This is a genomic window from Streptomyces sp. NPDC005752, from assembly GCF_040630715.1.
Taxonomy (GTDB): Bacteria; Actinomycetota; Actinomycetes; order Streptomycetales; family Streptomycetaceae; genus Streptomyces.
This window is the reverse complement of the sequence record NZ_JBEXYB010000029.1, coordinates 55,609-99,170: the sequence shown is the minus strand read 5'-3', so window position 1 is coordinate 99,170 and position 43,562 is coordinate 55,609. Positions and strand designations below refer to the sequence as shown.

33 protein-coding genes are annotated in these 43,562 nt (G+C 70.6%); 10 read left to right on the top strand and 23 right to left on the bottom strand.

Annotated features, from left to right (window positions below; genetic code table 11):
* Positions 1 to 129 precede the first annotated feature (129 nt).
* Positions 130 to 3,666, bottom strand: coding sequence for a DNA polymerase III subunit alpha (gene dnaE, locus ABZ441_RS24065; protein ID WP_358977701.1), 3,537 nt, complete (start codon positions 3,664 to 3,666; stop codon positions 130 to 132).
* 221 nt (positions 3,667 to 3,887) lie between these two features.
* Between dnaE and ABZ441_RS24060 the strand changes: the two genes are divergently transcribed.
* The 4 genes from ABZ441_RS24060 to ABZ441_RS24045 all read left to right on the top strand — a co-directional run bounded on the left by ABZ441_RS24060 (position 3,888) and on the right by ABZ441_RS24045 (position 8,663).
* Positions 3,888 to 5,213, top strand: coding sequence for a DUF2252 domain-containing protein (locus ABZ441_RS24060; RefSeq protein WP_358977699.1), 1,326 nt, complete (start codon positions 3,888 to 3,890; stop codon positions 5,211 to 5,213).
* Between the two features lie 60 nt (positions 5,214 to 5,273).
* A complete protein-coding gene (locus ABZ441_RS24055; RefSeq protein WP_358977697.1) occupies positions 5,274 to 5,993 on the top strand; it encodes a hypothetical protein in 720 nt (239 codons plus the stop codon).
* A gap of 51 nt (positions 5,994 to 6,044) precedes the next feature.
* Positions 6,045 to 6,860, top strand: a complete 816-nt coding sequence (locus tag ABZ441_RS24050; protein WP_358977695.1) for a thioredoxin domain-containing protein — start codon at positions 6,045 to 6,047, stop codon at positions 6,858 to 6,860.
* A gap of 135 nt (positions 6,861 to 6,995) precedes the next feature.
* Complete coding sequence (locus ABZ441_RS24045) at positions 6,996 to 8,663, top strand: alkaline phosphatase D family protein (RefSeq protein ID WP_358977693.1); 1,668 nt, start codon at positions 6,996 to 6,998, stop codon at positions 8,661 to 8,663.
* Between the two features lie 43 nt (positions 8,664 to 8,706).
* Here ABZ441_RS24045 and ABZ441_RS24040 read toward each other — a convergent pair whose 3' ends face one another.
* Complete coding sequence (locus tag ABZ441_RS24040) at positions 8,707 to 9,276, bottom strand: dienelactone hydrolase family protein (RefSeq protein WP_358977691.1); 570 nt, start codon at positions 9,274 to 9,276, stop codon at positions 8,707 to 8,709.
* 45 nt (positions 9,277 to 9,321) lie between these two features.
* Here ABZ441_RS24040 and ABZ441_RS24035 point away from each other — a divergent pair, with 45 nt between their 5' ends.
* Positions 9,322 to 10,464: a mechanosensitive ion channel domain-containing protein gene (locus ABZ441_RS24035; protein WP_358977689.1), complete on the top strand. Its 1,143-nt coding sequence runs from the start codon at positions 9,322 to 9,324 to the stop codon at positions 10,462 to 10,464.
* Positions 10,465 to 10,488: 24 nt separating this feature from the next.
* Here ABZ441_RS24035 and ABZ441_RS24030 read toward each other — a convergent pair whose 3' ends face one another.
* The 5 genes from ABZ441_RS24030 to ABZ441_RS24010 form a co-directional block, all read right to left on the bottom strand.
* On the bottom strand, positions 10,489 to 12,075 hold the full coding sequence (locus tag ABZ441_RS24030; protein ID WP_358977687.1) for a Na+/H+ antiporter: 1,587 nt from the start codon (positions 12,073 to 12,075) through the stop codon (positions 10,489 to 10,491).
* A 110-nt stretch (positions 12,076 to 12,185) separates the two neighbouring features.
* Positions 12,186 to 12,662: a GNAT family N-acetyltransferase gene (locus ABZ441_RS24025; RefSeq protein WP_358977685.1), complete on the bottom strand. Its 477-nt coding sequence runs from the start codon at positions 12,660 to 12,662 to the stop codon at positions 12,186 to 12,188.
* A complete protein-coding gene (locus ABZ441_RS24020) occupies positions 12,659 to 13,600 on the bottom strand; it encodes an RluA family pseudouridine synthase (RefSeq protein ID WP_205019606.1) in 942 nt (313 codons plus the stop codon). The genes ABZ441_RS24025 and ABZ441_RS24020 overlap by 4 nt, the downstream gene beginning before the upstream one ends.
* A gap of 23 nt (positions 13,601 to 13,623) precedes the next feature.
* On the bottom strand, positions 13,624 to 14,238 hold the full coding sequence (gene lspA / locus ABZ441_RS24015; RefSeq protein WP_358977682.1) for a signal peptidase II: 615 nt from the start codon (positions 14,236 to 14,238) through the stop codon (positions 13,624 to 13,626).
* 158 nt (positions 14,239 to 14,396) lie between these two features.
* A complete protein-coding gene (locus ABZ441_RS24010; protein WP_358977680.1) occupies positions 14,397 to 15,170 on the bottom strand; it encodes a TraR/DksA C4-type zinc finger protein in 774 nt (257 codons plus the stop codon).
* Between the two features lie 576 nt (positions 15,171 to 15,746).
* Here ABZ441_RS24010 and ileS point away from each other — a divergent pair.
* Positions 15,747 to 18,896 carry an isoleucine--tRNA ligase gene (gene ileS, locus ABZ441_RS24005; protein ID WP_358977678.1) on the top strand — a complete coding sequence of 1,050 codons (3,150 nt, stop codon included), beginning with the start codon at positions 15,747 to 15,749 and terminating at the stop codon, positions 18,894 to 18,896.
* A 437-nt stretch (positions 18,897 to 19,333) separates the two neighbouring features.
* Here the strand turns inward: ileS and ABZ441_RS24000 are convergent, their stop codons facing one another.
* From ABZ441_RS24000 to rsmH, 16 genes are all read right to left on the bottom strand, one after another.
* Positions 19,334 to 20,515 (bottom strand): DivIVA domain-containing protein, encoded by a 1,182-nt coding sequence (locus ABZ441_RS24000; protein ID WP_358977676.1) that lies wholly within the window; start codon positions 20,513 to 20,515, stop codon positions 19,334 to 19,336.
* Positions 20,516 to 20,564: 49 nt separating this feature from the next.
* Positions 20,565 to 20,861, bottom strand: a complete 297-nt coding sequence (locus ABZ441_RS23995; protein WP_205019611.1) for a YggT family protein — start codon at positions 20,859 to 20,861, stop codon at positions 20,565 to 20,567.
* Between the two features lie 69 nt (positions 20,862 to 20,930).
* Complete coding sequence (sepF, locus tag ABZ441_RS23990; RefSeq protein ID WP_031098945.1) at positions 20,931 to 21,542, bottom strand: cell division protein SepF; 612 nt, start codon at positions 21,540 to 21,542, stop codon at positions 20,931 to 20,933.
* Positions 21,543 to 21,668: 126 nt separating this feature from the next.
* Positions 21,669 to 22,388, bottom strand: coding sequence for a YggS family pyridoxal phosphate-dependent enzyme (locus ABZ441_RS23985; RefSeq protein WP_358977673.1), 720 nt, complete (start codon positions 22,386 to 22,388; stop codon positions 21,669 to 21,671).
* 3 nt (positions 22,389 to 22,391) lie between these two features.
* Positions 22,392 to 23,126: a peptidoglycan editing factor PgeF gene (gene pgeF / locus ABZ441_RS23980; RefSeq protein WP_358977671.1), complete on the bottom strand. Its 735-nt coding sequence runs from the start codon at positions 23,124 to 23,126 to the stop codon at positions 22,392 to 22,394.
* A 17-nt stretch (positions 23,127 to 23,143) separates the two neighbouring features.
* Positions 23,144 to 24,358, bottom strand: coding sequence for a cell division protein FtsZ (gene ftsZ / locus ABZ441_RS23975; protein WP_358977669.1), 1,215 nt, complete (start codon positions 24,356 to 24,358; stop codon positions 23,144 to 23,146).
* A 276-nt stretch (positions 24,359 to 24,634) separates the two neighbouring features.
* Positions 24,635 to 25,429: an FtsQ-type POTRA domain-containing protein gene (locus ABZ441_RS23970; protein WP_358977667.1), complete on the bottom strand. Its 795-nt coding sequence runs from the start codon at positions 25,427 to 25,429 to the stop codon at positions 24,635 to 24,637.
* Positions 25,430 to 25,478: 49 nt separating this feature from the next.
* On the bottom strand, positions 25,479 to 26,573 hold the full coding sequence (murG, locus tag ABZ441_RS23965) for an undecaprenyldiphospho-muramoylpentapeptide beta-N-acetylglucosaminyltransferase (protein WP_358977665.1): 1,095 nt from the start codon (positions 26,571 to 26,573) through the stop codon (positions 25,479 to 25,481).
* A 6-nt stretch (positions 26,574 to 26,579) separates the two neighbouring features.
* Positions 26,580 to 28,031, bottom strand: coding sequence for a putative lipid II flippase FtsW (gene ftsW / locus ABZ441_RS23960; protein WP_358977663.1), 1,452 nt, complete (start codon positions 28,029 to 28,031; stop codon positions 26,580 to 26,582).
* A 129-nt stretch (positions 28,032 to 28,160) separates the two neighbouring features.
* Positions 28,161 to 29,594: a UDP-N-acetylmuramoyl-L-alanine--D-glutamate ligase gene (gene murD, locus ABZ441_RS23955; protein WP_358977661.1), complete on the bottom strand. Its 1,434-nt coding sequence runs from the start codon at positions 29,592 to 29,594 to the stop codon at positions 28,161 to 28,163.
* Positions 29,576 to 30,646 carry a phospho-N-acetylmuramoyl-pentapeptide-transferase gene (mraY, locus tag ABZ441_RS23950; protein WP_031098929.1) on the bottom strand — a complete coding sequence of 357 codons (1,071 nt, stop codon included), beginning with the start codon at positions 30,644 to 30,646 and terminating at the stop codon, positions 29,576 to 29,578. Before mraY ends, murD begins: the two co-directional genes overlap by 19 nt.
* Positions 30,643 to 32,061, bottom strand: coding sequence for a UDP-N-acetylmuramoyl-tripeptide--D-alanyl-D-alanine ligase (gene murF, locus ABZ441_RS23945; protein WP_358977658.1), 1,419 nt, complete (start codon positions 32,059 to 32,061; stop codon positions 30,643 to 30,645). Before murF ends, mraY begins: the two co-directional genes overlap by 4 nt.
* A 4-nt stretch (positions 32,062 to 32,065) precedes the next feature.
* Positions 32,066 to 33,649 (bottom strand): UDP-N-acetylmuramoyl-L-alanyl-D-glutamate--2,6-diaminopimelate ligase, encoded by a 1,584-nt coding sequence (locus ABZ441_RS23940; protein ID WP_358977656.1) that lies wholly within the window; start codon positions 33,647 to 33,649, stop codon positions 32,066 to 32,068.
* Positions 33,650 to 33,812: 163 nt separating this feature from the next.
* On the bottom strand, positions 33,813 to 35,804 hold the full coding sequence (locus ABZ441_RS23935; RefSeq protein ID WP_358977654.1) for a penicillin-binding protein 2: 1,992 nt from the start codon (positions 35,802 to 35,804) through the stop codon (positions 33,813 to 33,815).
* A gap of 4 nt (positions 35,805 to 35,808) precedes the next feature.
* Complete coding sequence (locus tag ABZ441_RS23930; RefSeq protein ID WP_358977652.1) at positions 35,809 to 36,339, bottom strand: cell division protein FtsL; 531 nt, start codon at positions 36,337 to 36,339, stop codon at positions 35,809 to 35,811.
* Positions 36,340 to 36,388: 49 nt separating this feature from the next.
* Positions 36,389 to 37,354: a 16S rRNA (cytosine(1402)-N(4))-methyltransferase RsmH gene (gene rsmH / locus ABZ441_RS23925; protein WP_205019621.1), complete on the bottom strand. Its 966-nt coding sequence runs from the start codon at positions 37,352 to 37,354 to the stop codon at positions 36,389 to 36,391.
* Positions 37,355 to 37,763: 409 nt separating this feature from the next.
* On the opposite strand from rsmH, the gene ABZ441_RS23920 reads away from it, so the two are divergent.
* The 4 genes from ABZ441_RS23920 to ABZ441_RS23905 all read left to right on the top strand — a co-directional run bounded on the left by ABZ441_RS23920 (position 37,764) and on the right by ABZ441_RS23905 (position 43,346).
* Entirely contained in the window at positions 37,764 to 38,327 is a 564-nt protein-coding gene (locus ABZ441_RS23920) for a carbonic anhydrase (protein WP_358977650.1), read from the top strand.
* Between the two features lie 191 nt (positions 38,328 to 38,518).
* A complete protein-coding gene (locus ABZ441_RS23915) occupies positions 38,519 to 39,559 on the top strand; it encodes a MoxR family ATPase (protein ID WP_358977648.1) in 1,041 nt (346 codons plus the stop codon).
* A gap of 50 nt (positions 39,560 to 39,609) precedes the next feature.
* Complete coding sequence (locus ABZ441_RS23910; protein WP_358977646.1) at positions 39,610 to 40,932, top strand: DUF58 domain-containing protein; 1,323 nt, start codon at positions 39,610 to 39,612, stop codon at positions 40,930 to 40,932.
* Positions 40,929 to 43,346 carry a transglutaminaseTgpA domain-containing protein gene (locus tag ABZ441_RS23905; RefSeq protein ID WP_358977644.1) on the top strand — a complete coding sequence of 806 codons (2,418 nt, stop codon included), beginning with the start codon at positions 40,929 to 40,931 and terminating at the stop codon, positions 43,344 to 43,346. Before ABZ441_RS23910 ends, ABZ441_RS23905 begins: the two co-directional genes overlap by 4 nt.
* Positions 43,347 to 43,562: the final 216 nt, after the last annotated feature.

The following is a 43,562-nucleotide window of genomic DNA, read 5'->3' as shown; positions in this document are numbered from 1 at the left end:
CTCACCGAGTGGGACGAGCGCGGCCGTTCGGATGTTTCGATTTGATCACCGAAGCGACCAAGATCACAGTAGGGTCACGGGCCCTCAATCGCGTTCGGGGCGCCCCTCTCGTGCGTGCGGTGGAGTCCGTCAGCCGGCGAGGCAGGACGGGCCGAGCAGCACCTTCAGGTCACCGAAGAGTGCGGGGTCCGGCTTGACGCGGTGCCGGTCGAGCCGGAGCACGGTGGTCTTGCGGGGGCCCTGGAGCCTGATGCGCACCTCGGTGTCGCCCCGGTGGCTGCTGAGGACCTCGCCGAGCCGGCTGACCATGGGCGGAGTGACCCTCACCGTGGGGATCGTCAGGATGACGGGTGCGTTGGACCCGGCGTTGGAGATGTCGGGGACCTGCATCTCCATGGCGACGAGGCGCGGCACGTCCTCGCGCTTGTCGAGGCGTCCCTTGACGAAGACGACGGTGTCCTCGACGAGCTGGGTGGAGACCAGTTGGTAGGTCGCGGGGAAGAACATGCACTCGATGGAACCCGCGAGGTCCTCCACGGTCGCGATGGCCCAGGCGTTGCCCTGCTTGGTCATCTTGCGCTGGAGGCCGGAGATGATGCCGCCCACGGTGACGATCGCGCCGTCGGAGTGCTCGCCGCCGGTGAGCTGCGAGATCGCCGCGTCCGACTTGTCGGACAAGACGTGCTCCAGGCCGAAGAGCGGGTGGTCGGAGACGTACAGGCCGAGCATCTCGCGCTCCTGCGCGAGCAGGTAGGACTTCTCCCACTCGATGTCGGAGAACTCCACGTCGAGCCCGAAGCCCGGCTCGCCGTCGGCCTCCTCGCCGCCGCCGAAGAGGTCGAACTGTCCCTCGGCCTCCTTGCGCTTGACCTGCACCACGTTGTCGATCATCGGCTCGTGGTGGGCGACGAGCCCCTTGCGGGTGTGTCCCATCTCGTCGAAGGCGCCGGCCTTGATGAGGGATTCGACGGTGCGCTTGTTGCAGACGACCGCCTCGACCTTGTCGAGGAAGTCGGGGAACGTGGAGTACTTCCCCTTCGCCTTGCGGCACCGGATGATCGAGTCGACGACGTTCTGGCCGACGTTGCGGACGGCCGTCAGTCCGAAGAGGATCACGTCGTCGCCCTGGGCGGCGAAGTTCGACTCGGACTCGTTGACGTTCGGCGGGAGCACCTTGATGCCCATGCGCCGGCACTCGTTGAGGTAGACCGCGGACTTGTCCTTGTCGTCCTTGACGGACGTCAGCAGGGCCGCCATGTACTCGGCGGGGTAGTTCGCCTTGAGGTAGGCGGTCCAGTAGGTGACCAGGCCGTAGGCGGAGGAGTGCGCCTTGTTGAACGCGTATCCGGCGAAGGGGACCAGGACGTCCCAGAGCGCCTTGATCGCCGCGTCGGAGAAGCCGTTCTTCTTGGCTCCGGCCTCGAAGAGGACGAAGTTCTTCGCCAGCTCGTCGGCCTTCTTCTTGCCCATCACGCGGCGGAGGATGTCGGCCTCACCGAGCGAGTACCCGGCGACGATCTGGGCGGCCTTCTGGACCTGCTCCTGGTACACGATCAGGCCGTAGGTGAGCCCGAGGACCTCCTTGAGGGGCTCCTCCAGCTCCGGGTGGATCGGGGTGATCTCCTGCCGGGCGTTCTTGCGCTCGGCGTAGTTCGTGTGGGAGTTCATTCCCATGGGACCCGGCCGGTAGAGGGCCGAGACGGCGGAGATGTCCTCGAAGTTGTCGGGCTGCATCTGGCGGAGCAGCGACCGCATGGGCCCGCCGTCGAACTGGAACACCCCGAGCGTGTCACCGCGGCACAGCAGCTCGTAGGTCTTGGGGTCGTCCAGCGGCAGGGAGAGCATCTCCAGGTCGACGCCCTTGTTGGCCTTCACCATCTTGATGGCGTCGTCCATGATCGTCAGGTTGCGCAGGCCCAGGAAGTCCATCTTCAGCAGGCCGAGGGACTCGCACTGGGGGTAGTCCCACTGTGTGATGGTGACGCCGTCGGTGTGCCTCACCCAGATCGGCGCGTGGTCGACGATGGGCTCGCTGGACATGATCACGCCAGCCGCGTGGACACCCATCTGCCGGACGAGGCCCTCCACGCCCTTCGCGGTGTCGATGACCTTCTGGACGTCCGGCTCGTTCTCGTACATCCCCCGGATCTCGCCCGCCTCGCTGTAGCGCGGGTGCTTCGGGTCGGTGATGCCGTTGAGGTCGATGCCCTTGCCGAGGACGTCGGCGGGCATGGCCTTGGTGAGCCGGTCGCCCATCGCGTAGGGGTAGCCGAGGACGCGGGCGGAGTCCTTGATCGCGTTCTTCGCCTTGATCTTGCCGTAGGTGCCGATCATGGCGACCTTGTCGGCGCCGTACTTCTCGGTCACGTAGCGGATCACCTCGACGCGCCTGCGCTCGTCGAAGTCGATGTCGACGTCGGGCATGGAGACGCGCTCGGGGTTGAGGAACCGCTCGAAGATCAGCCCGTGCGTGATCGGGTCGAGGTCGGTGATGCCCATGGCGTACGCGACGATCGAGCCGGCGGCGGAACCACGGCCGGGGCCCACCGCGATGCCGTTGTTCTTGGCCCACATGATGAAGTCGGCGACGACGAGGAAGTACCCCGGGAACCCCATCTGGATGATGATGTCCATCTCGTACTCGGCCTGCTTCTGCCGGTCCTCGGGGACGCCTCCGGGGTAACGGCGGCCCATGCCGACCCGGACCTCCTCCTGGAACCAGGTGATCTCGGTGAAGCCCTCCGGGATGTCGAACTTCGGCATCAGGTCGCGCTTCTCGAACATGCCCGCGGTGTCGATCTGCTGCGCGACGAGGAGGGTGTTGGCGCAGCCCTCCTGCCAGGCGTCGGAGGAGTCGACTCCGTACATCTCGTCCGTCGTCTTGAGGTAGTAGCCGGTGCCGTCGAAGCGGAAGCGGTCCGGGTCGGAGAGGTTCTTTCCGGTCTGGATGCAGAGCAGGGCGTCGTGCGCGGTCGCCTCGTTGGCGTAGGTGTAGTGCGAGTCGTTCGTGACGAGCGGCGGGATGCCGACCTTCCGGCCGATCTCCAGGAGTCCGTCGCGGACCCGGCGCTCGATCTCGATGCCGTGGTCCATCAGCTCCAGGAAGTACCGGCCCTCACCGAAGATGTCCTTGTAGTCGGAGGCCGCCTGGACCGCCTCGTCGAACTGGCCGAGCCGCAGCCGGGTCTGCACCTCGCCCGAGGGGCACCCGGTGGAGGCGATGAGGCCCTCGGACCACTGGGAGATGGTCTCCTTGTCCATCCGCGGCCACTTCTGCAGCCAGCCCTCGGCGTACGCGTCCGAGGAGAGCTTGAAGAGGTTGTGCAGCCCGGTGCTGTCGGCCGCCCAGATCGTCTTGTGGGTGTAACCGCCCGAACCCGAGACGTCGTCGCGCTTCTGGTGCGGCTGGCCCCACTGGATCTTGCGCTTGTGCTTGCGCGACTCGGGGGCGACGTACGCCTCGATCCCGATGATCGGCGTCACTCCGGCCTTCTGGGCCGAGTGGAAGAAGTCGTACGCCCCGTGGAGGTTGCCGTGGTCGGTCATCGCGATGTGCGACATGCCCATGTCGTTGCACGCCTCGAACATGTCCTTGAGCCGCGCGGCACCGTCCAGCAGCGAGTACTGGGTGTGGACGTGCAGGTGCGTGAAGGGCGGCTTGCTCACGGCGCTGTGCCTCCGGGGCGGTCTTCAGGGCGGCGCGAAGCGCCTCGCTGAGGGGTGGTGGTGGGGCGACGGGTGGGAGATGACGGGTTGGGGGGACAGCGTGGAAGTCTACGTCCTGGAGGTCACCGGCGACGGGCACTCCGGGGTACGGTCGCGCGTTGGAAGGGCGGGGACGCCCGTCCCATTTGTCATGCACGCCATGTACCAGGAGGCACCCAGCGATGTCGGACACGCAGACCCGCGAGGATCAGCGCGGGGAGCAGATTCTCGCCGTTTTCGACACCGCCTTCGGGGAGCTCCTGGCCGCCGACCCCGCGGCGTTCAGGGTGAAGTTCCGCAAGATGGCGGGCTCCGCCTTCGCGTTCTACCGGGGCTCCGCGGGCCTGTTCTACGCCGATCTGGAGCGTGAGCAGCGCGGCGGCCCGTATCTGGACGAGCGGACCAGCCGGGTGTGGATCCACGGTGACCTGCACGCCGAGAACTTCGGCACCTACATGGACGCCAACGGCCGGCTCGTGTTCAACGTCAACGACTTCGACGAGGCCTACGTCGGCCCCTTCACCTGGGACCTCAAGCGTTTCGCCGCCTCCGTCGCCCTGATCGGTTACGCGAAGGCGCTGGGCGACGAGCAGATCTCCGAGCTCGTCCGGGTCTTCGCGGACGCCTACCGCGAGCGGATCCACGCCCTGGCGACCGGTGCCAAGAACGACGAGGTGCCGCCCTTCACCCTGGACACCGCCGAGGGCCCGCTCCTGGGCGCGCTGCGTGACGCCCGGGCCCTGACCCGCTTCGGCCTGCTGGACTCGATGACGGAGATCCGGGACTTCGAGCGCCGGTTCTCCGCCGGCGGCGGCGCGATCGACCTGGACGCCGCGACGCGGTACAAGGTGCTCGCCGCGTTCGACGGGTACCTGGAGACGCTGCCGGAGTCGAGCCTGACGCGACCCGACTCCTACCGGGTCAAGGACGTCGTCGGGCGCCGGGGCATCGGCATCGGCTCGGCCGGCCTGCCCTCGTACAACATCCTCCTGGAGGGCAACAGCGACGCCCTGGAGAACGATGTGGTGATCTACATCAAGCAGGCACAGACCCCGGCGGTGTCCCGGCACATCACCGACGCCGCCGTGCGGGACTACTTCCAGCACGAGGGGCACCGCACGGTGATCTCCCAGCGCGCGCTCCAGGCACACGCCGACCCGTGGCTGGGCTGGACCGAGCTGGACGGGTCGGGCCAGCTGGTCGCCGAGGTGTCTCCGTACGCGGTCGATCTGGACTGGTCCGACATCGACGAGCCGGAGGAGATCGCGGCGGTGGTCGCCGATCTCGGCCGGGCCACGGCGACGATGCACTCGGCGGCGGACGACGAGAGCGGGCATTCGCTGGTGCCGTTCTCCACGGAGCGGGCGATCGACGCGGCCATCGCGGCCGACGAGGAGGGCTTCGCCGGCCTGCTGGTCGACTTCGCGCACAGCTACGGTGCCCGCACCCGCACCGACCACCAGATCTTCGTCGACCTCTTCCGCAACGGCCGCATCCCGGGCCTGTAGGCCCTGCTGCGGCGGATCCTTAGGGCTCGCCTACAGGTACGCATGACACACTCTCCGGCGATGGACGTATCAGGGACGCAGATGAGAGCGGTACGCGCGGCGCTGTTCACCGCGCTCGTCGTCACGCTCTCGTCCGCGTCCCATGTGCTGCTCTCCCGGGTCCCGCTGCCGCTGACCGCCGTCGCGCTGCTCGCCGGGGCCGTCTTCGCCGTGGCGTTCGCGCTGGCGGGCCGTGAACGCGGTTTCGGGGCGATCGCCGGGCTGCTGGTTCCGCTGGAACTGGCCGCCGACACCGTGTTCACCACCGGCCAGCACCTCTGTTACGGGGCGGCGGGCGGCCCGATAGCGGGTCCGCTGCGCTCCGTGGGCGTCGACGTGCTCTGCGGCGGTGCCTCCGGGGCGCACGGCCTCTCCGGTGTGGCCGCGGTCGGCACCCCACTGGCCGGGGTGACCTCCGAGGGAGACCACGCCGCCGCACTGCTGGCCTCGCCGGGGCCCGCCGTCCCGTGGCTGCTGCTGGCCGCGCACGTGACGGTGGGCCTGCTGGCCGCCGCCTGGCTACGGCGCGGTGAGGCGGCGCTCTCGGGGCTGCTGCGTGCCGCGGCAGCCTTCGCCTTCAGGCCGCTGCTCGTCGCGGTCGCCGTGGCGGGCGGCGCGCGGCGCCGCGTGCAGCCCGACGCCCGGCACGCCGGACGCCCGCACCCGCTCGCCCCGGCCCGCTTCCTGGTGCACTCCGTGGGACGGAGGGGCCCACCGCGCTCGGCCTTCACCCCTGCCTGAGTACGCGGTCGGTCCCCTTTTCGAGCCACCCCACTTCTACGGAGCATCCTCATGAGCAATCGCAACAGCCAGGCCAACAAGTCCGCCGCCCGTGAGCGTCTGCGCGTGGAGCGCGAGCGCCAGGCCAAGAAGGACAAGGCGCGCAAGCAGATCGTCGTCGGCGTCTCCGTCGTCGCCGTGCTGGCGGTCGCCGGCGCTGTCAGCTACGGCGTGATGCAGCTGAACAAGCCCTCCGCCTGGGAGGCGGCGGCGGACGCGAAGAACGTCACCGCGCCCAAGAACACCTCGGGCGACGACGGCACCACCGTCGTGGTCGGCGAGTCGAGCGCCAAGAAGACCCTGGAGCTGTACGAGGACTCGCGCTGCCCGATCTGCGCCACGTTCGAGCAGACGGTCGGCGAGACCGTGGCCAAGGACGTCGACGCCGGCAAGTACAAGATCAAGTACGTCGGCGCGACCTTCATCGACAACTCGGACAGCGGCGAGGGCTCCAAGAACGCCCTGAGCGCGCTGGGCGCGGCGCTCGATGTGAGCCCGGAGGCCTTCCTGGAGTACAAGACCGCGCTGTACTCCGCGAAGTACCACCCCGAGGAGACGAACGACAAGTTCGCCAAGGACAGCTACCTGATCGAGGTGGCGGACTCGGTGGACGCGCTGAAGGGCAACACGGCCTTCCAGAAGAACGTCGAGGACGGCACGTTCGACGCCTGGGCGATCAAGATGTCGAAGGCGTTCGACAAGAGCGGGGTCCAGGGCACGCCGACCCTCAAGATGGACGGCAAGACGCTCACCGCCGAGGGCAGCGAGAACGCGCCCATGACGGTGGCCGACTTCAACACGGCGGTCACCAAGGCGCTGAAGGGCTGATCCGCACCTGCGGACCCGGCATGACAGGAGAACTCGCGGCCGGGTGGGTACTCCAGGCGTCATCCGGCCAACAGGCGGGCGAACTTCCTCTGTTCGCCCGCCTGTTCGCTCTACCCGCCAGTAGGGTGATCGTCCGTGACCAGACGACAGCTCTCCGCACCCACCCGCCGCACGGTCGTCAAGGCCGCCGCCGCCACCGCGGTCGCCGGCCCCGTGCTCGCCGCCACCGCCACCGGAGCCCGCGCCGCCGACGGCCCCGCCTTCCTGCACGGCGTCGCCTCCGGCGACCCCCTGCCCGACGGCGTGCTCCTGTGGACCCGTGTCACCCCCGCGCCGGACGCCCTGCCCGGCTCGGGGCTCGGCGAAGACACACCGGTGGTCTGGGAGATCGCCGAGGACAGGGCCTTCTCCAGGGTCGCCGCCCGAGGCACGGCGGTCGCGCGGGCCGGATCCGACCACACCGTCAAGGCCGACGTACGAGGGCTGCGGCCGGCGACGGCGTACTGGTTCCGCTTCTCGGCGGCACCCGGCGGCTCCGAGGGCGGGCACGGCGCCGTCTCCCCCGTCGGCCGTACCCGCACGGCGCCCGCAGCCGGGGCGGCCGTCCCCGGCATCCGCTTCGGCGTGGTGTCCTGCGCGAACTGGGAAGCCGGCTGGTTCTCCCCGTACCGCCATCTCGCGGCCCGCGCCGATCTGGACGCGGTCCTGCACCTGGGCGACTACATCTACGAGTACGCGTCGGGCAGTTACCCGACCCAGGACACCGTCGTACGCCCGCACGCCCCGCTGCACGAGATCCTCACCCTCGCCGACTACCGCCTGCGGCACGCCACGTACAAGACGGACGCGGACCTCCAGGCGCTGCACGCCGCCCATCCGGTGATCGCGATCTGGGACGACCACGAGTTCGCCAACGACGCCTGGTCGCAGGGGGCCGAGAACCACACCGCCGACGCGGAGGGTTCCTGGGCGTCCCGGGTGGCCGCGGCGAAGCAGGCGTACTTCGAGTGGATGCCGGTCCGTGCCTCCACGGAGGGCACGGTCTACCGGCGTCTGAGCTTCGGCAGCCTGGCGGAGCTCCACCTGCTCGACCTGCGCAGCTTCCGCTCCGAGCAGGCCTCGATCGGCAACGGCGCCGTCGACGACCCGGAGCGCTCGATCACCGGACGGGCGCAACTGGACTGGCTGAAGGCGGGACTGACCGCGTCGGATGCCCGCTGGAAGCTGGTCGGTACCTCGGTGATGATCTCGCCCGTCGCCTTCGGAGCGCTGCCGGCCCACCTGCTGGCGCCGCTGGCGGAGCTGCTGGGGCTGCCGGCGGAGGGCCTGGCGGTCAACGTCGACCAGTGGGACGGCTACACGGACGACCGCAAGGAGCTGATCTCCCATCTGCGGGACCGGGGAATCACCGACACCGTGTTCTTGACGGGGGACATCCACATGGCGTGGGCCAACGACGTCCCCGTGAAGGCGGCGACCTATCCGCTGTCCGCGTCGGCGGCCACGGAGTTCGTGGTGACGTCGGTCACGTCCGACAATCTGGACGACATCCTGCGGGTAGCTCCCCGGACCGTCTCGGTGGTCGCGGAGACGGCGGTCAAGGCCGCCAACCGCCACGTGAAGTGGATCGACATGGACTCGCACGGCTACGGCGTCCTGGACGTGACGGCCGAGCGGTCGCAGATGGACTACTACGCGGTCTCCGACAAGACGAGCAGGGAGGCGACGGCGTCCTGGGTCCGCTCGTACCGCACGCGGAGCGGAACCCAGCGGGCCGAGAGGGCCGACGCCCCGGTGCGCTGACCCGCGCGGGCCGCGCTCCCCGGGTGCGCGGCCCGTCCCGTGGCTAGAGCGTGGCGAGGAAGCCCAGCGACACCTTCCAGGTCAGCTCGGCCGCGTCCTGGTCGAAGTCGGGCAGCTCCGCGTCCGTGAACAGGTGCCCGGCACCTGGGTAGCGGTAGACCTCGACGTCCGCACCGGTCCGCTGCATCTGGAGGTACCAGCTGGTCAGCCAGTCGTGCGACTCGAACGGGTCGGGGTCCGCCACGTGCAGTTGCACAGGCAGTTCGTCGACCGAGGCGTTCTCGGCGATGTCCGAGGTGCCGTGGAGCAGCAGCAGCCCGCGGGCCTTCGCGTCACCCAGTGCGAGGGTCTGCGCGACCGACGCCCCGAACGAGAATCCCGCGTAGACGAGGCCCTGGTCGGAGTAGGGCGCGGCTGCCAGGACGGCGCGCTTGAGCAGTTCGTCCTTGCCCACCTGCTCCTTGAAGGCCATTCCCTCCTCGACGGTGTCAAAGGTGTGCCCCTCGAAGAGATCGGGCACGCGCACCTCGTGCCCGGCCGCACGCAGCCGGTCGGCAGCCGCGTGCACAGCGGGCCGCAGACCAAAGGTCGAGTGGAAAAGCATGATGTTCATGAGGCCATGGTGCCAGCTGTGCCCCGACGCTTGGAGGACGAGGGAATGGAGAACGTACTGCGACCGCTGCTGGTCGTGGGCGGATCGCTGTTGATCACGCTGGCCGTGGGCTGGCTGGTCGATCTGCTGCTACGGCGCGCCGACGGCCGTCACCACGAGACTCCGGTGTGGGGCCTGCTCAGGCTCTGCCGTCCGCCTCTCCAGGTGGTGCTCTGCACGGCGCTGCTGAGGGCCAGCTTCGATCAGCTCCGCCTCGACGTCGTGAAGGACCACCGGGCGGGGATCGGCCAGATCCTGACCCTGGTGCTGATCGCGGCGTCGGCCTGGTTGGTCATCCGCGTCGCGGCCACCGTCGTGCAGTCCTCGTACGCCCGCTATGCGACGTCCACCCGCGATCCCGCCCGCGTACGCCGGGTCCGGACCCAGGTCACGCTCATCCAGCGTGTGGTCACCGCGGTGGTGGCGACGGTCGCGATCGCGGCGATGCTGCTGACGTTCCCGGCGATGCGCGCCGTCGGCACCTCGATGCTGGCCTCCGCCGGTGTGGTCGGCATCGTCGCCGGTGTCGCCGCCCAGTCGACTCTGGGCAATCTCTTCGCCGGCTTCCAGATCGCCTTCGGCGACATGGTCCGGATCGGCGACACCGTGGTGGTGGACGGCGAGTGGGGCACCGTGGAGGAGATCACCCTCACCTTCCTCGCGGTGCGCACCTGGGACGAACGGCGGATCACCATGCCGGTGTCCTACTTCACGAGCAAGCCGTTCGAGAACTGGTCGCGCGGCGGGGTGCAGATGACCGGCACCGTCTTCCTCCAGCTCGACCACTCGGCCCCGGTCGCGGCGATGCGTGACCGGCTGCGCGACATCCTCGGCGAGTGCGCCGCTTGGGACGGCCGCGGCTGGTCCCTGGCCGTCACGGACAGCACCCCCACGACGATGGAGGTGCGGGCGGTGGTCACCGCCAAGGACGCGGACGACATCTGGACGGTGCGCTGCGCCGTGCGGGAGCAGATGATCGGCTGGCTCCGGGACCACCATCCGTACGCGCTGCCCCGGGTCGTGACGTCGCCCGCGGCTCTGCCTCCCGGCGACCACTGGCGGGAACTGACGGGCGGGGCCTCCGGCGTGACACCGTCCGACGGGCAGGCACCGGCCCTGGACAAGGCCCCCCGCACCGGGCGCGGCTGAACGTCCCTGAGCGGGCCGGACGGGTCAGTGCAGGCTGCGGACGTCCAGGTAGCGCAGCACCCGGTCGACGACCTCCGGGTCCGAGCCGGGCTCGCTGCGGGCCGAGAGCACCTCGTGGCGGGCGGCCGACAGCAGCTCGCGCTGGACCCGGGAGACCGCCTTGAACCGCTCGGCGCGCTGGGCGTAGGCCTCGCGCCGCTCCTCGTCGACCATGCCGGGGCTGATCCGCGCCCCGATGTCGTACGCCGCGCGCTGCAGCCGCTCCAGGACGTCCTCGGGGAGGTCCTCGGTGTCCTCGATCTCCTTGAGACGGTGCTTGGCCGCCTTGGCCGCCCGGATCGCGAGTTCCCGCTCCAGGGCCTGCTCGGCGTCCGTGTCCGCCCGCACCCCGAGCCTGCGTACGAGCCACGGCAGGGTCAGGCCCTGGAAGACGAGGGTGGCCATGATGACGGCGAAGGCGATGAAGACGATCTCGTCCCGGCCGGGGAAGGGCTTCCCGTCGTCCGTCTCCAGCGGAATCGCCAGGGCCAGCGCCACCGAGGCGACCCCGCGCATCCCCGCCCACCACATGACGACGGTCTCCCGCCAGCTGGTGGGGATCTCCTCGCTGTAGTCGCGGCGGGTGTGCAGCCGCTTGGCGAGCCAGGTCGCGGGCAGCAGCCACAGGAGCCGTACGCCGACGACGACGGCGACGACCGCCAGACCCCACCCCACGAGTTCCAGCTCACGGCCGTCGGCGGTACCGAAGACGCTGTGCAGCTCGAGCCCGATGAGGCCGAAGGCGACACCGGTCACGAGGGTATCGACGATCTCCCAGAACGACCGGCCGGTGAGCCGCCCGAGTACGTCGTCGGCGTCCGCGGTGTGCTCGGCGAGGAAGAGTGCCGTGGTGAGGACCGCGAGCACCCCGGAGCCCATCAGCTCCTCGGCGAGCACGTAGCTGACGAAGGGCACCAGCAGGGTCAGGCCGACCTGGAGGGTGGCGTCGCCCAGCAGTCCCATCAGCTTGATCGTCAGCCAGCCGAGCAGCAGGCCGACCACGACGGCGACGACCGCAGAGAGGACGAGGAGCCCGAACGCCTCGGGGAGCGAGAAGGTGCCGCTGACGGCCGCGGCGATCGCCACGTGGTACAGGACGATGGCCGTGACGTCGTTGAACAGGCCCTCGCCCTCCAGGATCGAGACGAGTCTGCGCGGCAGGCCGATCGAGCCGGCGACCGCCGTGGCGGCGACGGGGTCGGGCGGGGCGACGAGTGCGCCCAGCGCCACTGCCGCGGCGATGGGCAGCCCGGGGACGATCGCGTCGGCGACCGCGGCGACGGCCGCCGTCGTGACGAAGACGAGGGCCACCGCCAGCAGGAAGATCGGCCGCTTGTTGGCCGCGAACTGGCGCCAGGAGGTGCGCTGCACCGAGGCGTACAGCAGCGGGGGCAGCAGGGCGGGAAGGATGATCTCCGGCGGGATGTCGACGTCGGGCACGAAGCTCGCGAAGGCCATGCCGATGCCGGCGAGCGTCATCAGCACCGGTGCGGGCAGACCGAGCCGCTCCCCCAGCGGCACCGTGACCACCGCTCCGAGAAGAAGCAGGAGCAGGAGTGCCATCTGGTCCACGTTGTGCCTTCCGCAGGGCGCCGGGCCCCGGGCCCGTTGATCAGCCGGTCAGGGCCCCAGACTGCCACGCGGCACCGGCTGCCCCGCGGCACCGGCTGCCGACCGCCCTGTCAGAGCGCGCGGCGCATGGCCCGGTGCGGCATGTCGGCGTCGGAGAACTCGGGGCCGTACGCCCGGTAGCCGAGCCGCTCGTAGAAGCCGAGCGCGTGTGTCTGGGCGTGCAGGTCCACCGAGGCCAGGCCCAGCGCGCGGGCCTCGTCCTCGATGGCGCGGACGAGCGCCGCCCCGACGCCGAGCCCTCGTGCCTCGCGGGTCACCGCGAGGCGGCCGAGCGAGCCGACGGTCGTGTCGCCGCCGGTCCTGTCCGCAGCGGCCTCACCGTGCAGCAGTCGTCCCGTACCGAGCGCGGAACCGTCCGCTGTGACGGCGAGGACGTGCACGGCGGTGGCGTCGTGGGTGTCGTACTCGATCTCCTCGGGCACCTGCTGCTCGCCCACGAAGACTTCCTTGCGCACCTGGAAGCAGGCCGCGAGGTCGCTCTCCTCCAGGGCCCTGCGGGTGCCGTACTCGGCGGGCCCGGGAGTCATTCGCTCTCCGCCGCGATCGTCTCCAGGGCCAGCCGGAGGTCGTCCGGGTAGGTGCTGGCGAACTCGACCCAGCTGCCGTCGGCGGGGTGCTCGAATCCGAGGCGCACCGCGTGCAGCCACTGCCGGGTCAGGCCGAGGCGCTTGGCCAGCGTGGGGTCGGCCCCGTAGGTCAGGTCGCCGACGCAGGGGTGGCGGTGGGCGGACATGTGCACGCGGATCTGGTGCGTGCGCCCGGTCTCCAGCTTGATGTCGAGCAGACTGGCCGCCCGGTATGCCTCGACGAGGTCGTAGTGCGTCACGGAGGGCTTGCCCTCGGCGGTGACGGCCCACTTGTAGTCGTGCTGCGGGTGACGGCCGATGGGGGCGTCGATGGTGCCGCTCATCGGGTCCGGGTGGCCCTGCACCAGCGCGTGGTACTTCTTCTCGACGACCCGGTCGCGGAACTGTGCCTTGAGCAGCGTGTAGGCCCGCTCGGACTTGGCCACGACCATCAGGCCGGAGGTGCCGACGTCCAGGCGGTGCACGATGCCCTGCCGCTCGGCCGCACCCGACGTCGAGATGCGGTAGCCGGCCGCGGCGAGGCCGCCGATGACGGTGGTGCCGGTCCAGCCGGGGCTGGGGTGGGCGGCGACGCCGACCGGCTTCATGATGACGACGATGTCGTCGTCGTCATGGACGATCTCCATGCCCTCGACGGGCGCGGCGACGATCTGGACCGGAGCGGGTGCCTGGGGCATCTCCACTTCGAGCCAGGCACCGCCGTGCACCCGCTCGGACTTCCCGGCCACCGCACCGTCCACCTGGACCTTCCCGGCTGCGGCCAGCTCGGCGGCCTTGGTGCGGGAGAAACCGAACATCCGGGAGATGGCGGCGTCGACACGCTCGCCCTCCAGGCCGTCGGGTACGGGCAGGGTGCGGACCTCGGGATACGTACTCACCAGTCGAGTATGCCTTGCGCCCACTAGTCCTTGTGCACGGTGCCGTCGGGGTCCAGGCCCTTGAAGGAAAGGATCACGATGAGAATTCCGCCGCACACGATCGCGGAATCGGCGAGGTTGAAGACGGCGAAGTGTGCCGGGGCGATGAAGTCGACCACCGCACCCTTGAAGACGCCGGGCGCACGGAAGATGCGGTCGGTGAGGTTGCCGAGCGCTCCACCGAGCAGCAGGCCCAGCGCAATGGCCCAGGGCAGGCTGTAGAGCTTGCGGGCGAGCCGGATGATGACGACGATCACGACGGCCGCGATGGCCGTGAAGATCACGGTGAATGCCTCGCCGATCCCGAAGGCGGCGCCCGCGTTGCGGATCGCGTCGAACTTCAGCCAGTCGCCGAAGATCTCGATGGGCTCCTCGTGCTCCAGCTTCGCGACCACGATCATCTTGCTGACCAGGTCCAGGACGTAGGCCAGGACGGCCACACCGAGGAGTACCAGGACCTTCTTCCTGCCCCGGCCGCTGCCCGGCTCGTCGCTCGCCGCCGGGATCGGGCCCCCGGCGGGCTGCTGGGGCTCAGCCCCGTCGGCCCCCTCGGCATCAGGGATATCCGGCGTACCGATGATGCGCTCCGACTCTGTCACGTGAGTCCCTCGACCTAGGTGCATGACTGAGGACGAGGGTACGACACACCCTGTGATCCGGGGGCCTCAGCCCCGGCTTCCCGGACCGCCGCCCCGTCCCCCGGATCAGGCCCGTTCCGGTTCCGTACCGCCTGGTCCGGGCCTGATCCCTGCGGGCCTCAGCCGCGCCGCTCCTGCTTCTGCTTGTCCTCCACGCACAGCGTGGCCCGGGGGAAGGCCTGCATCCGCGCCTTGCCGATCGGCTTCCCGCAGACCTCGCAGAGGCCGTAGGTCCCCGCGTCGAGCCGGGCGAGGGCGCGCTCGGTCTGGTCCAGGGTCTCCTGGGCGTGGGCCGCCAGGGACAGCTCGTGCTCCCTGGTGATGTTCTTCGTGCCGGTGTCCGCGTCGTCGTCGCCGGCCCCGTCACCGGAGTCACGCATCAGCCCGGCCAGTGCCTCGCCGGACGCCTCGAGCTCCGTGCGCAGCCGCTGGACCTCACCGGTCAGCTCGGTGCGAGCCGCGTCGACCTCCTCCGGGGTCCAGGGGTCCTCCCCCGGCCTGACCGCCAGGTCTCCGGGTGCCGTCGCGACACCGGCCCTGGCGGTCGGGACCGCGGTGCCCTCTCCCGCGTCCGTGGTCCGGGCCGCGCTCTTCTTGGCTACCACCGTGTGGGCTCCTGTCTGCTCGGCGGCCGGGGCCGCCCCCGTGGCCTTCTTCGGCGCCTTCTTCGACGCCTTCCTTGCTGTGCTCTTCTTCGCCGGCCCGTCGTGGGCCGGTTGTCGACCTGCCTGCCCCGGCTCCGGCGGATGTGCCGCCGCCTTCTTCCCGGCGGCCGCCTTCCTCGCCGGCTTCCCGGTCGGCTCCTTGCCCCCGCTCCCCGTCCCGTCCTCGGCAGCCGCAGCCGTGGATCCTTCGGACGCCGTTCTCGATACGGCGCTCTTCTTCGCCACCATGGCCGCGGCCCCTTCACATATTGTGATCTTGCACGCGAATCGTGCTGGGACGATAAATCGACCCCAGCCCCGCGGCAACGGGGCACGCCGCCGGTTCGTCTCATCCCGCGGCCGGGCAGCGGCGTGCCTGCAACCGTTGTGCCCAGCTCCCCGCCCTGTAATCCGCCCCCGCCCGCCCTCCGGGACTCCGTCCGTCCCGACTGGCCATTCGGGTGCAGCCCCTCCCCTGTGCCGGCCGGCCCTAAAACCGGTCGGCCGTCGCCCGTACGGGCCCGTACACTGGCCGCAGCGAGAGGCATCGACGGGACGAGTAGCGTCGTACGCAGCCAGGAGCGACCCGGGGACGGTGGAAGCCCGGGGGCGAGCGCGCCGTGAAGATCACCCCGGAGCCGCCGGAAGAAAGCCTTGGCCAGTGGGCTCCGCCCACGGGCTCAAGGTCACTAGACCCGGCATCGCTGCCCCAATGAGGGGGCCGCGGGCGCGTGCCCGGGGTCAAGGAGGGTGGTACCGCGGGAGCCGATCCGGTTCTCGTCCCTCCGACGGAAGTGGAAGACGTCCGCCGGAGGAAGCCCGCACATGACATCGCCGCAGTACCGCCAGGTACCCGCCCAGGTCGACCTGCCCGCCCTCGAGCACGCCGTGCTCGACTTCTGGCGCGACAGCAAGGTCTTCGCCAAGAGCCTCGAAGAGTCCGAGGGCCGCCCCGAGTGGGTCTTCTACGAGGGACCGCCGACCGCCAACGGCATGCCCGGGGCCCACCACATCGAGGCCCGCGTCTTCAAGGACGTCTTCCCCCGCTTCCGCACCATGCAGGGCTACCACGTCGGCCGCAAGGCCGGCTGGGACTGCCACGGCCTGCCGGTGGAGCTCGCGGTGGAGAAGGAGCTGGGCTTCAACGGCAAGAAGGACATCGAGGCCTACGGCATCGCCGAGTTCAACGCGAAGTGCCGTGAGTCCGTCACCCGTCACACCGACGCGTTCACCGAGCTCACGACCCGCATGGGGTACTGGGTCGATCTCGACGACGCCTACCGCACGATGGACCCGGAGTACGTCGACTCCGTGTGGTGGTCGCTGAAGGAGATCTTCAACAAGGACCTGCTGGTCCAGGACCACCGCGTCGCCCCCTGGTGCCCGCGCTGCGGCACCGGCCTCTCGGACCACGAGCTCGCCCAGGGGTACGAAACGGTCGTCGACCCCTCGGTCTTCGTGCGCTTCCCGCTGACGAGCGGCCCGCTGGCCGGCGAGGCCGCGCTGCTGGTCTGGACGACGACCCCCTGGACCCTGGTCTCCAACACCGCCGTCGCCGCACACCCCGACGTGTCCTATGTCGTCGCGACGGACGGCGAGGAGAAGCTGCTCGTGGCCCGGCCGCTGGTCGAGAAGGCGCTGGGCGAGGGCTGGGAGCTCACCGGCGAGACCTTCACCGGCCGCGAGATGGAGCGCTGGAGCTACGAACGCCCCTTCCAGCTGGTCGAGTTCCCCTCCGAGGCGCACTACGTCGTCAACGCCGAGTACGTCACGACGGAGGACGGTACGGGTCTGGTCCACCAGTCCCCCGCCTTCGGCGCCGACGACCTCGTCGTCTGCCGCTCGTACGGCCTGCCGGTCGTCAACCCGGTCCGCCCCGACGGCACCTTCGAGGAGGACCTCCCGCTGGTCGGCGGCGTCTTCTTCAAGAAGGCCGACGAGGCCCTCACCGAGGACCTGGCGGCGCGCGGCAAGCTCTTCCGCCACGTCCCGTACGAGCACAGCTACCCGCACTGCTGGCGCTGCCACACGGCGCTCCTGTACTACGCGCAGCCCTCCTGGTACATCCGCACGACGGCGGTCAAGGACCGGCTCCTTCAGGAGAACGAGAAGACCAACTGGTTCCCGGACTCGGTCAAGCACGGCCGTTTCGGCGACTGGCTGAACAACAACGTCGACTGGGCACTGTCCCGCAACCGTTACTGGGGCACCCCGCTGCCGATCTGGCGCTGCGAGGACGACCACCTCACCTGCGTGGGCTCGCGTGCCGAGCTCACCGAGCTGACTGGCGCCGACCAGTCGGACCTGGACCCGCACCGGCCGTTCATCGACGAGATCACGTTCACCTGCTCGCACGAGAACTGCCAACTGGAGGCGTACCGCGTCCCCGAGGTCATCGACGCCTGGTACGACTCGGGTTCGATGCCGTTCGCGCAGTGGGGCTACCCGTACAAGAACAAGGAGGTCTTCGAGAGCCGGTACCCGGCGCAGTTCATCTCGGAGGCCATCGACCAGACCCGCGGCTGGTTCTACACGCTGATGGCGGTCGGCACGCTCGTCTTCGACAAGTCCAGTTACGAGAACGTGGTCTGCCTGGGCCACATCCTCGCCGAGGACGGCCGGAAGATGTCCAAGCACCTGGGCAACATCCTCCAGCCCATCCCCCTCATGGACCAGCACGGCGCCGACGCGGTGCGCTGGTTCATGGCGGCGGGCGGCTCCCCCTGGGCGGCACGCCGGGTGGGCCACGGCACCATCCAGGAGGTCGTCCGCAAGACGCTCCTGACCTACTGGAACACGGTGGCCTTCCAGGCCCTGTACGCCCGTACGTCGGGCTGGGCGCCGTCCGCGGCCGACCCGGCCCCGGCGGACCGCACGGTCCTGGACCGCTGGCTGCTGAGCGAGCTCGGCACCCTGGTGGACGAGGTCACCAAGGCGCTGGAGGGATACGACACCCAGCGCGCCGGCAAGCTGCTCTCCGCCTTCGTCGACGACCTGTCCAACTGGTACGTCCGCCGCTCGCGCCGCCGCTTCTGGCAGGGCGACAAGGCGGCGCTGCGCACGCTGCACGAGGTCGTGGAGACGGTCACGCGGTTGATGGCTCCGCTGACCCCGTTCATCACGGAGCGGGTCTGGCAGGACCTGATCGTCCCGGTCGCCCCGGATGCCCCCGAGTCGGTGCACCTGTCGACGTGGCCGAAGGCCGACCCGGCGTCGGTCGACCCGGCCCTCTCCTCGCAGATGGCCCTCGTACGCCGCCTGGTCGAGCTGGGCCGGGCCACGCGTGCCGAGTCGGGCGTCAAGACCAGGCAGCCGCTGTCGCGGGCCCTGGTCGCCGCCTCGGGCTTCGAGTCACTCACGCCCGAACTGCGCGCCCAGATCACCGAGGAGCTGAACGTCTCCTCCCTCGCCTCCCTCTCGGAGGTCGGCGGCTCCCTGGTCGACACCACGGCGAAGGCGAACTTCCGCGCGCTGGGCAAGCGGTTCGGCAAGGGCGTCCAGGCAGTGGCCAAGGCCGTCGCGAACGCCGACGCGGCCGCGCTCTCCCTGGCCCTGCGCGAGGGCACGGCGTCGGTCGAGGTGGACGGCGAGCGGGTCACCCTGGCCCCCGACGAGGTCATCATCACGGAGACACCGCGCGAGGGCTGGTCGGTGGCGTCCGACGCGGGCGCGACGGTCGCCCTGGACCTGGAGATCACTCCGGAGCTGCGGGCGGCCGGGCTGGCCCGTGACGCGATCCGGCTGATCCAGGAGGCACGCAAGAACAGCGGCCTGGACGTGGCGGACCGGATCGCGGTCCGCTGGACGTCGGCATCCCCCGCGACGGCCGAGGCCCTGACCGAGCACGCGACCCTGATCGCGGACGAGGTCCTGGCCCTGGACTACGCGCAGGGCGAGGCGGACGACACGTACGGGACCGCGTTCGACGACGAGGGCCTGTCCCTCACCTTCCACCTCCGCAGGACGGAAGGCTGACCCGCCCCACCTGAGAGGCCCGCCCGTCCGGTTGGACGGGCGGGCCTCTCACGCTTTCCCAGCCGCTCCCGGCCGAGGCGGACCCGTTCTGTTCCGTCGGCAGCCGAACCAGGCCCGCCTGACCACTCCCGCCCCGCCCGGACCGGAGGCCCAGCTCACGAAGCTCGGGTCCGTCGCCCACTTCAGCTCACCTGCGGCGGCGCACGTCCGCCGGCCCGGCCGCCTTCTGCCCACCCGGCCTGCTCCTGCCCACCGGCGCGCCTTGCCGCATGCTCGCCCTGCCCGCCGGCGCACGCCCGGTGGCTCCTCCACGCTTCCCCTCCCCTGAGAGCACCGCCCCCGCGCGCAGAGCAGGCAAAAGGGCCGGGCCCCGGGGAAAACCCCGGGGCCCGGCCCTCAGCCTGCCGACGGCTACGCGCTCAGCGAGCGCGAACCGCTCAGTTGTCGTCCTCGTCGATCAGGAACCCACGCATCGGCGACGGCGCCTGCTGCATCGGCTGCGGCGCCTGCGGCCGCACCGGCGCCATCGGCTGCGTCATCGCGGGCGACATCTGCTGCTGGCCGCCACCGTACGACGGGCCACCGCCCATCGACTGGTTGCCGCTGCCCATCTGCTGGCCGCCGTGACCACCGTGGTTGCCGCCCATGGTGTGCCCCATCGCACCCGCACCGGCCGGAGCCAGCGAGGGCGACGGCGGCAGCGAGGCTGCGGCAGGGGTGCGCGGCGGAGCCAGCGAGTCGTCGGACTGGGTCTCCAGCTGACGCAGCTGGCTCTCCAGGTAGGACTTCAGACGGGTCCGGTACTCGCGCTCGAAGCCACGCAGGTCCTCGACCTTGCGCTCCAGCGTCGCGCGGGCCGACTCCAGCGAGCCCATCGCCACGCGGTGCTTCTCCTGCGCGTCCCGCTCCAGAGCGTCCGCCTTGGCACGCGCGTCGCGCTCGAGACCCTCGGCACGGCTGCGCGCCTCACCGACGATCTTGTTGGCCTCGGAGCGGGCCTCCGCGATCGCCTGGTCAGCGGTCTGCTGGGCGAGCGACAGGACACGGGCGGCACTGTCGCCACCGGGGCCCTGACCGGGCTGCTGCATCTGCTGCTGCTGCATCTGCTGTTGCTGCATCTGCTGCTGCATCTGCTGTTGCTGCTGCTGCTGCTGCTGCTGCTGCTGCTGCGGAGCGTGACCGCCCATGGGGCCGCCCATCGGGCCGCCCTGCATCGGGCCGGGGCCGTGCGGGCCCTGCGGACCGGGACCGTGGCCGCCCTGAGGACCATGGCCGCTGGGACCGGCAGGCAGCTGCGGAGCGCCACCGGGCAGCTGGGGGGGACCCATCTGCGGGGGCTGCTGCTGCACCGGCGGACCCGATATGGCGGCGGGCACCGGGGCCCCTGGCCGGTCCTGCTGCTCCGGGGGTTTGCGCATTCCCTGCTGCTGCTGGTTCTGCGCGGCCGCTCGCGTGGCGGCAGCCAGCTTGGCGCGCAGATCCTCGTTCTCACGGAGCAGGCGTGTCAGCTCCGACTCGACCTCGTCGAGGAAGGCATCGACCTCGTCCTCGTCATAGCCCTCTCGGAGACGGACGGTCGTGAACTGCTTGTTCCGCACGTCCTCAGGGGTCAGCGGCATCTCTTCTTCACCTCTACGTAGTCGTCGGCAGTCGGCAAGACCGTATCGTTCACACGCTGCTCGCAAGCTTGCCCACGAGGTTGAGCAGAATGTAGACGATGATCATCAGAACGAAGAAGGACAGGTCAAGTGCCACGCCCCCGAGGCGCAACGGCGGTATGAACCGCCGCAGAAGCTTCAGCGGCGGGTCGGTGACAGTGTAAGTGCCCTCGAGAACGACCATCATCGCCTTGCCTGGCTGCCATGAACGTGCGAACTGGAAGACGTAGTCCATGACCAGCCGGAAGATCAGCACGATGAGGAAACACATCAGCGCGATATAGACCACATCCAGTGCGACGCCCATGTCCCGCGGTTCCCTCTCCCCTGGCTCTTGCAGCCCCCGGCCTCACGGCCGGTGTTGTTCCCGGTGTTCTCAGCTCTGGTTGAAGAACCCGCCCTCTGCGATACGGGCCTTGTCCTCCGCCGTGACATCGACGTTAGCAGGCGACAACAGGAACACCTTCTGCGTCACACGTTCAATGCTGCCATGAAGACCGAAGACGAGTCCCGCGGCAAAGTCGACAAGTCGCTTCGCGTCCGTGTCGTCCATCTCCGTGAGATTCATGATCACCGGAGTGCCCTCACGGAAGTGTTCCCCGATGGTACGGGCCTCGTTGTAGGTCCTGGGGTGCAGCGTGGTGATCCGGTAGGGCTCACGCTCGGACACGACCTTGGGCATGATCACCGGTGCGTTCTTCTCCATGTTCGGGCGGTCAGGTGTGATGGATGCCACGGGTGCGATTCGGGCGGGTCGTCCGCTTTCCGCCGGGAGCTGAACCGGCTCCCGCGGTGCAGGCGGTTGTACCGATCGCACCGGTTCGTCCCGTTCCCGCTCCACCGGATGCGCGGGCTGATGCCGCCGCCGGTCGCGCTCGGGCTCCGGCTCGGGTTCGAATTCGTCGTCGGGGTCGAACCCCGGACCGTCGTACCCATCGTCCTCCACGAGGCCGAGGTAGACCGCCATCTTGCGCATCGCGCCGGCCATGCTCCGAGTCCTCCGCTCTGTGGTGGATCGGCATTCGTGTCACCAAGTGCCCGAGATCCACTCCGGCCAGTCCGCAAGAGCGGGAATGACCATATTTTCTGCTGTGGTCCGACTTGCTTCGCGACGTTACCCGAGCCGGGGTCGGACTCCGAGTACCGCCGTACCGACGCGTACATGTGTCGCCCCGGCCGCAACCGCGTCCTCGAGATCCGCGCTCATCCCAGCAGAGACCATGTTCGCAGCCGGATGGTTCCGGCGCAGGCGCGACGAGAATTCCATCAAGCGGTCGAACGCGGCCCGTTGCCGGCCGGCGTAAGGACCGGCGAGCGGCGCGACGGTCATCAGGCCGTCGAGCCTGAGCCCCTCCGCCGCTTCGACCGACGCGGCCAACTCCTCGATCATGTCCGGTGCGACGCCACCCCGGTCGCCACGCTCGCCGCTCTCGGCGTCGAGGGCGACCTGGATCAGACAGCCGAGCTCACGCTCGCCCCTGACCGCCGCGGCCGAGAGCGCGGTGACCAGCTTCACCCGGTCCACCGACTGCACCACATCGGCATAACCGGCCACCGAGCGGACCTTGTTGGTCTGCAACTGTCCGACAAAGTGCCATGTGAGCGACAGATCCGCACAAGCCGCGGCTTTGGGGGCCGCGTCCTGGTCACGGTTCTCCGCGACCTGACGCACACCGAGTTCGTGCAGCATGCGCACATCACTCGCGGGGTAGGTCTTGGTGACCACGACGAGAGTCACTTCTTCACGCTCGCGGCCGGACGAGGCGCACGCCGAAGCGATGCGTTCCTCCACCTGTGCCAGGTTTGCCGCGAGTTGAGCCCTGCGATCCGTCATGCCCTATCCGTCCAACCAGACATATCCGGCGAGCCGTCCCGTGGTGCGGTCGCGGCGGTACGAGAAGTGGTCGCCGGATTCCAGGGTGCAGAACGGCGAGGCGTGCCGGTCCGCGACGCCGAGCTCGTCGAGCTGGGCGTGGACTCCGGCCGTGACGTCCACCGCGGGCGTTCCCCAGCTGGTCTCCGACCACGAGGCAGGGACGGCCCCGGCGACCTCCGCGCGCATCTCGTCCGGAACCTCGTAGCACCGTCCGCAGACGGCCGGTCCGGTGTGCGCGACGATTCGTGAGGGTACGGCGCCGAGCGCGACCATGGCCTCGATCGTGGCCGGTACGACTCCCGCCACCAGACCGGGCCGTCCCGCGTGGGCGGCCGCGATCACGCCGGCCGCGGGATCGGCCAGCAGCACGGGTGTGCAGTCGGCGGTGAGCACCGCGAGCGGGAGCCCGCGGCGCGCCGTCACCACCGCGTCCACGGCGGGAATGCCCGAGGTCGCGCCCCAGGGACCGTCGACCACGGCGACGTCACGCCCGTGCACCTGGTTCATCCAGACCACGAGGGCCGGGTCGAGACCGAGGGAACGGGCGGCGCGCGCACGGTTCGTGCGGACGGCGGCGGGGTCGTCACCGACCGCGCCGCCGAGGTTGAGCTCCTCGTACGGAACGGCGCTCACTCCGCCCCACCTGTCGGTGAAGGCGAAATGGGCGCCGCCCGCCGAAGACTCCGCGGCTTTCACCGCGTGCTGCGGACCTATCACTTCAAGAAATCCGGTACGTCCAGCTCTTCGGCCTGGGTGTCCTGGTAGGGACGGGCCGTCGGGACGTGCGGCGGGGAGACCGGCGGCTGCACGGCCTCGCTCGCCACCGGCGCCGGATCGACAGGCGCCTGGGGCTCCTCGCGCGGGGGCACGGAGCCCAGCCCGCCGGTCTGGCGCGCCGGTTCCGAGGTGCGGGCCGGAGGGGCCGGCTCCTCGCGCTTGCCGGCTCCCGCTCCGAGGACGTTCTCCCGGCGGGCCGGCGGCTGTCCGCCGTCGAAGCCCGCGGCGATGACGGTGACCCGCACCTCGTCGCCCAGCGCGTCGTCGATGACCGCGCCGAAGATGATGTTGGCCTCGGGGTGGGCCGCCTCACTCACCAGCTGCGCGGCCTCGTTGATCTCGAAGAGACCGAGGTCGCTGCCGCCGGAGATGGAGAGCAGGACACCGCGGGCGCCGTCGATGGACGCTTCCAGGAGCGGCGAGGAGATCGCCATCTCCGCGGCGGCCACCGCGCGGTCGTCGCCGCGGGCGGAACCGATCCCCATGAGCGCCGATCCGGCCTCGGACATGACCGACTTGACGTCGGCGAAGTCGAGGTTGATCAGGCCGGGGGTCGTGATGAGGTCGGTGATGCCCTGGACACCCGAGAGCAGCACCTGGTCGGCCGACTTGAACGCGTCGAGCACGCTGACCTGGCGGTCCGAGATGGACAGCAGCCGGTCGTTGGGGATGACGATGAGTGTGTCGACCTCTTCGCGGAGCTCGGCGATGCCGTCCTCCGCCTGGTTCGCCCGCCGCCGGCCCTCGAAGGTGAACGGCCGGGTGACCACACCGATCGTCAGGGCGCCGAGCGAGCGCGCGATGTTGGCGACGACGGGTGCTCCGCCGGTGCCTGTGCCGCCGCCTTCACCGGCGGTGACGAAGACCATGTCGGCCCCCTTGAGGACCTCCTCGATCTCCTCACGGTGGTCCTCTGCCGCCTTACGACCGACGGCCGGGTTCGCCCCGGCGCCGAGGCCGCGGGTGAGTTCACGGCCGACGTCGAGCTTGACGTCGGCGTCGCTCATCAACAGTGCTTGCGCATCGGTGTTGATCGCGATGAACTCGACGCCCTTGAGACCGACCTCGATCATTCGGTTGATGGCATTGACACCACCGCCGCCGACACCGATGACCTTGATGACTGCGAGGTAGTTCTGCGGTGCTGCCACGTCGAAGGCCTCTCGCCTCGAGTTACGTGTCGTCGCTTCGCGGTAGTCCCGCCGCGACGACGGATGCCGATTGGGTCGGTCCGGATGCCGACCCAAACCCTGACGTTGAAGTTCAGGGTTACCAGTGTGTCTGCTTCTTGGACTCTTCCGAACAGGACACTAAGTCGACAAGTGGCGCACGTTCAACGAACACGCCGAACCTCCCGTTTTTCTTTTCACCCTATGTGATCACCCGTAGCGCTGACCAACCAGGGGGCTGGCCAGGCCAAACGTGCGTCAACTCTTCGACACCGCAGGGGCGGTGGGTGCACTCACGTCGAAGTGTCCCGCTTTGGGCGAGGCCTTCATGAGAGCGGTGAGCACCCGCGCCTTCACGGGCCCCTCCTCACTACTGCCCCACATCACCGTGCGGCCACGGGTCAGTTCCAGAACCGCGGAGTCGTACGAGGTGACCCGCACGGTCTCGGTCTCCCCTGCCACCTTGCCCGGCAGGTCTCCCGCGACCCGGACCCCCTCCCGCAGCAGACGGTCACCGCCGAAGCGGCGAAGGCTCGCCGACCGGTCGGGCGTCAACTCCAGGAGCGGCACGTGCGGGGGCGCTTTGTCCACGGTTGCGAAGCGAACACCTTTTGCGTCCACTTCAATGAACTTCTCGCCCTTTTCCACCAACAGGACAGGCTTTCGTTCGGTCACTTTAAGACTGACACCGTGCGGCCATGACCGTACGACATCCACCGAGTCGATACGAGGCAACTTCTGGCGCAACCGGTCCGCGATCGCCTCCGTGTCCACGGAGATCAGCGGAGACCCGACCGGGGCCGCCGCGGCGCTCTCCACCTCTCCCCGGGTCAGTACGTCGGTACCGGAGACCGCCACCCCCTCCAGCCTCAGCCAGGACGAGCCGTAGAGCACCCAGACCGTGGCCGCCGCGGCCAGCACCAGGCCGGACGCGGCCAGCAGCAGCCGCATGCGGCCGGTCACCCGGCGCCCCTCGGGGCCGATGTGCGGCGGGCGGGCCGGGGTGTCGGCCCGCCCGGCCTCGCCGCGCTGGGCGGTCGTCGGTCCGGCCACACTCGCTCCTTCACCGGACCCGGGGCGCGCGCCCCGGGTCCGTGCCACGTCACGCCTGGCGGCGTGCGGCAATCGCCTCGTACACCATGCCGACGAGGAGGTCGTCGGCGTCCCGCCGCCCGAACTCCGCGGCGGCACGGGACATCTCGTACAGCCGGTGCGGGTCCGCGAGCACCGGAAGGACGTTTTCCTGCACCCATTCCGGGGTGAGGGCCGCGTCGTCCACCAGCAGTCCACCGCCGGCGTTGACCACCGGCTGGGCGTTCAGCCGCTGTTCGCCGTTGCCGATCGGCAACGGGACGTAGGCGGCGGGCAGCCCGACGGCGGAGAGTTCGGCGACGGTCATCGCGCCCGCGCGGCAGAGCATCATGTCGGCCGCGGCGTACGCGAGGTCCATCCGGTCCACGTACGGTACCGGGATGTAGGGCGGCATTCCGGGCATGTTGTCGATACGCGGCAATTCGTTCTTCGGGCCGACCACATGGAGGATCTGGATTCCTGACCGCTGGAGCAGCGGTGCGATCCGCGTGACCACCTCGTTGAGGTGGCGGGCGCCCTGCGAACCGCCGGAGACGAGCAGCGTGGGCAGGTTGGGGTCCAGGCCGAAGGCGGCACGCGCCTCCGGGCGGACCCGGGCGCGGTCGAGGGTGGCGATGGTCCGGCGCAGCGGGATGCCGATGTACCGGGCACCGCGCAGCTTGCTGTCGGGGGTGGAGACGGCGACCCCGTGGGCGTACCGCGAACCGATCTTGTTGGCCAGGCCCGGCCGCGCGTTGGCCTCATGGACGACGATCGGGACCCCGGCGCGCTTGGCCGCGAGATAGCCGGGCAGGGCGACGTAGCCGCCGAAGCCGACCACACAGTCCGCCTTGGTGCGCTCCAGGATCTGCTCGGCGGCCTTGATGGTGCCGCGGAGCCGTCCCGGGACGGTGATCAGCTCGGGTGTGGGCTTGCGCGGCAGCGGTACGGCGGGGATCAGTGCCAGCTCGTACCCCCGCTCGGGTACGAGCCTGGTCTCGAGTCCGCGCTCCGTGCCGAGGGCAGTGATTCCCACGGTCGGGTCCTGCCTCCGCAGGGCGTCTGCGAGGGCAAGCGCGGGCTCGATGTGCCCGGCGGTCCCCCCGCCGGCGAGTACGACATGCACCGAAATTCACCGCTCTCCGGACGGACGCTTCATGACGCGCCGTCTCATCGTCTTCCATCTGACCCCGGGCCTCCGCATGGCCAGGGCCGCTCTCGCCGCAGGGTCCTCCCGCGCGAAGGCGATCATGAGCCCTACGGCGAACATGGTCGGCAGCAGGGCCGAGCCCCCGTACGAGAACAGCGGCAGCGGGACACCGGCGATCGGCAACAGACCGAGCACCGCACCGATGTTGATCACGGCCTGCGCCGTGATCCAGGTGGTCACGCCTCCCGCTGCGTACCTCACGAAGGGGTCCTCCGTGCGTCCGGCCACGCGGATACCCGCATAGCCTAGGGCCGCGAAGAGGGCCAGTACCGACAGCGTCCCCGCCAGGCCCAGCTCCTCCCCGGTGATGGCGAAGATGAAGTCGGTGTGCGGCTCGGGAAGTTGACCCCATTTTTCCACACTCGCGCCGAGTCCGGAACCGAACCATCCGCCGGACGCCAGAGCGTAGATTCCGTGCACCGCCTGCCAGCACGAGTCGCCGGGGCCGGGCTCGGACGCACCGATGCAGCCGAGCCGGGACATCCGGTTGGGGCTGGTCTTGATGAGGAGGAATCCGATGAGGCCGGCGAAGGCGAGCACTCCGGCGAAGAGCCGGGTCGGAGCGCCGGCGAGCCAGAGCAGGCCGAAGAGGATCGCGGTGAGGATGATCGCGGTGCCCATGTCGCCGCCGAGCATGATCAGCCCGAGCAGCATGAAGGCGACCGGCACCAGCGGCACCAGCATGTGCTTCCACTGGGCCAGCAGCCGCTTGTCCTGTTTCCGGGCGAGCAGGTCCGCGCCCCAGAGGATGAGCGCGAGTTTGCCGAACTCGCTGGGCTGGAGCTGGAACGGGCCGCCGAGATAGATCCAGTTCTGGTTGCCGTTGACCGACATCCCTATCCCCGGGACCTGGACCAGGACCATCAGGAAGACGGTGCCCGCGAGCAGCGGGTAGGCCAGTGCCCGGTGCAGTTTGACGGGCATCCTGGAGGCCGCCAGCATCAGCCCGGCGCCGATCACGGCTGCGATGAACTGCTTGCGGAAGAAGTACGTGCTGGGCCTGGAGAGCTCCAGCGCCTTGATCATCGAGGCGGAGTAGACCATGACGAGGCCGAGAACGGTGATCAGGAGCCCGGCGCCCAGGATCAGGTAGTACGCGGTCAGAGGGCGGTCCCAGGCCCGTCGTGCCCGCTCGTACGTCCCGCGCACCCCGGCGCCCCGGCGCGGCCCGGGCGGTGCGCCCTGCCCCCCGGACCGGCTGCGCGGCGCGGTGGGCCGCCGGGAGCCGGTGGCGGGCCGGCTCCTCAGGGCGAGCCCCGCGAGGGTTCCAGGGCCCCCTGGCAGGGGTCCGGCGAGCAGGGGCGGGGTGAACGCCCGGCTGATCGCCCGTGAGCGGTCCGCTCCGCGCGCGGCTGAGCTCTCGTCGGCCGGCATTGTCGCTGTCTCCCCTCCACTGCTCGTGCCCGGGGCTGTCACCGGGGCCGCGGCCCCGAGGGTGCTGCTCGCGACCGGGTCCCCGGACCTCCGGTCCTCCAGGACGGTACGACGCGGAGACCGGGCCCGTCAGGCGCTCTGGGCGGCGAGCCCGCGGACCGCGTCCGCGAACGCCTCGCCCCGCTTGTTGTAGTTGACGAACATGTCCATCGAGGCGCAGGCCGGCGCCAGCAGGACGGTGTCGCCCGGCCGGGCGAGCCGTGCCGCTTCGAGGACCGCCGCGGACATCGCCCCAGTGTCGGTCCGGTCGAGGTCGACCACCGGTACCTCGGGGGCGTGTCGCGCCAGGGCTTCGCGGATCAGCGCCCGGTCGGCGCCCATCAGCACGACCCCCCTCAGCCGCTTCGCGGCCCCGGTCACCAGCTCGTCGAAGGTGGCGCCCTTGGCCAGGCCGCCGGCGATCCAGACGATCGGTTCGTAGGATGCCAGGGAGGCCTCGGCGGCGTGGGTGTTGGTGGCCTTGGAGTCGTCGATGTAGGTGACACCGGCGACGTCCGCGACGTGCTCGATGCGGTGGGAGTCGGGGCGGAAGGCCCGCAGTCCGTCGCGTACGGCGGCCGGCTGCACGCCGAAGGCGCGGGCCAGAGCCGCCGCGGCCAGGGCGTTGGCGATGTTGTGGGGGGCCGGCGGATCGACGTCGCCGACCTCGGCCAGCTCCTGGGCCTGCTTCTGGCGGTTGGCCACGAAGGCACGGTCGACGAGGATGCCGTCGACCACCCCGAGCTGTGAGGGGCCCGGTGTGCCAAGGGTGAAGCCGATGGCCCGGCAGCCCTCCTCGACGTCGGCCTCGCGCACCAGGTCCTCCGTCGCCCCGTCCTGGGCGTTGTAGACGCAGGCGACGCTGTTGCCCTCGTAGATCCGGCCCTTGTCGGCGGCGTAACCGGCCATGGAGCCGTGCCAGTCGAGGTGGTCCGGGGCGAGATTGAGGACGGCCCCGGAGTGGGCGCGCAGCGAGGGCGCCCAGTGGAGCTGGTAGCTGGAGAGCTCGACGGCGAGTACGTCGTACGTCTCGTCGCCGAGCACCGCGTCCAGCAGGGACACGCCGATGTTGCCGACCGCGGCCGTGCGCAGGCCGGCCGCTTCGAGGATCGAGGCGAGCATCCGCACGGTCGTGGTCTTGCCGTTGGTGCCGGTGACCGCCAGCCAGGGTGCGGCGTCGGGCCCCCGCAGCCGCCAGGCGAGTTCGACGTCGCCCCAGACGGGGACGTCCGCCTCGGCGGCTGCCTGGAAGAGCGGCTTCCCGGGCTTCCAGCCGGGGGCCGTGACGACCAGTTCGGTGGACGGGGGCAGGGTGTCGCCGTCGCCGAGGCGCACGGTGATGCCGAGCGCCTCCAGTTCGGCGGCCTGGGCGCGGGAGCGCTCGTCGTCGCCGTCGTTGACGACGGTGACGAGGGCTCCCCGCTCGTGCAGGGCGCGGGCGGCGGGGATGCCGCTCACCCCGAGCCCCGCGACCGTGACGTGCTTGCCCTGCCAGTCCACGTTGCTCACTTCTTGGCTGCCCATCCCGCGTAGAAGAGGCCGAGTCCGACGATCACGCACATGCCCTGGATGATCCAGAAGCGGACCACGACAAGGACTTCGGACCACCCCTTGAGTTCGAAGTGGTGCTGGAGTGGCGCCATCCGGAAGACGCGCTTGCCGGTCATCTTGAACGAACCGACCTGGATGACCACGGACATGGTGATCATCACGAAGAGGCCGCCGAGGATGGCCAGCAGGAACTCGGTGCGGGAGCAGATCGCGAGGCCGGCGAGGGCACCGCCGAGGGCCAGCGAACCGGTGTCGCCCATGAAGATCTTCGCGGGCGAGGTGTTCCACCACAGGAAGCCGAAACAGGCGCCCATCAGGGCGGAGGCGACGACCGCGAGGTCGAGTGGATCGCGTACCTCGAAGCAGGCGCTGGGGTTGGTGAGGGTCTCCGCGTTGGCGCAGGACTCCTGGAACTGCCAGAGACCGATGAAGGTGTAGGCGCCGAACACCATCACCGAGGCGCCGGTGGCGAGGCCGTCGAGACCGTCCGTCAGGTTCACGCCGTTGGACATGGCGAGGATCATGAACAGGGCCCAGACGCAGAACAGCACCGGCCCGATGGACCAGCCGAAGTCCTCGACGAACGAGAGCCGGGTGGAGGCCGGGGTGTTGCCGGTCGAGTTGGGGAACTGCAGTGAGAGCACTGCGAAGGCGATACCGACGATCAGCTGGCCGGCCATCTTGGCCTTGGCCCGCAGACCCAGCGAACGCTGCTTGACGATCTTGATGTAGTCGTCGAGGAAGCCGACGAGCCCCATCCCCGCCATCAGGAACAGGACGAGAACGCCGGAGAAGCGGATGTCCTCGCCGGTGATCAGCTTCGCCAGGAGGTACGCGATGATCGTCGCGAGGATGAAGGCGATCCCACCCATGGTGGGTGTGCCCTGCTTGCTGCCGTGGGTACGCGGGCCGTCGTCCCGGATGAACTGCCCGTAGCCCTTGCGGGCCAGAAGTTTGATCAGCAGCGGAGTGCCGACCAGGGTCAGGAAGAGCCCTATGGCCCCCGCGAAGAGGATCTGCCTCATCGGACGGCGACCTCACCCTCGGTCGTCTCCAGCAGTGCCAGGGCGACCCTCTCCAGGCCGACCGACCGGGACGCCTTCACCAGCACGACGTCTCCCGGGCGCAGTTCACTGCGCAACAGGTCGACGGCCGCCTGTGCGTCGGACACGTGCACCGACTCCTCACCCCACGAACCCTCGTTATATGCGCCCAGTTGCAGCCAGGAGGCTTCTTTTCCTCCGACAGCGACGAGCTTGCTGACGTTGAGCCGGACGGCGAGCCGTCCGACCGCGTCGTGCTCGGCGAGCGACGCGTCGCCGAGCTCGGCCATCTGACCGAGCACCGCCCACGTGCGCCCCCCGTCTGCCCGTCGGGCCTTGCCCATGGCGGCCAGCGCACGGAGTGCGGCCTTCATGGATTCGGGGTTCGCGTTGTAGGCGTCATTGACGACCGTCACACCGTCCGGACGCTCGGTGACCTCCATGCGCCAACGGGAGAGGGTGCCCGCCCCGGAGAGCGCCTCGGCGATCTCGGTCACGGACATGCCCAACTCATGGGCGACGGCGGCCGCGGCGAGCGCGTTCGACACGTGGTGCTCACCGTACAGGCGCAAGGTCACGTCGCTGCACCCGGTGGGTGTGTGGAGCGCGAAAGCGGGGCGTCCGTCGTCCGTGAGCCGCACGTTCTCTCCCCGTACGTCCGCATCCGCGGCCTCTCCGAAGAGGAGTACCCGGGCTTTCGTACGGGACGCCATGGCCCGCACGAGCGGGTCGTCGGCGTTGAGGATCGCGGCGCCGTCCTCCGGGAGGACCTCCACGAGCTCGCCCTTGGCCTGGGCGATCGCCTCGCGGCTGCCGAACTCGCCGATGTGGGCGCTGCCCACGTTGAGGACGAGGCCGATCCGCGGCGGGGTCAGGTCGGCGAGGTAGTGGATGTGGCCGATGCCGCGCGCACCCATCTCCAGCACGAGGTGGCGGGTTTCCGCCGTGGCGCTCAGCGCGGTGAGCGGCAGACCGATCTCGTTGTTGAGGGAGCCGGGCGTCCAGACCGTGGGCGCCTTGCGCTCCAGGAGCTGGGCGATCAGGTCCTTCGTGGAGGTCTTGCCGGCCGATCCGGTCAGCGCGACGACGGTCGTGCCGAGGCGTTCCACGACGGTGCGTGCGAGGGCGCCGAGCGCGCCCACCACGTCGTCGACGACGATCGCCGGGACACCGACGGGCCGGGAGGCGAGCACGGCCACCGCGCCCGCTTCGAAGGCGCGCCGGGCGTAGTCGTGGCCGTCGACCCGCTCGCCGGCGAACGCGGCGAAGAGCGAGCCCTGCCGCACATCCCGGGAGTCCTTGACGACGGGGCCCGTGACGGTGACGGACGGGTCCGGCACGTCGTACGGCTGCCCGCCGACGATTGCGGCGATCTCGGCGAGGGAAAGGGGGATCACTTGGTCATCCCTGACTGTTGTTCTCGTGGGTGTGTACGCGGTCCTCGGGGGCGTGCGCGGTGCTCGCGCCGCCCAGGGAGTGCTCGATGGCCTCGCGCAGGACCTTCCGGTCGTCGAAGGCGCGCACGACTCCGTGGATGTCCTGTCCCTGCTCGTGTCCCTTTCCGGCCACGAGCACGGTGTCGCCCGGCTCGGCCCGGGCGACCGCGGCGGCGATGGCCGCGGCCCGGTCGGCGTCGACGAGGACGTCGCCGCGCTCGTGGACGGGGACCTCTGCGGCGCCGGAGAGCATCGCGGCGAGGATCGCGAGGGGGTCCTCGGAGCGAGGGTTGTCCGAGGTCAGTACGGCGGTGTCGGCCAGCCGGGCCGCGGCGGCGCCCATCGGGCCGCGCTTCGTCGTGTCGCGGTCGCCGCCGCAGCCGAGCACGATGTGGACCCGGCCCTCGGTGACCTTCTGCAGGGAGCGCAGGACGGACTCGACGGCGTCGGTCTTGTGCGCGTAGTCGACGACCGCGAGGTACGGCTGTCCGGCGTCGACGCGTTCCAGCCGGCCGGGAACACCGGGGACGGCAGCGACGCCGTCGGCGGCGGTCTGCGGGTCGATGCCCGCGACGGCCAGCGTGACGATCGCGGCGAGGGTGTTGGCGACGTTGAACGGGCCGGGCAGCGGGGCCCTGGCGGTGACGCGTTCCCCCTTGGGGCCGATCACCGTGAAGCTGCTGTCCTGGGGGCCCACTTCGACGTCCTCGGCGCGCCAGTCGGCGTCCGGGTGGCCCTCCGCGGAGAAGGTGACGACCGGGATGGACGTCTCCTCCACCAGCCTGCGGCCGTACTCGTCGTCGAAGTTGACGACACCGAGTTTGCTGCGCTCCGGGGTGAACAGCTGCGCCTTGGCCTGGAAGTAGTCCTCCATCCCGGAGTGGAACTCCATGTGCTCCGGGCTGAGGTTGTTGAACACGGCGACGTCGAAGACGCAGCCGTCGACCCGGCCGAGCACCAGGGCGTGGCTGGAGACCTCCATGGCGACCGCGTCGACGCCTCGTTCGCGCATCACGGCGAACAGGGCCTGGAGGTCGGTGGCCTCGGGGGTGGTGCGTTCCGACTTGATGCGCTCGTCGCCGATCCGCATCTCGACGGTGCCGATCAGTCCGGTGCTCCGGCCGGCACCGCGCAGGCCGCCCTCGACGAGGTAGGCCGTGGTGGTCTTGCCGGAGGTTCCGGTGATGCCGATCTGGAGCAGGCCGACGCCCGGCCGTCCGTAGATCTCGGCGGCGATGTCGCCCATCCGGCCGCGCGGGTTCTCGGTGACGAGGACCGGGAGGCCGGTGGCCGCCGCACGCTCTGCGCCCGATGGGTCGGTGAGGATCGCGGCCGCTCCGAGACCGGCGGCCTGGCCGGCGAAGTCGGCGCCGTGGAGCCGGGCACCGGGCAGAGCCGCGTACACGTCCCCGGGGCGCACGGCCCGGGAGTCGTGGGTGATGCCGGTGACCTCACCGGCATCCTGCGGTCCGGCACCGAGCCGGGCTGCCAGCTCTCCGAGGGACGTGGGCCGGAGCCGGTCCGGTCGGGGCGCTCCCGGGTAGTTCACAGGCGCGTCCTTCTGAGTGGTTTGGAACTGATCAGCGTGGGGCACGGCGGTGAGCGTACCGGGCGGACCCGGCCTCCCGCTAAGCGAGGGGCCGGGGTCGCGGTACTTCTCGTTCCGGTTCCCGGGATCAGGGGTGATGGTCGTCACTGAGGGTTCCCCCGAGTCACTCGCCCGGCTTGAAGGACACCGGCAGCCGGGCGGGGTCGCTTCCGGACGGAGGTGTCTGGAGGGTCTTCAGGGCGAACTCCATGACCTTCTTGTAGATCGGGCCGCAGATCTGGCCGCCGAAGTAGCTGCCCTTGGTGGGGTTCTGGATGGCGCAGTAGACGGTGATCTGCGGATCGTCGGCGGGGGCGAAGCCCGCGAAGGACGCCGTGTAGCCCTTGTAGACGCCGCGTACGGGATCGACGCGGTTGGCCGTACCCGTCTTGCCCGCGACCCGGTAGCCCTGGATGTGGGCCTTGGTCCCGGTGCCCTCCTCGTCGTCCACCACGGACTCCAGCATCTTCGCCAGGGTCCTGGCCGTCTTCTCGCTGACCACCCGGGTGCGTTTCGGTGCCTCGGACGCCGTGTAGCTGTCGCCCGCCTCCTTGGTCCCGCGGACCAGGGTCGGCTCGATCCGTACCCCGCCGTTGGCGATGGTCTGGTAGACGGACGCGGCCTGCATGGCGTTGAGGGAGAGGCCCTGGCCGAACGGGATCGTGTACTGCTGCGAGGTCGACCAGTCCTGGGGTTCGGCGATGATGCCGGGCGACTCGCCCGGGTAGTCCAGCCCCGTGGTGCTTCCGATGCCGAATTTACGCAGGTAGGAGTACAGGACCTTGTTGGCCTCGGCCTGGGTCTTCCCGAGCTGTCCGGTGGCCAGGATGGTGCCGATGTTGCTCGATTTGGCGAGTACGCCGTTGAGCGTGAGGTACCAGGTGGGGTGGTCGATGTCGTCCCTGAAGAGCCGGTCGCCCCGGTGCAGCCGGTTGGGGACGGTGACGTGCGTGCCGGGCGTGGCCGCTCCCTCCTCCAGGACCGCGGCCATCGACATGACCTTGCTGGTGGAGCCGGGTTCGTACACGTCCTGGAGGGCGGCGTTGCCCAGCGCGGCGGAATTGCTCTGCGCGAGGTCGTTCGGGTCGTAGCCGGGGGCGTTGGCCATGGCCAGCACCTCGCCGGTCTTCGTGTTCTGGACGACCACGTAGCCGCGGTCGGCCTCGGACTTGTCGACCTGGTCGGCGATGGCGCGCTGCGCCGCCCACTGGATGTCGCGGTCGATCGTCAGCTCGACGTCGGTGCCGGCGACGGCCGGGCTCTCCGTGGAGCCGGCGGTCGGCACGGGGCGGCCGCCCGCCTGGGCGTAGCGGATCTTGCCGTCCTCCCCCTGGAGCTGCTCGTTGAGCTGTGCTTCCAGGCCGCCGCCGCCCTTGCCCTCGGCGTTGACGAAACCCAGTATCCCGGCGGCGAGGTCGCCATTGGGGTAGACGCGTTTGGTGGTGGGCTCCTGGAGGACTCCGGCCAGCACGTTGGCACCGGGCCCGCCCTTCGCGCTGTCGGCGGCCGCCTTCTCGGCGAAGGCGGACTTGAGGTCCTTGATCTGCTTCCAGACCTGCGGTGTCTGCCGCCGTGCCAGCACCGTGTAGCGGCTCTCGGGGGTGGAGAGCTTCTCGGCCAGCTCCGCTTCGTCCTTGCCGAGGATCGGGGCCAGGAGGGCCGCCGCCTGCCCCGGGGCGTCCGGGGCCTTGCTCTCCTCGGGCGTGAACAGCTTCGGATCGGCCGTGATGTCGTGCGCGTCGACGCTGGTGGCCAGGGCGATTCCGCTGCGGTCGGCGATCTCACCGCGTTCGGCGGCGATCGTGTACTCCAGGTAGCGGTTCTTCTCGGCCTTCGCGGCGTACGTGGCGGCGTCGACCGCCTGGACCTGGAGGAGCCGTACGACGAACGCCAGCATGACGAGGGTCAGGCAGAGGCTGATGAGGCGCAGCCGTGGGCGTGGGCTGCCCAGGCGGATGGGCCGGGAGGTGCCGCCGGGCCGCTTCCCGGCCGCCGGGCGCCGGGGGCGCCGGGCCTCGGGTCGGGCGGCGGGGCGGGGGCGCCCGGGCCCGCCGCCCGCGTTGCGGGAGCGCGCGGGGCCGGGTACTCGGCGGCGCGGCGGTTCCTTGGACGGCACTGCGTCACCTGCCGGAGCTCGTCGGGGGCGATGTGGTCGGGGGCGTCGTGGACGCTGTCGCCGGGGAGGCGGAGGGTGAGGTGGGGCCGGAGCCGGACGGGGAGGCCGGCCCGGTGGGAACGGCCGCGCTCTTCTCCGGTTCGGGGGACGTGACGGGGGACGGTTGCGCGGTGGCCCTCTCCGGCATTCCCCGCACGGTGCCGTCCGGGTCCAGGAAGGCGGGGCTGCCGCCGGGCACCATGCCGAGTTCCCTGGCCCGGCGCTCCAGTGCGTCGGGTTCGGAGTAGCTGTCGACGTCCCGCTGGAGGGCCTGCTGCTCGTCGGTCAGCTCGGTGGTGTCCCTCTTCAGCTTGCTCAGCCTGAACGATCCTTCGTTGAGCGCGGAGTTCAGCAGCAGGAGCGAGATCAGGCCACCCGCGAGCAGCAGCACGACCAGCAGGACGAAGGGGGTACGGGCGGCGGTGTTCGGCCCCGACGGCATCAGCCGGGCGAGCCGGCCCGCCCGGCCCTTCATCTGCTCGGCCGTCCTGGTCACCGGAGTGCCACCGTCCCGCTCCGCCTTCGGCCGGCCCGACTGGGTCCGCTCATCGCTCCTCCTCGCGGATGCGCTGGGCGCCGCGCAGCCTGGCAGGGGCGGCGCGCCTGTTCTCGGCGACCTCCTCCTCCGTGGGCAGTTCGGCGCCCCGGGTCAGCAGCTTCAGCCTGGGCTGGTAGCGCTCGGGGACGACGGGCAGTCCGGGCGGCGCCGTGTTGGCCGCACCGGCCGCGAAGACCTGCTTGACCAGACGGTCCTCGAGCGAGTGGTACGAGAGCACGGCGATCCGGCCACCGACGGCAAGGCTCCCCACCGCGGCGGGAACGGCCCGCTCCAGGACGGTGAGTTCACCGTTGACCTCGATGCGCAGCGCCTGGAAGGTGCGCTTGGCCGGATTGCCGCCGGTTCGCTTGGCGGCCTGCGGCAGGGAGTCGCGGATCAGCTCGACGAGCCGGGCGCTGTTACTGAAGGGTTCCTTCTCGCGTTCGCGCACGACGGCCGAGACGATGCGCTTGGCCTGCTTCTCCTCGCCGTACGCGCGCAGGATCCGCACGAGTTCGCCCGGTGGGTAGGTGTTGAGCACCTCGGCCGCGCCGATGCCGGTCGTCTGGTCCATGCGCATGTCGAGCGGGGCGTCCTGGGCGTAGGCGAAGCCCCGGTCGGCCTCGTCCAGTTGCATGGAGGAGACACCGAGGTCGAAGAGAACGCCCTGCACCTTGGGGATCCCCAGCCTGTCGAGGACCTCGGGCAGTTCGTCGTAGACGGCGTGCACCAGGGTGGCGCGGTCGCCGTACGGGGCGAGGCGCTCGCCGGAGAGCCGCAGTGCCTCCTTGTCCCGGTCCAGTGCGACCAGCCGGGCCTCCGGGAAGGCGGCGAGCAGGGCCTCGCTGTGCCCGCCCAGGCCGAGGGTGCAGTCGACGACGACCGGCGGCTGTGGCCCCGTCACCTCCAGAGCCGGGGCCAACAGGTCCAGGCATCGCTGGAGCATCACCGGGACGTGGCGGGTCTGGCTCAAAGCGCCCTCTCAGGCTCTGTCCCGTGTGGCCGCACATACGGCCTGGTCCCCACCCGCCCGGAAGGGGAGGTCGGCCGGCGCCGGGGAAGGAGGCGTCGGCCGGCCGACGGGCGGGAGAGGGCCGGGCCGCATGTACGCCGCACATCACGGGGAATTCGAAACACGTGAGAATATGCAGTATGTGCAGGCGTGTCGGTAACTTCGCGTCACTTTAGTCCACCCTGCCATCGGATCCGGTCGCGATCAACGAACCGCTCAGCGCGTCGTACCGTCACGCCCGGCCGGAAACCTCACCCGGCCGGGTGCCCGTACGTGAGGCTTGTGGGTTACCTCACAACAAGCCGCGTTGACGTTTTTTGTCCCCTTCCACAGCACGCCGTGTGCGGTCGCGAAGGCTAACGTCATAGCCATGTCGACTTCTGCGCAGTCTTCCGCCGAGACCGATTCCCCCACCACCTCCGCAGCTCGTTCCGGAGGGACGGTCACCGATCGTCTGGTCGAGCTGAACACGCGTTACGCCGAGAAGTTCAGCGACCCGGGAATGGACGCGCGGCCCGTACTGCGCGTGGCCGTGGTCGCCTGCATGGACGCCCGTCTCGACCTCCACGCCGCGCTCGGCCTGGAGCTGGGCGACTGTCACACCATCCGCAACGCCGGCGGAGTGGTCACGGACGACGTCATCCGGTCCCTGACCATCAGCCAGAGGGCGCTCGGCACCCGCAGCGTCATCCTGATCCACCACACGAACTGCGGCATGGAGTCGCTCACCGAGGAGTTCCGGCAGGATCTGGAGCTCGAGGTCGGGCAGCGTCCGGTCTGGGCGGTGGAGGCGTACTCCGACGCCGACCAGGACGTACGCCAGTCGATGCAGCGCGTGCGCACCTCGCCGTTCCTCCTGCACACGGACGACGTGCGCGGCTTCGTCTTCGACGTGACCACGGGCAAGCTGCGCGAGATCCCGTCCGCGGCCTGAAGCACCCGCCGACATACGGACCACATCCGGCATATCGCCCCTACTTGTCCACAGGCGAGTGACACGAAGCGGTAACGGCAACAAGAATGCGGGTGTGACATCTCTCCGGGTCCTCCGGAGAGTGTCCGTATTTCGGGGCGGGCCGGGCGCTTTGGGCGCCGGTCCGTGCGCAGAGGGCCGAGGAGGGCCGGGTGACGACCTATGACGATCGAGCGAGCCTCACAGATCTGACCACCACAGCGGAGCGGGTACGCAGGTCGGTCGAGGGTGTGATCGAGGGCAAGCCCGAGGTCGTTCGGCTTTCGCTGACCGTACTGCTCGCCGAGGGCCACCTCCTGATCGAGGACGTGCCCGGGGTCGGCAAGACGATGCTGGCGAAGGCCCTGGCACGTTCCATCGACTGCTCGGTGCGGCGTATCCAGTTCACGCCGGACCTGCTGCCCTCGGACATCACCGGGGTATCCGTCTTCGACCAGCAGCGGCGCGACTTCGAGTTCAAGCCGGGCGCGATCTTCGCCCAGATCGTGATCGGCGACGAGATCAACCGCGCGTCGCCCAAGACCCAGTCCGCGCTGCTGGAGTCCATGGAGGAACGCCAGGTCACGAGCGACGGGCACACCTACGAGCTGCCCGATCCGTTCATGGTGGTGGCCACCCAGAACCCGGTGGAGATGGAGGGGACCTATCCCCTCCCCGAGGCGCAGCGCGACCGCTTCATGGCGCGTGTCTCGATCGGCTACCCGAGTGCCGAGGCCGAGCTCCGGATGCTCGACGTGCACGGCGGGGCCTCACCGCTGGACGATCTGCAGCCGGTGGCGCACGCCGACGACATCGTGAAACTGATCGACGCGGTGCGCACGGTCCATGTGGCCGAGTCCGTCCAGCGGTACGCCGTGGAACTGGTGGCGGCCACCCGCCGGCACCCGGATCTCAGACTCGGGGCCTCGCCGCGCGCGACGCTGCATCTGCTGCGCGCCGCCAAGGCGTCGGCGGCGCTGGGCGGGAGGGACTACGCCCTGCCGGACGACGTCCAGGCCCTCGCGGTCGCGGTGCTCGCGCACCGGCTGCTGCCGACGGCGCAGGCACAGCTCAACCGGCGTACGGCCGAGCAGGTCGTGCTGGACATCCTGCAGCGCGTCCCGGTGCCGACGTCGGGCGTCACGGCCGCCTCCGCGCAGCACCTGCCCGACGGCCCGGTGTACGGCCGGCAGCCCGGCGCACGGCGACTGTGACGCCGGCCGGGGCACCCGGCCCCGTGGAGGAGAGCGACACCAAGGGCGGTATGCGAACGGCTCTGAACGGGCTGACGACGCGGGGACGGTCCTTCCTGGCCGCCGGCGTGGCCGCGGCGGTCTGCGCCTATGTGCTGGGCCAGGGCGACCTGCTCCGGGTCGGACTGCTGCTCGCGGTGCTGCCCCTGATCTGCGCCACCGTCCTCCACCGCACCCGCCACACGGTGTCGGGGAGCCGGCGGCTGTCGCCGTCCCGGGTGCCGACCGGCTCGGAGGCGCAGGTCCATCTGCGCATGGAGAACGCCTCCAGGCTGCACACGGGCCTGCTCATGCTCGAGGACCGTGTTCCGTACGTCCTCGGCCCCCGGCCCCGGTTCGTACTGGACCGGGTGGAGCCGGGCGGCGTACGGGAGGTGTCCTACCGGGTCCGTTCCGACCTGCGCGGGCGCTACCCGCTGGGGCCGCTCCAGCTGCAGCTGAACGATCCGTTCGGGATGTGCGAGCTGACGCGCTCCTTCAGCGCCCAGGACACCCTCGTCGTCATCCCCCGTACCGAGCCGCTCCCGGCGCTGCGGCTGGCCGGGACGGCTGCCGGGTACGGCGACGGCAGGCATCGCTCGCAGGCGCTGGCCGGTGAGGACGACATCATTCCGCGCGGGTACCGCCACGGTGACGATCTGCGGCGGGTCCACTGGCGCTCCACCGCGCGCCACGGCGAGCTGATGGTGCGGCGGGAGGAGCAGCCCCAGCGGGCCAGATGCACGGTGCTGCTGGACACCCGGCAGACGGCGTACCGGGGGGCCGGACCGGGATCGGCCTTCGAATGGGCGGTCTCCGGGGCGGCGTCCGCGCTGGTGCACATGCTGGAGCGCGGCTTCTCGGTGCGGCTGCTCACGGACGAGGGGAGCCCTCTGCCGGGTGGGAGCGCCGACGGCTTCGCGGGGCCGGCCCAGGAGTCCGCGGACTCCGCGGGTCTGATGATGGACACCCTCGCGGTCGTCGACCACTCCGACGGCGATGGTCTCTCCCGGGCGTACGACGTGCTGCGCGGCAGCAACGAGGGGCTGCTGGTGGCGTTCTTCGGTGATCTCGACGAGGAGCAGACGGCGGTGGCGGCCAGGATGCGGCAGCGGAGCCGCGGGGCCGTCGCGTTCGTGCTGGGCGGAGACGACTGGGCGCGCGGCGGTGAAGCCGTGACCCGCGCGCCGGCCGCCGACCGCCTGCGGCTGCTGCGCGAGGCGGGCTGGACGGCGATGGCGGTGCCGCCCGGGGCCGAACTCGCCCGGCTGTGGCAGCAGGCAGGCCAGGAGGGCTCGGGCACCGGGTCCTCCGTGGCCGGATCGACGACGGGGCACTCCGGGGGATGGTCATGAGCGGGCGTACCCGGCTGGCGCTGTGCGCCTTCGCGGCCACGATGATGACGGCGGGGGCCCTGCTGCCCCTGGTCGAGACGTCGGGGTGGCTTCTGCAGGCCGCCTTCCTGCTGGCCGTGCAGAGCGGTGTGGGCGCGCTCGCCCGCCGGATGCGCCTGGCCAGGATTCTGACGGTCTCCCTCCAGGCGCTCGCCACCCTGCTGACGCTGACCGCGGCCTTCGCCAGGGAGCACGCCCTGCTCGGTGTGCTGCCCGGCCCCCGGACGGTCCAGAGGCTCGCCGAGCTGCTGACCACGGGCGCCGACGACGTCGGCAGGTACGCCATTCCCGCACCGGCGACCGACGGCATCCTGCTGATGCTGATCGGCGGGATACTGCTGATCGGGCTCGCCGTGGACGTCCTCGCGGTGACCTGCCGCGCCGCGGCTGCGGCCGGCCTGCCGCTGCTCGCGCTCTACTCGGTCGCGGCCGGGCTCTCCGACGGCGGGGCGGGGTGGCTCTGGTTCCTGCTCGCGGCGTGCGGTTACCTGCTGCTCCTGCTGGCCGAGGGCCGGGACCGGCTGTCCCGGTGGGGGCGGGTCTTCGGCGGCGCGCCCCGCACGCAAGGCGGTCCGGCGGCCGGCCAAGGGGCCGGGCGTGCCCTGGCACCGGTCCGTACGGGACGGCGCATCGGCGTGGTGGCGTTGGGCATCGCGCTCGCCGTTCCCGCGGCCCTGCCCGCGCTGGACGGCGGGCTGCTGGGAGGCACGGGCGGCGGCTCGCGCGGAGGGAGCGGCGGGGGCACGATCTCCGCGGTGAACCCGCTGGTCTCGCTGCAGAACAACCTGAACCAGCCGGAGAACCGGGAGGTGATGACGTACCGCACCAACTCGGCGAACCCTGGGGACCTCTATCTGCGCATCCTGGCCCTGGACCAGTTCAGCGGAGGTGAGTGGCGCCCGTCGACCCGCCGGCTGCGAGACGTCCCGGACCGGCTGCCGCAGCCGTCCGGTCTCGGCCAGGACGTCGCCGTCACCGAGATCCGGACGAACATCTCGGCATCGCCGTCGTACCGGCAGACGTATCTGCCGCTCCCCTACCCGGCGAGCGAGGTGGACGTCCGGGGGCGCTGGCGGTACGAGCCCGAGGGGCGCACCCTGGTCGGCGACGACGGCCAGACCACGCGCGGTGCGCGGTACGAGGTCAGCAGCCTGTCGGTGGAGCCGACGGCCGCCCAGCTCGCCCGGTCGACGGCGCCGCCTCCGGACCTGGCCCGTGAGTACACGCGGGTTCCCCCGTCACTGCCCGATGTGGTCGGGAAGACGGCCGCGCGGGTCACCGAGGGGGCCGCCGACGACTACGAGCGGGCCGTGAGGCTGCAGGACTGGTTCACCTCGGAGGGAGGTTTCCGGTACGACACGACGGTGACGTCGGGTACCGGCACCACGGCCATCGAGCGGTTCCTGAAGGAGAAGGAGGGCTTCTGCGTCCACTTCTCCTTCGCGATGGCCGCCATGGCAAGGACCCTGGACATTCCGGCCCGGGTCGCGGTGGGCTTCACACCCGGCACCGTGCAGGCGGACGGTTCGGTGTCGGTCGGGCTGCAGGACGCGCACGCCTGGCCCGAGCTGTACTTCGAGGGCGTGGGCTGGACCCGCTTCGAGCCGACGCCGTCCCGGGGCAGCACCCCCGCGTACACCCTGCCGGACGCGCCTTCGCAGGACCCGAGCGATCCCGCGCAGCCGACGGACGGAGCGTCCGTCGCGCCCACGGCGGAACCCTCCGCCTCGGAGTCCTGCCCCGCGCAGACGCGTCAGCCGGGTGAGTGCGGTGCGTCCGCGGCCGCCGGTGTGGCGGATTCCGCCGATCCGGGGACTCCGGCGGGCACCGTCGTGCTGTGGGTGCTCGGTGCGCTGGTCGTCCTCGTGCTCCCGCTGATGCCGATGCTCTGGCGGATGCGGGCCCGTGCCCGGCGGCTCAGCTCCTCGGGAGGCCGTACGGCCTCCGATACGGCGGCCAGGGTGATGGCCGCCTGGCGGGAGATCACCGATACGGCCTGGGATCACGGCATTCCGCCGGACGACTCGCAGACCCCCCGCAAGGCCGCGGCGCGTGTGGTGCGGCTGGGCGGCCTCGAAGGCCCGGCGTCCGCTGCGGTCCACCGGGTGGCCGGGGCGGTCGAACGGGTGCTGTACGCACCGGAGCCGGGCGGGATCACGACACCTGTCGAGGACGTGCGGGAGGTTCGGGCGGGGCTGAGGGCCTCGGGCGGGCGCTGGAACACGCTGCGGGCGACGCTCGCACCCCGATCGGCCGTTCGGGTGGTCCGGGCCGGCTCGGAACGTCTGTCGGAGCTCGGCCGCCGCTGGTCAGGAGTCGTCGGGCGCCTCCGCCCGGCGCCCGGGGCACGCCGCTCGTCACGACAGCGGGGCTGATCCCCGCGGACCTCGGGGAACCGGCGCCGGTTCCCCGGGTCTCGCCGGTCCCCGGGCGGGGCAGGGTGGGTTCGGGGGCCGGTCCGCAGAGCCGGGAGGGATCCGGCCCACGGTCCTGCGGGCGAACGCGTGAGGGGCGGCCGCTGTGATGCGACCGCCCCTCACGTGTGAGGTCCAGCGTCAAGTTCCCGGTACGCGCGGTCCGCTTCCCAGGTC

Bases quoted from the DNA above. Each gene is read 5' to 3' on its own strand.
- ABZ441_RS24060 (WP_358977699.1), top strand. From the start codon at position 3,888: ATGTCGGACACGCAGACCCGCGAGGATCAGCGCGGGGAGCAGATTCTC.
- ABZ441_RS24055 (WP_358977697.1), top strand. From the start codon at position 5,274: ATGGACGTATCAGGGACGCAGATGAGAGCGGTACGCGCGGCGCTGTTC.
- ABZ441_RS24050 (WP_358977695.1), top strand. From the start codon at position 6,045: ATGAGCAATCGCAACAGCCAGGCCAACAAGTCCGCCGCCCGTGAGCGT.
- ABZ441_RS24040 (WP_358977691.1), bottom strand. From the start codon at position 9,276: ATGAACATCATGCTTTTCCACTCGACCTTTGGTCTGCGGCCCGCTGTG.
- ABZ441_RS24035 (WP_358977689.1), top strand. From the start codon at position 9,322: ATGGAGAACGTACTGCGACCGCTGCTGGTCGTGGGCGGATCGCTGTTG.
- ABZ441_RS24025 (WP_358977685.1), bottom strand. From the start codon at position 12,662: ATGACTCCCGGGCCCGCCGAGTACGGCACCCGCAGGGCCCTGGAGGAG.
- ABZ441_RS24010 (WP_358977680.1), bottom strand. From the start codon at position 15,170: ATGGTGGCGAAGAAGAGCGCCGTATCGAGAACGGCGTCCGAAGGATCC.
- ileS (WP_358977678.1), top strand. From the start codon at position 15,747: ATGACATCGCCGCAGTACCGCCAGGTACCCGCCCAGGTCGACCTGCCC.
- ABZ441_RS24000 (WP_358977676.1), bottom strand. From the start codon at position 20,515: ATGCCGCTGACCCCTGAGGACGTGCGGAACAAGCAGTTCACGACCGTC.
- ABZ441_RS23995 (WP_205019611.1), bottom strand. From the start codon at position 20,861: ATGGGCGTCGCACTGGATGTGGTCTATATCGCGCTGATGTGTTTCCTC.
- sepF (WP_031098945.1), bottom strand. From the start codon at position 21,542: ATGGCCGGCGCGATGCGCAAGATGGCGGTCTACCTCGGCCTCGTGGAG.
- ABZ441_RS23985 (WP_358977673.1), bottom strand. From the start codon at position 22,388: ATGACGGATCGCAGGGCTCAACTCGCGGCAAACCTGGCACAGGTGGAG.
- ftsW (WP_358977663.1), bottom strand. From the start codon at position 28,031: ATGCCGGCCGACGAGAGCTCAGCCGCGCGCGGAGCGGACCGCTCACGG.
- murD (WP_358977661.1), bottom strand. From the start codon at position 29,594: ATGGGCAGCCAAGAAGTGAGCAACGTGGACTGGCAGGGCAAGCACGTC.
- mraY (WP_031098929.1), bottom strand. From the start codon at position 30,646: ATGAGGCAGATCCTCTTCGCGGGGGCCATAGGGCTCTTCCTGACCCTG.
- ABZ441_RS23920 (WP_358977650.1), top strand. From the start codon at position 37,764: ATGTCGACTTCTGCGCAGTCTTCCGCCGAGACCGATTCCCCCACCACC.
- ABZ441_RS23910 (WP_358977646.1), top strand. From the start codon at position 39,610: ATGCGAACGGCTCTGAACGGGCTGACGACGCGGGGACGGTCCTTCCTG.
- ABZ441_RS23905 (WP_358977644.1), top strand. From the start codon at position 40,929: ATGAGCGGGCGTACCCGGCTGGCGCTGTGCGCCTTCGCGGCCACGATG.